Here is a 41,136-nt window from a genome sequence, read left to right on the forward strand (position 1 = left end):
CCTGGACGGGCCGCCGCCGAAGCGGTAGCCGCCTTGGCAGGCCGGTCGCCGCCGGTCGCGGCCGGCTGCCGTCGCGGCACAGCCGTCCGCCCCGCGCCCGGTCGCCCGTTCCCACCGCCCGTTCCCGCCGCCCGCTCCCGCCGCCCGCTTCGGTCGGCGGCGAGCCGTCGGGGCTCGTTCGCGAGGCCCGAACGCGTGCCCCTGGACGGGCCGCTGCCGAAGGGGTAGCCGCCTTGGCAGGTCGGTCGCCGCCGGTCGCGGCCGGCCGCTGTCGTGGCACAGCCGTCCGCCCCGCGGCCGGTCATCCGCCTCGCCTGCTTCCGCCGCCCGTTCCGGTCGGCGGCGAGCCGTCGGGGCCGTTCGCGAGGCCCGAACACGTGCTGGAAAAAGACCTCAGGGGTCACCGAAGAGTGTCATTCGTCGCGCACCGGTGAGGGCGGTGGAAAACGGGCCATCTCCCCAGCGAGGCGGGCGAATGCCTCCTAGCGGACCCCCGCGTTCGGGGCTTGCGAAGATGTGCCAGAGTTGCCACGTCCGCCCTGTCAGCACGTACCGTACGGCAACACAGGTGGGACCAGGTGGGGCAGCGGGAAGGGGCAGCCGGTTTGACCACGCACGCACCGCAGGCGGCGCAGGCCGTCACCCTGCCCACGACGCTGGACGAGGCCGTGGCGGCGCTCACCGCCATGCCGGCCGCCGTCCCCGTGGCGGGCGGCACCGACCTCATGGCCGCCGTCAACTCCGGCCAGCTCAGACCCGCCGCCCTGGTGGGCCTCGGCCGGATCAGCGAGATCCGCGGCTGGCAGTACCAGGACGGCCACGCGCTCCTCGGCGCCGGACTCACGCACGCGCGCATGGGCCGCCCGGACTTCGCGGCCCTGATCCCGGCGCTCGCCGCCGCCGCGCGCGCCGCAGGCCCGCCGCACATCCGCAACGCGGGCACCCTGGGGGGCAACATCGCCTCGGCCGCGCCCACGGGCGACGCGCTGCCGGTCCTCGCCGCCCTGGAGGCGACGCTGGTGATCGCGGGCCCCCAGGGGGCGCGCCGGGAGGTCCCGGTCTCGCATCTGCTCGCCGGCGTGGAGATGCTCGGCGGCGGCGAACTCATCGGCTACGTACGCGTACCGCTGCTGCACGCCCCGCAGGTCTTCCTGAAGGCGACCGGACGCACGGGACCCGGCCGGGCCGCCGCTTCCGTGGCGCTCGTCCTCGACCCCGCCCGGCGCGGAGTGCGGTGCGCCGTGGGTGCCATAGCGCCGATGCCGCTCCGGCCCCTGGACGCCGAGCAATGGGTGGCCCGGCTCATCGACTGGGACAACGACCGCGCGATCGTGCCCGAGGCGCTGCAGGCCTTCGGGGAGTATGTCGCCGCGGCCTGCATCCCCGACCCGGCCCCGGGGCAGGACGGCTCCGTACCGCAGCTGCCGCCCGCCGTACTGCACCTGCGGCGCACCGTCGCCGCGCTGGCCCGACGAGCACTGGGGAGGGCGCTGTCGTGACCGACGACCAGCACGGAGAGAACCCGCCCCAGGAGGGCGGCCGCTGGGACCCGCTGCCCCAGGGCGACTACGACGACGGCGCCACCGCCTTCGTGAAGCTGCCCGAGGGAGGCATCGACGCGCTGCTGTCCTCGGACAGCCCGCTCGCCGCGCCCGGCCACGGCTATGTGCCGCCGCAGATAACGGCGGCCCCCGCCCAGGACGGCACCGACCCGGCGGGCACCGGCGGCTGGTCGATGCCGGCCGACGGCGCGCAGTGGCCCGACCCGAACGCCGTGCCCCAGCAGCCGGGCGCCGGCGACCGGTTCACGTACCCACCCGCGGCCACCCAGCACTGGACCTACGAGGAGCCGGCGGCGCCCGCCGCAGGACAGGACGTGACCGGGCAGTGGTCCATCCCCGTCGCCGGAGGTGACCTTCCGGACGAATCGGGCGAGTTCAGCGCGTCTTCCCTCGTCGAGCAGTGGGGCGGCACGCCGCCCGCCACCCTGCCCGGCGGCGCCCCCGCGCCCTGGGCCACGGAGACCGTGGGACAGCCCTGGGAACAGCAGGCGGCACCGCCGGGACAGCCGACCGCGCCCCCGCGCGCGGACGGGCGGCCGAACGGGGGCGCGCCGCACGCCGCTTGGCAGCGGTTCGCGCCCGCCGAGCCCTACCAGGACGCCCCGGCCGGACCGGGCGAGGCGGTCCCGGCCGCTGACGGCCCGGCAGACCACGCCCCCGCCGGCCACGGCCCGGCGGACCGCACCGCGTCGGGACACGGCACGGCCGGACACGGCACGGTGGTCCGGCCCGACGACGGCCACGAGCCCGTGGCCGAACACGCCGCCCCCCAGGCCCCGCCCGAGACCGACACGCCGGTCGCCCACGAGACCGCGCCCGTTGCCCACGAGACGACCGCGCCCGTCGCCCACGAGGCGAACGGGACCGCTGCCGACCCGGAGGCAGCCGGGCCTGCCGCGGACCAGGAGGCCGCCGGGAGCAGCGGGGCGCCGGGGGCCGCCGACGGCGACGAGGAGGGCCCTGAAGGGGCCGCTGAGCCCCCGGCAGGGCCCGAGGCGACCGACGACGCCGCGACCGGTCCGCACGGCGCGCAGCCGCCCGCCACGCCCGAAGGCCCCGCCGCCTTGGCCGAGGAGGCCGCGGACGCCCCGCCGCCCCCGCACGACGACCACCCCCTCGCCTCGTACGTCCTGCGCGTCAACGGCGCCGACCGCCCCGTCACCGACGCCTGGATCGGCGAGTCGCTGCTGTACGTGCTGCGCGAGCGGCTCGGGCTCGCCGGCGCCAAGGACGGCTGCTCCCAGGGCGAGTGCGGCGCCTGCAACGTCCAGGTGGACGGGCGCCTCGTCGCCTCCTGCCTGGTGCCCGCGGTCACCGCGGCCGGCAGCGAGGTCCGCACCGTCGAGGGCCTTGCCGTCGACGGGCGGCCCTCCGACGTCCAGCGGGCGCTCGCCAGACGCGGCGCCGTGCAGTGCGGATTCTGCGTCCCCGGCATGGCGATGACCGTGCACGACCTGCTGGAGGGCAACCCGGCGCCCACCGAACTGGAGGCACGCCAGGCCCTGTGCGGCAACCTGTGCCGCTGCTCCGGCTACCGGGGTGTCCTGGACGCCGTCAAGGAGGTCGTCGCCGAACGCGAATCGCACAGCGCGGCGGACGCCGAGCAGGACGCGGACGGGGCACGTATTCCGCACCAGGCGGGCCCGGGCGCCGGCGGCGTCCGCTCCTCGGCGTTCGAGGCGCAGCACGCGCCGGGACCGCACGACCAGCCCTACGGCCAGGACGGAGGCCAGGCGTGAGCAACGAAGCCGGCACCGCGACCACGGCGCCGGAGGCCGCCGACGCCCCCGAACAACTGCCGCACGGCCTCGGCGCGTCCCTGCCGTCGGCCGACGCCCGCGCCAAGACCGAGGGCACCTTCCCGTACGCGGCCGACCTGTGGGCCGAGGGCCTGCTGTGGGCGGCCGTGCTGCGCTCCCCGCACGCGCACGCGCGCATCGTCTCCATCGACACCACCCACGCGCGCGAGATGCCCGGCGTACGGGCCGTCATCACCCACGACGACGTGCCCGGCACCCCGCGGCACGGCCGGGGCACCGCCGACCGTCCGGTGTTCGCCTCCGAGGTCGTGCGGCACCACGGCGAGCCCATCGCGGCCGTCGCCGCCGACCACCCGGACACCGCGCGGATGGCCGCCGCCGCCGTCATCGTCGAGTACGAGACCCTTGACCCGGTCACCGACCCCGAGCAGGCGTTCGAGGCCGAACCCCTGCACCCCGACGGCAACCTGATCCGCCACATCCCGCTGCGCCACGGCGACCCGGACGCGGCCGGCGAGGTCGTCGTCGAGGGCCAGTACCGCATCGGCCGCCAGGACCCCGCGCCCATCGGCGCCGAGGCGGGCCTCGCCGTGCCCCGCCCCGACGGCGGCGTCGAACTGTATCTGGCCTCCACCGACCCGCACACCGACCGCAACACCGCCGCCGCCTGCTACGGCCTGTCCCCGGACCGGGTGAAGATCGTCGTCACCGGTGTCCCCGGGGCCACCGCCGACCGCGAGGACCAGGGCTTCCAGCTTCCGCTCGGCCTGCTCGCCCTGAAGACGGGCTGCCCGGTGAAGCTGACCGCGACCCGCGAGGAGTCCTTCCTGGGCCACGCCCACCGGCACCCCACGCTGCTGCGCTACCGCCACCACGCGGACGCCGAGGGCAGGCTGGTGAAGGTCGAGGCGCAGGTCCTGCTCGACGCGGGCGCGTACGCCGACACCTCCGCCGAGGCGCTGGCCGCAGCCGTCTCCTTCGCCTGCGGCCCCTACGTCGTGCCGAACGCCTTCATCGAGGGCTGGGCCGTGCGCACCAACAACCCGCCCTCCGGCCATGTGCGCGGCGAGGGCGCGATGCAGGTGTGCGCCGCCTACGAGGCGCAGATGGACAAACTCGCGAAGAAACTCGGTCTCGACCCGGCGGAGCTGCGCCTGCGCAACACGCTCGCCACCGGAGACGTGCTGCCCATCGGCCAGACGGTGACCTGTCCGGCACCGGTCGCCGAACTCCTCCAGGCGGTACGGGACTTCCCGCTCCCCGCGCTCCCCAAGGACACCCCCGAGGAGGACTGGCTGCTGCCCGGCGGCCCCGAGGGCGCGGGCGAGCCGGGCGCGGTGCGCCGGGGCGTCGGCTACGGCCTCGGCATGGTCCACATGCTCGGCGCTGAGGGCGCCGACGAGGTCTCCACGGCGACCGTCAAGGTCCAGGACGGGGTGGCGACCGTGCTGTGCGCGGCGGTGGAGACCGGCCAGGGCTTCACCATGCTCGCCCGGCAGATCGTCCAGGAGACCCTGGGCATCGACGAGGTCCACGTGGCTCCCGTCGACACCGACCAGCCCCCGGCCGGCGCGGGCTCCCGCGGCCGGCACACCTGGGTCTCCGGCGGAGCCGTGGAGCGCGCGGCGAAGATGGTCCGCACCCAGCTTCTACAGCCCCTGGCGCACAAGTTCGGGATGTCGACCGAACTGCTCCAGATCACCGACGGCAAGATCACCTCGTACGACGGTGTGCTGTCGACCACCGTCACGGAGGCGATGGACGGCAAGGAACTGTGGGCCACCGCCCAGTGCCGCCCGCACCCCACCGAGCCGCTGGACGCCTCCGGGCAGGGCGACGCCTTCGTGGGCCTCGCGTTCTGCGCCGTGCGCGCGGTGGTGGACGTCGACATCGAACTCGGTTCGGTGCGGGTCGTGGAGCTGGCCGTCGCCCAGGACGTGGGCCGCGTGCTCAACCCGGCGCAGCTGACCGCCCGGATCGAGGCGGGCGTCACCCAGGGCGTCGGCATCGCGCTCACCGAGAACCTGCGCACGCCCCGCGGCCTGGTCCGGCACCCCGACCTCACCGGGTACGCGCTGCCCACGGCCATGGACACACCGGACATCAAGATCGTCAAGCTGGTCGAGGAGCGGGACGTGGTCGCTCCGTTCGGCGCGAAGTCGGTCAGCGCGGTCCCGGTCGTCACCTCCCCGGCGGCCATCGCCTCCGCCGTACGCGCCGCGACCGGCCGACCGGTCAACCGCCTGCCGATCCGCCCGCAGGCCGCGGTGGTCACGGACCGGTGAGCACGCCCGGGGCGTCCCGGGGCACAGGTTGCGCGGGGCCGCGGTCCGTGACCGGGACGGTCGCCCCGGCGCCGTCCCATGGGGGGCTCCGGGGCGGGACGCTGTGAATGCTCGGCGGGTCAGGCGTTCTGGGCCTGTTGGGCGCGGGCGGCGACCATCGAGGCCAACTGCTCGAACTCCCTGGACCAGCCCGAGTCGTCGGGCACCGGCTGGTATTCCAGCTCGACGAGGACGGTGCCGACGCGGAGCAGGGCGACGGCCGTCGTCTCGTCGAGGTCGATGTTGTAGTGGGTGATCGCGGTGCGCTGGTCGCCGAGCTCCGGGAGGGAGATCTCCCTCGCCTTGTTGTTGTCGGCGACGCCCGACCGGGTCTCCTCGAAACCCTTCGCGGTCAGCGCCGTGCTGGAGCAGGACCACACCGTGAATTCGGCCCAGACCGTCCTCGTGCTGCCGTCGTTCCAGTTGTTCGTGCCGAAGCGCGCCTGGGCCCCTGAGCACCCGTTGCCCTCGTCCTCGCCGGCCGCGAGGGACCCGGATCTCTCCCAGCCGGAGGGCATGCTCGTCAGGTCCGGAACGACCCGCTTGACCTCGCTGACGTTCAGGGCCCGCACGGCATGGCGGGCACCGTCGTCCTGCGACGACTCGGGGGAGTCGTCGATCACGATCAGGTTTATGCCCCCGTACACGGCCAGCACGACCAGGCCCAGCAGCAGAGCGGCCACCAGGGCGACGACGGCCCGCCCGCCCCGGGTGTTGTTGATGGTCAGCGGGCCGAGGGCGATGGAACTGCGCGACACCTGGCTGCCGGTGATCAGCAGGCTGCCCGTGGCGTTGGTTCCCGGTGCGGTCAGCTGCACTTGCAACTGATGCCGCAGTTCCGGGTCCGCCTCGATCTCCTCCTGGACCACGGACCGGGCCGTGTCCTGTGCGGCCGGGTCCTCCGGGGCCCGGTTCAGCGTGTCCAGGGCCGCCCGGCCCCGCTCCGTTGAGACCAGCCGTGCGCGTAAGGCATCGGCGACCGCGGTTCCGGCGCTCTGGCCGACCGCGCCCGCCGCTCCGGTCGCCGTCGCGGCCATGACCGCGACGGCCATGGCCGCCAGTTCAGAACTCTCCATGCGCTTCCCCCGGTTCCGATGCACAGTGCCCTCAAGGCTCCGCGCCCGGATTTCAGTATCGCCATGCACGCGACATTCAGCGCTGGCATTCGGACACCTCCCCCGGGCGTGGACCAGCCACGCTCGGCGGCCCAGGACGGAACGTGCGAGGGCCGCACGGCGTCCTCTCCGGCGGGGCGTTGTCAGTGGGGACGCGTAGTGTGACGGTCAGTGGGGGACGGCCGCCTCGGACGCCGGACCGGCCGACCGGACGTGCCCCGCGCCAGGGAAGACCGGACCGAGCATGACGGCGTACGACCACGCAGGACGACGTACGACGGGAATCGCGGGGGAGCGATGAGCACGACCGACGCCATGGCCGCGGCGATCACGCTGACCGAGGCCGAGCTGGACCGCTACGTCACGCACGCGCCCACGCGCGGCCTGCTGACCGGCCCCGGACTGCCCGACGACAGCGACCTGTTGACCTTCGCGCCGCTGCGCACGACCGGCCTGCGCAGGCTCGCGGACGCCGTCGACGGCCCCGCCCGGCTGGCGGGCGAGCTGCGGGACCGGCTCGTGATAGGGGAACTCCTCGGCCCCGCGGGCATGGAGACGGAGTCGATCCTGCTCGACGGCAGCACCGGCGAGATCACCACCACCCACCTGCTCGCCCCGACGGACAGCCGTCCCCTCGCGCCCTCCCTGCACACGCTGTTGCGCTTCGCCGCGGTCACGGAGGAACTGGCCGGTCTGCGCGGCCGGTTCGCGCGCTACGCCGGCCGGTACGGCACCAAGACCGCCACCGAGGCATCCCGCCGGCTCCTCGCACTCTTCGAGGAGGGCACGGACGGCGCGGTGCCGCCGTACTGGAAGGCCGCCGCGCTGATCCGCCCGCTCTCCCTGGTCGCGGGTCCCGGCACCGCCCAGGGCCTCGCCCTGGACCTGCCCGGCCGGCTCCTGGACGAGGAGTTCGGGCCGGGCCGGGTGGCCCGCTTCGAGGAGGTCGACTTCCCCGCCGCGCTCACCCACGAGCCGACGCGCCGCTTCCTGCGCGAGACGGGGCTGCCCGAGGACGCGGTGCTCTTCCGCCTCGACACGGACGTACCGCTGCCGACGCTGACGGAGTACTACAGGGACGAGCGGCCCGAGTACCCTCTCGAAGCGCTCCCCGCGCATGCCGACCGTCTGATACGCCTCGGTCATCTGGTCGAGGACAACAGCCTGGTGGTCGACGGCGGCACGGGCGCGATCCTCAACTTCAGCGAGCCCGAGGCGGCGCTGTACCCCCTCAACACGGACATCTCCACCCTCGCCTACACCCTCTGGCTGCTGCACCACGAGCGCACGATCGACGAGCACCTGGGCCACGAACTGACCACGGAGGCATACGACCAGCTGGCCGTGACGATGATCCGGACCCTCACGTCGATCGACCCGACCCCGACGACATCGGACGCGGACTGGCACTACTGGACGGAACTCTTCCAGGACGAGGCGGGCGGCGTGCTCTGAAGGCAACGCAAGCCATGGCCAGGTAGGTGCTGGGTCAAGTGACCCTCCAGCACGCGAACTTGTGTTGCTGAAGACGGCTGAAGCCGGTGCTCCAGTTGCATGGAACGGGACATCTCAGGAGACCTACGGCCACTTCGGCCCCGACAACGTGCTGACTGGCCACACATTCGACATGCAGCACCCGGAAAGTCGAGCAGACTGGTTCGTCGACGGTAGGACTTTCCCGAGGTCGTAGAGTCCTGACGGGTCCGGCCGCCCTTGACCCCCCTGCACCGCAGATCCCCCGAGTCTCTACACTTTGCGTCCATGTCTTGGGACCCCCAACACGGCAACCGTACGTATGGCGCGAGCGGTCCCGATGGCGTGTACGCCGAGAACGGTGCATACCAGGACAGTGGCGACATGCAGGGCTTGCAGGTCATGTACGACCCGTACGGCGACGGGGCCCAGGCGTACGACGGACATGTGGATCCGGCGGCGGCGCACGGGTGGCATGAGTCGGCGGCCAACGGCCAGGGGGTTGCGCTCGACGGTGCATACCGCCACCGGCAAGGCGCACACGGCGACAGTCACGACACGTACCGGGGCAGCCACGACGCCCACGAGGGGGGCCAGGGCACTCAGGAGACCGACCATAGGGCCTACGGCACCGAGCATGAGCACATGCACGGAGGCGACGGATACGCTCACGGCGCCGACGACGACCAGAACGACGCCGGGCACGACGACGGCTCGGTCTTCGTCGATGTATCGGGCCGCCGCAGCCGGCTGATCCGCCGTGTGGGCCTCGCTGTCGCCGCGGTCTGCGTTGTCTTCATGGCCGCTGTCATCGCCGGATTCTTCAGTTCGGTGCCCTCTGGCGGCCCGCTGCCCTGGGGACAGGACCAGAAGCAGAAGCAGGGCCAGAGGCAGAAGCAGGACCAGAAGCAGGAGCAGGACGATGCGACGACGGCCACGGACCAGCCTGGCCCGACCGCCGAACCCACCGCCGATCCGTCCGCCACGTCTGGGAAGTCGTCTGGGGAGTCAGCGGCCCCGAGCCCATCGGTGAGCGCCTCCAGGACCGGTGGCGAGACCAAGGAACCCACCACCAGGGAGCCCACGACCGCAGCCGCCCCCACTACGGGCGCGCCGGGCAGGGGGAACTCCGGCACTTCCCCGGGCCGCGGCCAGGGATCGACCAAGGGACCCAGGTGAGCCGCCCGCAACGCAACACCGGTGCGTCCCGATCTGCCGGCCGTAATCGTTCCTCCCGCGCCAACCGCTCGGCCCGGTCGTCTGCGGTGACCCGCTCGACGCAGACGGCACCGCCTGCCAGAACCAACCGGCATGCCCTGCGGCGCGATCCCCGCGCCCACTGGCTGCTGCTTCTGCTCATTCTCGCGGTCGCCGCCACCGCGCTGTTGTTCGGCGGTTACGGGCGGCACGAGATAGCGCCCACCGCAGCCCCCGCCCATCACTGCACCGCCGCCCCCGCGACGATACGCACGGGCGGCCCCGTGTTGAGCGAGGCCGACGGAAAGCTGCACAGCGCGCACCTCCCAGCCCAGAGGGTCGCCCTGACCTACGACGGCGGCCCTGATCCCGCCTGGACCCCGGCTCTGCTCGACGTTCTGAAGAAGCACCACGTCAAGGCGACGTTCTTCCTCACCGGCACCCAGATGGCCGCCCATCCGGACCTCGTGCGCCGGATCCACGACGAGGGCCACCAGATCGGCTCGCACACCTACACCGACGCCAACCTCGCGCAGGTCTCGGCGACCCGCGCGCGGCTCGAACTCGCCATCACCCAGAACACCCTTGCCGGCGCCGCCGGCCTCGGCACCCGTCTGGCGCGGCTGCCGCACACCGGGGACATCGCGGCTCTGTGCGCCGACCAGTGGGCGGCCGGGCGGCGTGCGATCGACGACGGCTACATCCTGGTCGCCGCCGATGCCGCCGTTCGGAGCCCGAAGGAGGGTGAGATCCGCCAGTTCACCGGCTCGCCGGAGGCTGTTGATGCCACGGAGAGAATCTTGGCGTCCCCGCCGCACGGCGTGCGGTTCACGACGGTCGGGGCGGCACTTCGGACGCCTGGTGTCAACTACCCCGTCTCGGAGACCACCGCGGCGAAGGGCACCGCCGTCGTGTGGGTGCAGACCCTGTCCCGGGGCTTCGCCGACGCCATGACCTGGCTACTGGTGGCGGCGGGTGTGATCTCCCTGGGGCGCCTCGTGCTGCTCTTCACGGTCGCCCGGCTGCATGTGCGCCGCAGCCGCAGGAAACGGCGCCGCGGCAACCGGCTGCCGCGGGTCGATGAACCGGTCACCGTGATCGTGCCCGCGTACAACGAGGAGGCAGGCATCGAGGCGACCCTGCGTTCGCTGCTTGCCTCCACGTACCCGTACATCCAGATCATCGTGGTCGACGACGGATCGAGCGACCGCACCTTCGAAATCGCCGAGTCGGTCCGGGAGGAGGATCCGCGCGTGATGGTGGTGCGCCAGCCGAACGCGGGTAAGGCGGCCGCCCTCAACACCGGTCTTTCCTGGGCGCAGTTTGACATCGTGGTGGTGATCGACGGTGACACGGTCTTCGAGCCGGAGGCAATCCACAACCTGATCCAGCCGCTCGCCGACCCGCGCGTCGGCGCGGTCAGCGGCAACACGAAGGTCGGCAACCGGCAGGGCATACTGGGCCGTTGGCAGCACCTTGAGTACGTCATCGGCTTCAACCTCGACCGCCGGATGTTCGACGTACTCGAATGCATGCCGACCGTGCCGGGAGCGATCGGCGCCTTCCGCCGTCAGGCGCTGATGGGCGTCGGCGGAGTCAGCGAGGACACCCTCGCCGAGGACACCGATCTGACGATGGCGCTGTGCCGCGCGGGCTGGCGGGTGGTGTACGAGGAATCGGCGATCGCCTGGACGGAGGCGCCGTCCACCGTCCGGCAGCTCTGGAAGCAGCGTTACCGCTGGTGCTACGGCACTTTGCAGGCGATGTGGAAGCATCGCAGATCGCTGGTCGAGACGGGGCCGGCGGGCAAGTTGGGCCGCCGCGGACTGACCTATCTCGCGGTCTTCCAGATGCTGTTGCCGTTGCTCGCACCGCTCGTCGACGTCTTCGCTGTGTACGGGCTGCTGTTCCAGAGCGCCGCCCAGGCCGGGGCGGTGTGGCTCGGCTTCACGGCCGTGCAGGTGTTCAGTGCCCTCTACGCGCTCCGCCTCGACAAGGAGAAGTTCGAGCCGCTGTGGACCCTGCCGCTGCAGATCTTTGTCTATCGGCAACTGATGTACCTGGTGGTGGTGCAGTCGGTGGTCACGGCGCTGCTGGGCAGCAGGCTGCGCTGGCATCGGATGCAGCGCACCGGTTCGGCGACGGATACGCTGCAGCGGCAGCCGGCGTGAGGCCGCACGGCCGGGCCGGCGCAGCGACGTTCAGGACTTCCCCGAGCCGTCACCGGACCGGAGCAACTCTCCCACCGGCATGCGAGTCCCAGACCCTGAGACCTGTGTCTGACCTGGAAACGTGCTGGTCAGACGTACTACTGGAGGCCGTGGCGGGAATTGAACCCGCGTAACTCGCTTTGCAGGCGAGCCCCTGAACCACTCGGGCACACGGCCGTGTCGATGGGACGACCGTAGGGCGGGGCGGGGGAGGGGATCAAGGGGGACGCGGCGGCTGCAACGGGACTGCCATACGGCGTTCATGAAAGGGGGGTGCCACCCCGGGGAGACGTACGACCAAGGTCGCAGGCGGGGGGAGACCCGCGACAGGGGTCAATGTCGGTTGCGGGCCTTACGCTGGCCGTCATGACCGTCCATGAGCCGCGCGACACCGAGGTCGCAGCCGAACCCGCAGCCGAACCCGCAGGCAGACCCGACGAAGGAGTGCTGGGCCGAACGTACCGGGCGCTGAGCGTCGGGATCGTCTCGGTGGTGCTGCTGATCGCGTTCGAGGCGACCGCGGTGGGCACGGCGATGCCGGTGGCCGCGCGGGAGTTGGACGGGGTGTCCCTGTACGCGTTCGCGTTCTCCGGATACTTCACCACCAGCCTGTTCGGCATGGTGCTCGCGGGACAGTGGTCGGACCGGCGGGGGCCGCTGGGCGCGCTGACCACGGGGATCGGCTCCTTCGCGGTGGGGCTGGTGGTGGCCGGGGCCGCCGGTTCGATGTGGGTGTTCATCCTGGGGCGGGCCGTGCAGGGCCTGGGCGGCGGGCTGGTGATCGTCGCGCTGTACGTGGTCGTGGGCCGGGCCTACCCGGAGCGGTTGCGTCCCGCGATCATGGCGGCGTTCGCGGCCGGCTGGGTCGTCCCGTCGATCGTCGGCCCGCTCGCCGCCGGCGCGGTCACCGAGCACCTGGGCTGGCGGTGGGTGTTCCTGGCGATCCCGGTGCTGGTCGTGCTCCCGCTGGCGCTCGCGCTGCCGCAGATACGACGGCGCGCGGCCGGTCCCGTGGGCACCGACGCCCGGACGGACGGCACCGCGTCCGGCGGCAAGGCGTCCGGCTCCGTCGACCGGCGGCGCATCCGGTTCGCGTTCGCCGTCTCCCTGGGCGCCGGGCTGCTCCAGTTCGCCGCGCAGGACCTGCGCTGGATCTCCCTCGTCCCGGGGGCGGCGGGCGCGGCGCTGCTGGTGCCGGCCGTGCTCGGGCTGCTGCCCCGGGGCACCTACCGGGCGGCGCGCGGGCTGCCGTCCGTCGTGCTGCTGCGCGGTGTCGCCGCCGGGTCCTTCATCGCGGCCGAGTCGTTCGTGCCGCTGATGCTGGTGACCGAGCGGGGGCTGTCGCCGACGCTGGCCGGGTTCTCGCTGGCGGCGGGCGGCGGCACCTGGGCGCTGGGGTCCTGGGTGCAGTCCCGGCCGCGCGCCGAACCGTACCGGGAGCGGCTGATGACCGTCGGCATGGTGCTGACGGCGGCCGCGATCGCCGCCGCCCCCAGCGTGCTCGTGCCCGCCGTGCCGGCGTGGACCGTCGCCGTCGCCTGGGGATTCGGCTGCTTCGGGATGGGACTGGTGATCTCCTCCAGCAGTGTGCTCCTGCTGCGGCTGTCCGCCCCTGAGGAGGCGGGCGCCAACTCCGCCGCCCTCCAGATCTCCGACGGTCTGTCCAATGTCGTCCTGCTGGCGGGTGCGGGGGCCGCGTTCGCCGCGCTGGGGGGTGGCAGCATGGCGGCTTCCGCGGCCGAGACCGCCACCGGCGGCGCCGGCCACCCCGCCGCGTTCGCCGCGGTATTCCTGCCGATGGCCGCGGTGGCGTTGATCGGCGTCTGGGTGACGACGCGGCTGCGCACCCGCTGAGCGACCGCGGACGGACGCGGATGGGCATCCGCCCCGGCCCGTCGGCACGTGGGGCGCCGTCGGTGGGGTGGTGGGGCGCGTCGAGTCTCCTGCCCGACCCGGACAAGGATCAGGGATGAGCACGCCGTCAGACCAGAGCGGCAGTGTGGTGATCCGGTCCCGGGAGGTGTGGGACGCTCTGCGTCGTGGAGGGCACGCTCAACGAGGTTGCCCACCAGGTGAAGACGACCGGCAAGGACCACGGCAAGCAGTTCGAAGACCTCACGCAGCGGGTCCGGGTCCTGGAGGAGATGCGGTGGCGCGGCCGGCGCCGGCGCCGCGCTCGGCACCGTCGCCGGCATCGGCATCCAGTTGCTCACCCGCTGAACCACGAAGCCCCCTGTACGGCCACGGCCGTACGGGGGGCGTTTTCACGTCTGCGGTCATCAGCGCGGGCGCCACCCTAGGGCGAGAAGGTGTGAGCTGGCGGCTAGAAGTTCGGGGTATGCCTCTGCCATCCTCGCTGCTGTCAAGACCGATTGGAAGAGCGGCGTGTCCCGGAAGGGCTGGCCTGTGTTCCGTTCTGCCGCTGCGAGCATCGACCAGGCAGGACCTTCGATGCCGTGCACGCGAGTGTCCATGAACCCGGAAGCTGTGACCTCGTCGCACAGTTGTTCGCCGCTGTGGAAGTAGGCCGCCGTGAACGCCTTCTTCCCGTCATGGACCTGCGACTGCAGGATGCCACTGATGCTTGCCTTGACGGGCTCCTTGTGCAGGTGGGCGAATGCGGCGTGCTCGAACAAACTGCTGTACCGGTTGATGCCGGCGACCGCGAGCAGACCGCCGGGCCGCAGTACACGGTATGCCTCGGCCAGTGCCTGGTCGCGGTCATCGCGCTCGATCAGGTGGTACAGCGGGCCAAGCAGCAGCACGACATCAGCCGACTGGTCCGGGGCTGTAAGGGCCCGTGCGTCGCCCAGTTCGGCGCTGAGGCCCTGGGTCACAGCCTGGTCGATGTGCCGGGGGATCGGGTCGACCAGATGGACGTCGTAGCCGTCGTCGGCCAGCCAGCGCGCGTGGGCGCCCGGGCCGCCGCCTACATCGAGCACGCCGGCGGGTGCCGGCGGCAGGTGTCGGCGGAGCAGTTCTTGCGTCCGGATCATTTCCAGCTGGCCGTCGGCCGCCGTCACCAGCCGTTCGGCCTCCGTGATCTTGTGGGTGTAGAAGTCGTACACCTCTGACTGGAGCTGTGGTGTTGGCTCACGAGTCGGCATGGACGGCAGTATGGACGCCAGCAGGTGGACCAGTCCAGTGATCGGAAGTTGCATGCCCCAGCTGAAGTACGAGCAGATCGCCGAAGACCTCCGGACCCGCATTGCCAACGGCGAGTTCGGGCCCGGCGACCTGCTGCCGTCCGGGCGCGACCTTGCTGAGCAATGGGCTGTCTCCCGCGCGACCGTCGTCAAGGCGTACGACACCTTGAGGTCGGACGGGTTGGTCGTTGCCCGCCAGGGCTCTGGATTCACTGTCGTGGACACCCCGGTGGCCCGCCCGGCTGGCCACCGCCGTGCGGGATCTACCCGAATCGCCGGCGGCGCCCCGTACCGGCGCCTGGGCACCCCGGACCGGACCGCGCCGCCACCGCACGTGGCCGACGCCCTCGGGCTGAAGCCGGGAGTGGAGGCCCTGCGTCGGGTGCGTGTGGTGCTGCTCGATGACGGTGACGCCGGCACGCTGGTCACGGCCTGGTTTCCGCCGTCCGTCGCGGATGCAGCGCCGAGGTTGGCCGAAAGGGGCCCGATCCGGGAGGGGACCACGCACTACGTGCGCCGCGAGACGGGGCGTCGTCCCGTGGAGGGCATAGACACTCTGACGGTCCGTCTGGCGACAGCTGAAGAAGCCGAGATCCTTGGTATTGATCTGCCTGCGGCTGTCGCTGTCCTGCTGCACACCGCCATTGACCAGGATCATCGGCCGCTGGTGTGCGAGGAGGGCATTACCCCCGCAGCCGTCTTCGAGACCGTGGAGCGCTACCCGATGGAGTAGCTGTCCCCACATACCGGTTGACTGGACTGGTCCACCGGTCCACTCTCGTGGGTGCGCGGTGTTCGCCGCGCCTATACGCCTGGGTGGAGCCCAGCCAAGTGAAGGGCGCTCGGATGACCAACGACGACAGCCTTCGGGCTTTACCGCCTGTCGATGCTGGACCCGGGGTCCTTGTCCCCACATCCGCCGACCGGCAGCTGGCGACCGAGCACTGGTTGCTGGCGACGCTCGACGGCCCGTACCGCAACCGGGCCCGGCTGGAATGGCAGGAGCACGGAGTGGCCCTGCTGCCGCTCGGAACGCTCTTCTCAGCGGTCCGGCTCCCGGGGCGCCTGGTGGAGGCCGCGGCCGGCCACCCTTTGGCGCCCGCGGACGTGGACACGTACTTTGCCGAATCCCTTGATGGCGGCCCCGTCAACCACGACCCCCACGGACAGCGCTACTACGCGCTGGTGCCTGCCACCATGCCCGCGACATGGAAGAAGGAGGTCGACGACTGGCGGGTGGTGGACGTCGACTGCCTGGGGCGCGGTACCTATCTGGGCGTCCCCCGAGTAACTGCTACGCGCGGAGCGCAGGTCCGCGCGTCCTACTGGTCCGTTCCCATCGGCTCGGCCGCGCTGCTCTGCGCGCCGCTTACCGTCGCCCGGCTGATCGCTGGCGGGCGGCACCGGATGTCCCAGGAGCCGGAGGCATGACGCCGCCGCCCCGGTCCGCGGGTGGGACCGCGAGGCCGGAAGGCGTGCCACTGATCGGGGCCGGACGTCCTGGCCGACGACGGATGGTCGTTGTGCACCTGGTCACGCTGCTTCTGCTGGGCGGCGCGCTCGTCTGGGGCATCGCCAACTCCCACGGCTGACTGCCCCCAAGTGCAGGGTCTCCGGGCCCTGTGAGGAGTGAGGTATGTCTGGTTCGACGTTCTCCACCGTGCTCAAGACCTCTCCCCGCTACATCGACATCGCGGCCAACGCGCATGGGGAGGAGAAGGCGTTTTTAGCGCTGCAGGCGCTCAAGCGGTTACGCGACGGCAGTCCGCATCTGGTCGAGGTGGGGCCGGGGGGCGGATCGGCCGTCGCCTATCTGGCTTCACAGCTTGCCTCTGACGAACATCACGGCACCGGCGTCCGGCTCACGCTGGTCGAGGTGCCAGGCGTGGCATCGGGCTCACTCGTCGACGCCATGGACGAGTTCAACCGTGCGGGCGGCAGCTGCCAGTTGGTCACCGGCTTTGCCCAGGACATCGGGACGGTGCTCGGCGAGCCCGTCGACGTCATCAGCACATCCGCGCTGCTGCACGAGGTCTACTCCTACGGCGGCGGCTACAGCGGTCTGCACGCCGTGATGCGTACCCTGCCCACGGTGCTTCGGCCTTACGGCATGTTCGCCTACCGCGACGTGTACGCCGTCAAGGCGTCTTCCCTGCACGACCGTTCACTTCAGACCTACACGTCCCGGTCCTGGATCAAGTTCCTGCGCCTGTTCGTGCCGCAGTACCTGCGCGAGGGAACACACCCGTACCACTCCGCCGCCGACATGGTCGTCTGCCGGCAGAACTCCCGGATCGTCCCGACCGACCAGCTCGACGAGCGCACGGCCGTGGTCGTCACAGCACCCGTCGGCATCTTCCGGGAGGTGCAGCGCCACTACATCACCCTGCGGGGGACTGGATCGACGCGAAGCACGGCCACAAGCGGGTCCACTACGCCCTGACAGACACCGACTGGTTACCGGCCTCCCAGAAGTCCATGCTGCTCGCCCTCAGCGAGCGCTACCTGGACCATTTCACCGTGGACGGGGACGTCTTCGACGAGTGCACAGACGGGAAGGACGCGAGACGTACGCCTAATGACCCTCGACGGCCTGCTGGCCGCCGTCGCCGTCCACTCGACCGAGGCCGCACAGGACGAGCGCACCGTCTTGATGCCCGTTCGCGTGACCGATGTCCTCCGCCGGGACCGCGCGTACTACTTCGAAGTGGAGCGCAAGCGGCGGCTCCCCGACGACGGGGCCCGCCTGGTGCAGCAGCTGGTGGACCTCGGCTGGACAGCCTCCGAGCCACAGACCGAGACCGACACCTACTACAGCCGGCCCGACGTCGACTACATGCAGACCGTCGAGTGTCTGCGGGTACGCCGCCGCGGGAGCTTCGCAGAAGTCACCTACAAGCCACCGTCCACCGCGGCCACTCACAGCACGGACAGCGTGATCTCGAAGCCGGAGACCAACGTTCACCTCGCCACGGCAAGCCAGGCCGCGCAGGCCGACCAGCTGCTGCAGGCCATCGGCATGCGGCCCCTGGTCCGCGTGGAGGAGAACCGGACGCCGTACAGCCACGCGCTGCACCCGGGCGTCACGGTTGCCATCGACAAGGTCGCCGGCGCCGGCGCCTTCGTCGAGACAGAAGCCATCAGCGTGGACGCCGAAGCCGCAGCAGAGGCCGTCGAGCAGACGGAAAAGGATCTCCAGGTCACGGACTTGCCCACAGTGGACCTCCCGTACCGGGATCTCGTACTTCAGAGCGCCCAGGGGGTCTGAGTCCTCCGGTGCAGCACCCGCGTCGAGGTAGCGGTTAGCCCTGTCTGATCCGCTGCCCCGCGCACAGGCGGGGCCAATTCATGTCTTAATTCCGCTATGGGGACGGCGATGCCAGTGGCCGCGCGGGAGCTGGGCGGGGTGTCCCTGTACGTCCCTGTCTGTCGGTGGTGAGGTGCTGTCTGTGGGGTGGTGGGGGCGCGTCGAGTCTCCGCTCGTGCGGCGGTGTGGTGCTCCGGCCGCCCGTCGGCGGGTGGGGCACCGTCCGCCGGTGTGCGCGCAGGCGCAACCGCCGTGGCGCCGGGTGTCTCCTGTGACGTCTGTCCCACCCGCGGGCGACCCGGCCCGGTTCGCGCGTGGGTGGCCGTGGGGCGCCGGTAGGGTGGCCCGGTTGTCATACCCAGCCGAGCCGCCCGACCCTCACCCATGACCGCCGTGGCCGAACCGCTGTGCGCGGCCCACTGATTCGACCCTGTGCACCGGAGACCGTGACTACCGCCGCTTCCTCCCACCATCTTTCCCCCGCCTTCCCCGGCCGCGCTCCCTGGGGCACCGCCAGCAAACTGCGCGCGTGGCAGCAGGGGGCGTTGGAGAAGTACGTCCAGGAGCAGCCGCGTGACTTCCTCGCCGTCGCCACGCCCGGCGCCGGCAAGACGACCTTCGCGCTGACCCTGGCGTCCTGGCTGCTGCACCACCATGTCATCCAGCAGGTGACCGTGGTCGCGCCGACCGAGCACCTGAAGAAGCAGTGGGCGGAGGCGGCGGCGCGGATAGGGATCAAGCTGGACCCCGAGTACAGCGCGGGCCCGCTCGGCAAGGACTACGACGGGGTCGCCGTGACGTACGCCGGTGTCGGTGTGCGTCCGATGCTGCACCGCAACCGCGTCGAGCAGCGCAAGACCCTCGTGATCCTCGACGAGATCCACCACGCCGGCGACTCCAAGTCCTGGGGCGAGGCATGCCTGGAGGCGTTCGAGCCCGCCACGCGGCGGCTCGCGCTCACCGGCACCCCCTTCCGTTCCGACACCAACCCCATCCCCTTCGTCGCGTACGAGGAGGGGCAGGACGGAATCCGGCGGTCCGCCGCCGACTACACGTACGGCTACGGGTCCGCGCTGTCGGACGGGGTGGTGCGACCCGTCATCTTCCTCTCCTACAGCGGCAACATGCGCTGGCGCACCAAGGCCGGCGACGAGGTCGCCGCCCGGCTCGGCGAGCCCATGACGAAGGACGCCGTCAGCCAGGCCTGGCGCACCGCGCTCGACCCGCGCGGCGACTGGATGCCGAGCGTGCTGCGCGCCGCCGACCAGCGGCTCACCGAGGTCAGGAAGGCCATCCCGGATGCGGGCGCGCTGGTCATCGCCACCGACCAGGACTCGGCGCGCGCCTACGCCAAACTCATCCGGGAGATCACCGGCAGCCGTGCGACGGTCGTCCTGTCCGACGACATCGGCGCCTCCAAGAAGATCGACGAGTTCAGCGAGGGCACCGACCGCTGGATGGTCGCCGTCCGCATGGTGTCCGAGGGCGTCGACGTGCCCCGGCTCGCGGTCGGCGTGTACGCCACGACCATCTCCACGCCGCTCTTCTTCGCGCAGGCCGTCGGCCGGTTCGTGCGCTCCCGGCGGCGCGGCGAGACCGCCTCCGTCTTCCTGCCGACCATTCCCGACCTGCTCACCTTCGCCAACGAGATGGAGGTCGAGCGCGACCACGCACTCGACAAGCCGAAGAAGGAGGGCGAGGAGGACCCGTACGCCGAGTCCGAGAAGGAGATGGAGGAGGCGAACAAGGAGCAGGACGAGGACACCGGCGAGCAGGACATGCTGCCCTTCGAGGCGCTGGAGTCCGACGCCGTCTTCGACCGGGTGCTCTACGACGGTGCCGAGTTCGGCATGCAGGCCCACCCGGGCAGCGAGGAGGAACAGGACTATCTGGGCATTCCGGGCCTGTTGGAGCCCGACCAGGTGCAACTGCTGCTGCAGAAGCGGCAGGCACGGCAGATCGCGCACAGCCGCAAGAAACCGGACACCGAGGCCGACCTGCTCGAACTGCCCGCCGAGCGGCGGCCGGTGGTCAGCCACAAGGAGATGATGGAGCTGCGCAAGCAGCTCAACACGCTGGTCAGCGCGTACGTTCATCAAAGCGGCAAGCCGCATGGCGTGATCCACACCGAGCTGCGGCGGGTGTGCGGCGGGCCGCCGAGCGCCGAGGCGACGGCGGGGCAGCTGCGGCAGCGGATCGCCAAGGTGCAGGAGTGGGCCACGCGGATGCGGTGACACGGGCGTTTCGTGCGGGGAGCGTATCGGGACGAACACGGTTGGTTCATACCGGGAGCCGCCCGGATTCTGGACGGAGGCTTCCGCTCAGCGAACCGGCTTCGCTACTGTCCGGATACGCACACGCCCCGTGGCAGCGCCGCCGCGGAGCGCAGCCGTGAAGCGACTGGGCCCGGAGCCGCCGGGCCGTCCTGCCGATCGGCGGCCTCTGAAACGCCTCGCCGACGGGACTCGGTGACGCAACCGCCACCAGTGGGTCGCCGACCTCACCACCTAAGGAGTGGGCGTCGTGACCGCGGAGACCTCTCAGACGCTCGACAGGGGACTGCGGGTCCTCAAGCTGCTGGCCGACACGGACCACGGGCTGACCGTCACCGAGCTTTCCCATCGACTGGGCGTGAACCGGACCGTGGTGTACCGGCTGCTCGCCACGCTCGAACAGCATGCGCTCGTCCGGCGCGACCTGGGCGGGCGAGCCCGGGTCGGACTGGGCGTGCTGCGGCTCGGCCGGCAGGTGCATCCGCTGGTACGGGAGGCAGCGCTGCCCGCGCTGCGGTCGCTGGCCGAGGACATCGGGGCGACGGCCCATCTCACGCTGGTGGACGGCTCGGAGGCGCTGGCGGTCGCCGTCGTGGAGCCTACGTGGACGGACTATCACGTGGCCTACCGGGCGGGGTTCCGGCATCCGCTGGACCGCGGGGCCGCGGGCCGGGCGATCCTCGCGGCCCGGCAGGCGCCGCCCGCCGACCCCGGCTACACCCTGACCCAGGGCGGGTTGGAGGCCGGGGCCTGCGGGGCGGCGGCGCCCCTGGTCGGGGTGACCGGGGTGGAGGGCAGCGTCGGCGTGGTCATGCTGGCGGATTCCGTTCCGGAGCGGGTCGGTCCCCGGGTCCTGGACGCGGCCCGCGAGGTCGCCGAGGCTCTTCGTTGACGGGGCCTTCGGCGTGCGGCACCCTCGACCCGTACGGCCGGTGATCGGGTGCGGGTGCGTTGTGGCTTGTGGCGCAGTTCCCCGCGCCCCTGACGGGCGCGGTCCCCACTGGCGGTGCCGTCCGGCGGGGCGTTTGCCGTGGTGGGTGGGGTCGGGCGGGCGGTGGCCCGGTGGGCGGGTCGCGTTAGATTGACCCCGTGCTCTCTCGTCTCACGCGTCTCCAGGCCGTCGCCGTCTGTGCCCTGCCCGTCGCGGCACTGATCGCCACCGCGGTCTTCGTGCCGCTGCCGTTCTCGGTGGCGCAGCCCGGGATGACGGCGAACGTGCTCGGCGCGAACAGGGGCACCGAGGTGATCACGATCTCCGGTGCGCCGAGCCGGCGGACGAGCGGCGAGCTGCGGATGACGACCATCGAGGCCACCTCCCCGGACGCGGACGTCTCACTCGGCGACGTGATCGACAACTGGTTCCGCACGGACCGGGCGGTCATGCCGCGCGACTCGGTCTATCCGAGCGGGAACACCGTCAAGGAGATCGAGCGGCACAACGTCGAGCAGATGCAGCAGTCCCAGGACGCCGCCACCCGGGCCGCGCTGGGCTACCTCGACCTGACCGACAAGAACATCAAGGTCACATTGAAGCTCGCGGACGTCGGCGGCCCCAGCGCCGGCCTGCTGTTCTCCCTCGGGATCGTCAACAAGCTGGACGGCGACGGCAGCGGCGGCGACCTCACCGGCGGGCGCACCATCGCCGGCACGGGCACGATCGACACCGACGGGACCGTCGGCGCGGTGGGCGGCGTGGCCCTGAAGACACAGGCGGCCCGCCGGGACGGGGCGACGGTGTTCCTGGTGCCGAAGGCGGAGTGCGCCGACGCCAAGGCGGAACTGCCGAAGGGGCTGCGGCTGATCCCCGTCACCACGCTCAAGGGCGCGGTGGACTCCCTGGTCGCCCTGGAGAAGAACAAGCCCTCGGTCCCGAACTGCTAGGCGCTCCGCTGGCTGGGCCGCGCTGTGTCGTCGGTCGGCTGCGGCATCGTCGTGGCTGGTCGCGCAGTTCCCCGCGCCCCTTCGGGGCGCGGTCGTACCGCAACGAACTTCGCCGTGCTCCGCGCCCCCTTCAGGGCGCTGCCCGGTCCTGTGACGCCTGCTCCACCAGCGGGATGATCCGCAGCGGAACCGGGTTCTCCATGACGATCGCCGTGGCGGCCCGGACGATGCCCTCGAAGCCGACGACCCGGTCGATCACCCGCTGGAGATCGGCGTTCGAGCGGGCCACCAGACGGCACAGCATGTCCCCGGTCCCGGTGGTGGTGTGCAGCTCAAGCACCTCCGGCACGGACGCCAGGTGCGCCCGCACGTCGGGCCCTTGGCCCTGCCGGATCTCCAGCGTGGCGAAGGCGGTGACGGGATAGCCGAGGGCCGCCGGATCCACCTGCGGGCCGAAGCCGCGGATGACACCGTTCGACTGAAGCCGGTCCAGCCGCGCCTGCACGGTGCCCCGGGCGACACCCAGCCGGCGGGACATCTCCAGCACCCCGATCCGCGGCTCCCGCGCCAGCAGGACGATGATGCGCCCGTCCAGATGATCGATCGCCATCACGCCTCCCGCGGTGGTCATCATGTGCGGTGGTCAGCATGTACAGGAAGACCGCCGATACGGCCGTTCGGCCCTACAGACTGCCCAGTGGATACGCAAACTATTGCGCACCTTGCAGGCCGGAGCCAGGCTTCGGTCATGGCCGTAATCGACGCGAACACACACCACACTCCCGACACCGCACGGCAGGCCGACCCCTTCCCGGTCAAGGGAATGGACGCGGTCGTCTTCGCCGTGGGCAACGCCAAGCAGGCCGCGCACTACTACTCCACCGCCTTCGGCATGCGGCTGGTCGCCTACTCGGGACCGGAGAACGGCAGCCGCGAGACGGCGAGCTACGTCCTGGAGAACGGCTCCGCCCGCTTCGTGTTCACTTCCGTGATCAAGCCCGCAACCGACTGGGGCCGCTTCCTCGCGCAGCACGTGGCCGAGCACGGCGACGGCGTCATCGACCTCGCCATCGAGGTGCCGGACGCGCGCGCCGCCCACGCCTACGCCGTCGAGCACGGCGCCCGCTCCGTGACGGAGCCGTACGAACTGAAGGACGAGCACGGCACGGTCGTCCTCGCCGCGATCGCCACGTACGGCGAGACCCGGCACACCCTGGTGGAACGCTCCGGGTACGACGGGCCCTACCTGCCCGGTTACACCGCCGCCGACCCGATCGTCGAGCCCCCCGCCCAGCGGACCTTCCAGGCCGTCGACCACTGCGTCGGCAACGTCGAACTCGGCCGCATGAACGAGTGGGTCGGCTTCTACAACAAAGTCATGGGCTTCACGAACATGAAGGAGTTCGTGGGCGACGACATCGCGACCGAGTACAGCGCCCTGATGTCCAAGGTCGTGGCCGACGGCACGCTCAAGGTCAAGTTCCCGATCAACGAGCCCGCGCTCGCCAAGAAGAAGTCCCAGATCGACGAGTACCTGGAGTTCTACGGCGGCGCCGGCGTCCAGCACATCGCCCTCAGCACCAACGACATCGTGCAGACCGTCCGCACCATGCGCGCGGCCGGCGTCGAGTTCCTCGACACCCCCGACGCCTACTACGACACCCTCGGCGACTGGGTTGGCGACACCCGCGTCCCGGTCGACACCCTCCGTGAGCTGAAGATCCTCGCCGACCGAGACGAGGACGGCTATCTGCTGCAGATCTTCACCAAGCCGGTCCAGGACCGCCCGACCGTCTTCTTCGAGATCATCGAACGCCATGGCTCGATGGGCTTCGGCAAGGGCAACTTCAAGGCCCTGTTCGAGGCGATCGAGCGGGAGCAGGAGCGGCGCGGCAACCTCTAGCCCAATCCTCTAGCCCCGTTCGGCACAGGCCCGGGACGCGGGATTCGGGGGACCCCTCGGCGGCACCTCGCCGGGGGGTCCCCGAGGTGGGTCACCAGGCGGGGGCCGGGTCGTCCGGGGGATCGCCCAGGGACTGCAGGGCCCTTCTCGCCTCGGCCGCCCGGATCGGGGAGAAGTACGGGTTGACCTGCAGGGCCTCCTTGAGATGGCGGCGGGCGGAGGAGTACTCGCCCAGGTCGCGTTCGATCATGCCGCGGTGGAAGACGTACAGCGCGCTGCGCACCCCGCCGCCCTTCGTCTTGTCCGTCGCCTTCTCCGCGTACTCCAGCGCCTCCTCCGGGTCCCCGGACCGGTACAGCGCCCAGCCCAGCGCGTCCGCCACCTCGATCCCCGGCTGCCGTTCCCACTCGTCGCGCAGCCGCCGCACCGCCTCCTGCGGGTCGCCGTGGTCCGCCTCGTACTGCCCGATGACCAGGTCGTCGTCGACCCCGCCCGCGAGGTCCCGGTCCGCCCGCTGCCGCAGCAGGTCGTACTGTGCCCGCGCCTCCGGCAGCATGCCCAGCGACTCGTACAGTTCGCCCAGTTCCAGCACGTACTGCGGGGACGGCTGACCCGCCAGCGCGAGGACATAGGTGTCCACGGCCTGTGCCGTGCGGCCCAGCGCGGCCAGTGCCCGCCCCTGCCCGGCGAGCGCGGCCCGCTGGTCCGGGTCCAGCCGGACGGCCGCCTCGAAGTGCCGCAGCGCGTCCTCCCGGTCCCCGCGCTCCCACGCCAGCTGCCCGGCCCGCTCCAGGTAGGCGGCCTGTTCGGCGGGGGTAGCGGCGGTCGCCGCGGCGTCCGCGACCTGTGCCGCCGCGTCCTCCCGCCAGCCCCGGTCGCGGTAGACGGCGGAGGCCCGCGCCATCACCGCCGGGCGTTCGGCGGGCGAGGTGCGCAGTTCCATCAGCTTGTCCAGCGTGCCGCGGGCCGCCGCGTAGTCACCGAGTCCGGTGTAGGCCTCGATCAGCAGCGCGTACGTCGTCCAGCGCGTGGGCTGGAGCGTCAGCGCCTGCTCGCCCTGCCGCTTGGCCTCGCCGAAGTCCCGCCGGGCGTTGGCCAGCGCCGCCAGCCCCTCCAGTGCCTGCGCGTTGGCCGTCGGCTGCTCCCGCAGCGAGGCCTGCAGCGCGTTCTCGGCCCTCGGGAAGTTCCCGGCGTCCGCGGTTCTGCGTCCGCGCTCCACATAGGCCGTGCCCAGCACCGCCCACGCCTGTGCGTCCCGCGGGTGCGTCCGCAGATACAGCTCCCGGTCCCTGATGAGTGCCGTCAGGCCGGGCAGCGCGGCGGGCACCCCGGCGGTCACCGTCGTGAGCGGCGGCGGGCCCGGCGCGGGCGCGGGCGGCCGGTCCGGCGGCGGCTGCGGGGGCGGCAGCAGCATCAGCACCCCGACATACCCGGCGGCACCCGCGGTACCGGCCGTCACCAGGGTGACCAGCACCCGCCGCAGCACGCGGGAGCGCCGCCGCGGCGCCGCGGCCACCAGGGACGTGCCCGGCCCGGACTGTTCGTTCTCCATAGTCATACTGTGCGTTCATGTGACCGCAGTAGTCCGGCAGCCGAAGGCGCGTCCCCGATGGGGTTCACACCGATGGCCCCGGGTGCAAGGCTGTGATCATGAGCCGAACCGAAGCCGCACCCGACACAGGCATGGGCGACCTGACCGACCGGCTCCGCGCGGGTCTGCCGGCCGAGGCCGTCCTCACCGATCCCGATGTCACGACCTCGTACGCCAACGACATGGCGAGCTTCTGCCCGGCCGGCAGCCCGGCCGTGGTGGTGCTGCCGCGCACGGTCGAAGAGGTCCAGCACGTCATGCGCACCGCCACCGAACTACGCGTCCCCGTCGTCCCGCAGGGCGCCCGCACCGGCCTGTCCGGCGGCGCCAACGCCGCCGACGGCTGGATCGTGCTGTCCCTCACCAAGATGGACCGCATCCTGGAGATCAGCCCGGTCGACCGCGTCGCCGTCGTCGAGCCCGGAGTCGTCAACGCCACGCTCTCCCGCGCGGTCGAGGAGCGCGGCCTGTACTACCCGCCGGACCCCTCAAGCTGGGAGATGTGCACCATCGGCGGCAACATCGGCACCGCCTCCGGCGGCCTGTGCTGTGTGAAGTACGGGGTGACGGCCGAGTACGTGCTCGGCCTGGACGTCGTGCTCGCCGACGGCCGCCTGCTGTCCACCGGCCGCCGCACCGCGAAAGGGGTGGCGGGCTACGACCTGACCCGCCTGTTCGTCGGCTCCGAGGGCTCGCTCGGCATCGTCGTACGGGCCGTCCTCGCGCTGAAGCCCAAGCCGCCGCGGCAACTGGTGCTCGCGGCCGAGTTCGCCTCCGCGGCCGCCGCCTGCGACGCGGTGTGCCGGATCATGGCGGGCGGCCATGTGCCGTCCCTGCTGGAACTCATGGACCGCACGACGGTCAAGGCCGTCAACGACCTCGCTCACATGGGCCTCCCGGAGTCCACCGAGGCGCTGCTGCTGGCCGCGTTCGACACCCCCGACCCGGCCCCCGACCTGGCCGCCGTCGGCGCACTGTGCGAGGCCGCCGGCGCCACCGAGGTGGTCCCGGCCGAGGACGCCGCCGAGTCCGACATGCTGCTCCAGGCCCGCCGGCTGTCCCTGACCGCGCTGGAGGCGGTCAAGGGCACGACGATGATCGACGACGTGTGCGTGCCCCGCTCCCGGCTGGGCGAACTGCTGGAGGGCGTCGAGCGCATCGCCGGCAAGCACCGGCTGACCATCGGGGTGTGCGCGCACGCCGGCGACGGCAACACCCATCCCACCGTCTGCTTCGACGCCCAGGACGCCGAGGAGTCCCGGCGGGCCCGCGAGTCCTTCGACGAGATCATGGCCCTCGGCCTCAAGCTGGGCGGCACCATCACCGGTGAGCACGGCGTCGGCGTCCTGAAGAAGGAGTGGCTGGCCCGGGAGATCGGTCCGGTAGGCGTGGAGCTGCAGCGCGCCGTCAAGCAGGTCTTCGACCCGCTGGGCATCCTCAACCCGGGCAAGCTGTTCTGACCCCGCGCCGCCCTTGGCGTCACCGGGCGAGCAGCTGGTCGAGCGCGTCGTCGAGGCCCAGTTGCTCCGCCTCGGACCCCGGCGGCACCATCCGCAGCGTCCGCTCCAGCCAGGCGGACACCTGGGTGGTGGGCGCCTCCAGCAGTGCGTCGCCGTCGGGCGAGCTGAGCGCCATCAGCACGACGCTGCGGCCGCTCGCCTTGGTCGGCCACACCCGCACGTCCCCGTGCCCGCACGGCCGGAACACCCCCTCCACCAGCAGTTCGCGGGCGAACGTCCAGTTGACGGGCTGCTCGGAGTTGATGTGGAAGCTGATGTGGACGGCGTACGGGTCGTCGGTGCGGTAGGAGAGCCGCGCCGGGACCGGCACGCTGCGCTCCGGCGACAGGATGAGCCTCAGCTCCAGTTCGCGCTCCACCACGGTGCAGTGCATGACGTGCGGTTCCTCTCTCGGGCAGGTGTACGGGAGGCCGCGGGCGGTCCCGTACGAGTGGAGAGCGGGCGGGGGCGCGGACATTACGCGGGTTCGGAGAACTTTTTTCCACGGCCGTGCAGCCGGGGCGCGGGGATGCCCGGAAAGGGGTGGGTCCGGCCGGACTGGCCGTGGCGGGCCACCGGGTCTGATAGATGTGGAGGCCCCCAACCGACTTCCGAGCAGATACGGGACGACGGACATGAGCGCCCCAACCCCGGCCCCCGGCGACGACAGGCCTCGCGAGGGCTATTACCCGGACCCGTCCATCCCCGGCTACGTCCGGTACTGGAACGGGGCCGCCTGGGTGCCGGGCACCAGCCGGCCGGCTCCCCGGGACGGCGAACCGCTCACCCCGCCGCCCGGGACGCGTCCGGCCGCGCCCGCGGTCGAGGAGACCGGCCCGCACTTCTTCGACGAGGACCCGCAGCCGGAGCCCGCCGGACCGCAGCCGGAGCCCGCCGGGCCCGAGCCGGCGTCCGCGTGGGGTGCCGACCGGTCCCGGCAGTCCGGCTTCGGCGGCGAACCGGACCGCCGGGTCTCCTGGGGCGCGGACCCCCGGGCACCCGGGTCCGACCCGCGGGTGCCCGCCGATCCGCCGCCGCCGGAGGGCCGGGCCACCAGCACCGACGGCACGGCGACGATCCCGCCGGCCGAGTCCGGCGACCTGCCCGCGAGCGGCACGTTCGTCTTCCGCCGCCCCATCCCCGGTCCGGCCGCCGCGCCCGCCGCCGAGGACGAGGGCACCATGACCTTCCGCGCGGTGCCGCGCACCGGGGAGAAGGGCGCGGCGGCCCCCGCCGACCGGAGCGGGCCGCCCTTCGGCCCGCCCCCGGGGCAGCCGGGTCCGGCCGCCGGCGCGCGGGGCACCGCGGGACCGGCCGGGGCCGCCGGATCCGGCGCGGCGATCCCGGCGCAGGGCTCCGGCGCGGCCGGTTCCGCCTCCGCTCCCGCCGACGCTCCGGGCACGGGCGGCGCGGGTTCCCCCGGTGCTTCCCCCGCGGAGGGTTCCGGCGGGCCCGGGTTCGGGGCCGGCAAGGCCGCCGCGGCCCGTGCCGCGGCGGCGCAGGGCGAGGTCCGGGCGGCGGGCGCCGCGCCCCGGACCGCCGCTCCGTCCGTACCGCAGCAGCCCACCCCCGTGACCTCCGGGCCCGGCGGCGGGCAGTCCTCCTGGGCCCAGCAGGTGCACCGGCTCGCGGGCGGCGGCGACGAGCAGCCCGTGGCGCCCTGGAAGCCGCCCGTGGAGGACCCCTTCCAGGCGATGGCGCGGCGGCAGGCGGCGGCCCGGCCCGCGGCACTCGGCAAGCGGCTGGCGGCCCGGCTGATCGACACCGTGGCCGTCGGCGCCGTCACCGCCGTGGCCGCCGTGCCGCTCGGCACCAGGGCGGCCGACCACATCCAGGAGAAGATCGACGCGGCCAAGCTCTCCGGCCGCACGGTCACGGTCTGGCTGCTCGACGGCACGACGGGGACGTACCTCGGCATCGTCCTCGCGGTTCTCCTCCTCGCCGGTGTCCTCTACGAGGTGCTGCCCACCGCCAAGTGGGGCCGCACCCTGGGCAAGCGGCTGTGCGGCCTGGAGGTGCGGGACATCGAGGGCCATGAGCCGCCGGCCTTCGGCGTGTCCCTGCGGCGCTGGCTCGTGCACACCGTCCCGGGTCTGCTGGGCATCGGTGTCGTCGGCTTCGCCTGGTGCCTGTTCGACCGGCCGTGGCATCAGTGCTGGCACGACAAGGCGGCCCACACCTTCGTGGCGGGCTGACGGTGAATGCGAGGGGTCCTACGCCCGTTGCGGCAGGTGTGGGTCCGCCGTACGGCTTCTTCGATTCGGTACTCCGGATGGCCGCCCGCCGGATGCGGAATCGGGCGGTTCGCGGTCCACTCGGGCCATGAGCAGCGAACCGCCCCCCGGCTCAGGACAGCAGCCACCGGAAGAAGACCCGTTCAGGAAGCGGCCCCCGTCCGGCCCGGGGTCGGGCTCGCCCTACGACACCCCGCACGGCGGCCCGGCCGGTCAGCCCCCGCCCGGGGGTGGCGAAGGTGGCCAACCCCCGCCCGGGGGTGGCGAAGGCGGGCAGCCGCCACCGCCCGGCGGCGGTCAGCAGCCGCCTCCGTACGGAGGCGAGCAGCCCCCGCCCTACGGCGGCGGGCCCTATGGAGCCGGTCCCTACGGGGGCGGCGGTGGGCCCGCCGACCCGCTCGCCGGCATGCCCCCGCTCGCCGACAGCGGCAAGCGCACCCTCGCCCGCATCATCGACCTGATCCTGGTCGGCATCGTCGTCTGGCTGCTCACCTGGGCCTTCGGGGTGCGCGAGTACGAGGTGAACAGCGACCGGGTCGAGGTCGGCAAGTCGTTCGTGCAGTCGCTGATCGCCGCCGTGCTCTACATCGCCTACGACACCGTACTGATCTCCCGGACGGGCCAGACCCTGGGCAAGAAGTGGCTCGGCATGCGCGTGGCCAACCTGGACAACGGCTCCACGCCCTCCGTACAGACCGCGCTGGTGCGCGCGCTGGTGCTGTGGATCCCGTTCGCGTTCTGCTGCGCCTGCATCTGGACCGCGATCTGCGGCGGTTGGAGCTTCTTCGACCGGCCCTACAAGCAGGGCCTGCACGACAAGGCCGCCAAGACGGTGGTGGTCAGCGCCGGATGAGTCCGGCGGGCCGCACAAGCCGCCGGGGACGAACAGCAGTCGGCGGGTCCGTACCCTTCACGGACCCGCCGACTTCGTGTGTCACTCAGCGAGCGGTGGGCTCGCGCACGGGCTCGGCCACGGCGGCCACCGGCTTGCGCGGCGCCGGCACCACCCGCTCGGCGGTGGCCGGCGTCCCGGCCGCGGGGGCGGCCGTACGAGGCTTGGGCAGGGGAACCGTCAGGGCGACCAGCAGCCCCAGGGCGAGCGCCGCGAGGGCGATCACGGCGATCCCCGCTCCCGAACTCGTCTGCGACAGCAGCAGCATGGCGAGCGTCGAGAGGATCACGGTGCAGGAACCGTAGGCGAGCTGTGCGGCAGTCGGACGAGGCATGGCAATCGTGTCCTCGGAGGATATTGGGGTGAGGCGGGCAACCGGCCTGGCTTCTCCGCCGACTTCCGGGTGTTCCACATTCGACTCTATTCGCGTGCATGCCCGAGTGGAACGGCCGGTAAGCATGGCCTAACCCACGGTACCGGTGCACGGGGGGCGCACGGAGTCATGCATCCAGCAAGTGGACGGTCTCATGCGCCGGTTGGGTATGCCACAGGCATCCGGACGAACCAGCCCTGCCGCATAGTGCAGTTGACCTGCTCAAGTCAAGGTCTGTCTTTTCTCGTAAACCTCTAGTCAAATGTCGTCACTTGACTACACGCGTTGATCAGGCGCGCACGGACCTCCAAGCCAGGAACCCTCCATTCCGTGTGCGCGGCGCGGGGGAGGAACTCAAGTGACCAGCAGACCCTGGACGTTCAGAGTCGCCGCGGTCGGCGTTGCGCTCGCGGCGGCTTCGGCCTCGTTCGCGACCTTCGCCGTCGCGGAGGCGAGCACCACGGCCGCGTCGGCCGCCGCGAACCGGCACGACCCGGCCCCGGTGAAGCAGGAGACGCACGACCTCGACGGCCCGCTGAGCAAGACCCAGGAGGCCCAGCGCCAGGAGGCCCTCAACCAGGTCATCGCCGGCAAGGCCCGGGTGAAGGACCGCGACGGTTCGAAGGTGGTGCGGCTCGACAGCAAGAAGGGCGACAGCAAGTACGTCGAACTCGGCCGGGAGAAGACCGACAAGATCTTCACGATCCTGGTCGAGTTCGGCGACCAGGCCGACCCCCGGTACGGCGGCTCCGCCGGCCCGCTGCACAACGAGATAGCGGCGCCCGACCGCACCAAGGACAACAGCACCGACTGGAAGTCCGACTACAACCAGAAGCACTACGAGGACCTCTACTTCGGCACCGGCAAGAACACCGAGTCGCTGAAGAAGTACTACGAGAAGCAGTCCTCGGGCCGCTACTCGGTGGACGGCGAGGTCTCCGACTGGGTCAAGGTCCCCTACAACGAGGCCCGTTACGGCAACAACGCGTGCGGCGGCAGTACCTGCTCCAGCGTCTGGAACGTCGTCAGCGACGGCCTGAACGCCTGGGTCGCCGACCAGAAGGCGGCCGGCCGTTCCGACGCCGACATCCAGGCGGACGTGGTCCAGTACGACCAGTGGGACCGCTACGACTACGACGGCGACGGCGACTTCAACGAGCCCGACGGCTACATCGACCACTTCCAGGTCGTGCACGCCGGCGAGGACGAGTCCGCGGGCGGCGGCGTTCAGGGCACGGACGCCATCTGGGCCCACCGCTGGTACGCCTTCGGCACCGACGCCGGCGCCACCGGCCCCGAGCACAACAAGCTCGGCGGCGCGCAGATCGGCAGCACCGGCATCTGGGTCGGCGACTACACCATCCAGCCGGAGAACGGCGGCCTCGGCGTCTTCGCCCACGAGTACGGCCACGACCTCGGCCTGCCGGACGAGTACGACACCGCGGGCGGCGAGAACTCCACCGGTTTCTGGACCCTGATGTCGTCCGGCTCCTGGCTCGGCCGGGGCCAGCAGGCCATCGGTGACCTGCCCGGCGACATGAACGCCTGGGACAAGCTCCAACTGGGCTGGCTGAACTACGACGTGGCGAAGGCCGGCATCACGTCCTGGCACAAGCTGGGCCTCGCCGAGTACAACACCAAGCACCGGCAGGCTCTCGTCGTCACGCTGCCCGAAAAGGCCGTCACGACCGAGATCGCCACCCCGGCGCAGGGCGCGACGCAGTGGTGGAGCGGCAGCGGTGACGACCTCAAGAACACGCTGACCCGTTCCGTCGACCTGACCGGCACGTCCTCCGCCGTGCTGACCCTGGACGGCTGGTACGACATCGAGGCCGAGTACGACTACCTCTACACCGAGGTGTCGACCGACGGCGGCGCCAACTGGACCGCGCTCGACGGCACGGTGGACGGCCGGCCCATCCCGCGCGACGGCAGCGACAAGCCGGCCCTGACCGGCACGATCGACGGCTACACGAAGCTGTCGTACCCGCTGGACGCCTACGCGGGCCAGGAGTTCCAGCTGCGCTTCCGCTACCAGACCGACGGCGGAGTGGCGCAGAAGGGCTTCACGGCCGACCGGATCACCGTGACCGCGGACGGCGCGACGGTCTTCTCGGACGACGCGGAGAGCGCGGACGCGGCCTGGACGGCGAACGGCTTCTCCCGGGTCGGCGCTTCCTTCACGAAGGACTACAAGCAGTACTACATCGCCGAGAACCGCCAGTACGAGTCGTACGACACGACGTTGAAGACCGGCCCGTACAACTTCGGCTTCTCGACGACCCGTCCGGACTGGGTGGAGCACTACCCGTACCAGAACGGCCTGTTGATCTGGAAGTGGGACACCTCCCAGCAGGACAACAACACCGGCAGCCACCCCGGTACCGGTCTGATCCTCCCGGTCGACTCGCACCCGACCGCGCTGCGGTGGACCGACGGCACGCTGATGCGCAACCGCATCCAGGCCTACGACTCGACGTTCAGCCTGGAGCGCACGGACGGCATCACGCTGCACAAGGCGGACGTGCGGACCGTGATCAGGTCGTCGAAGGGGGTGTCGGTCTTCAACGATCACACCCACACCTACTACGACCCGGCCAACCCGGCCGGCGGTGTCAAGATCACTGACACCAACACCAAGATCAAGATCGACAAGCAGGCCAGGGATGGCTCGACGATCGAGATCGAGGTCGGTCCCGCGGTGAAGTAGTTTGCATCTGCGCAGGTCAGAGACGTATCGGCGGCGGCCCCTTGGCGGGTCGCCGCCGATCGTGTTTAGGTGCGTCCTGTGGCGCTCTTATTGACACTGACCGAAACGGGGATGTGACCGAATGGCCGCAGGAGGCTTCTGCAAGCTGCCGAACGGCACGGTGGTGGTGGCACTGAACCTGCCCAGCCCCGCCGCCGACGGCTCGTCCGCGGGTGCGCCCGCGTGCGGAGTGCGGGTGCTTGTGCATGCTCACAACCGGGCGCGGGCCCTGACCCGGCTGCGCAACCTGGGCATGCGGGCGGTGTATCTGCGGGGCAATGCGGCTCCGCCGACACCGGACGAGATCACGGCGGTCCTGCACCATCCGGACGGGCTGATATGGCGCACCGCGCCCGCCGCCGATGTCACGGCGGCGGATCTGGTGACCGAGCTGTGGCATCCGATCAGGGCCCTCCTACGCCCCAGCGCTCCGCTGGGTTAGGCGTGGGGGGTGTTGATCTTGCGGTGAGCTTGTGCGGCGGGGTCGAGCCTCTGTGCGCGGTTCCTCGCGGCCCTTTCGTGGGCGTCGGGGTTTCGGTTGGGTGCGGGTGCATTGTGGCTGGTCGCGCGGTTCCTCGCGGCCCTTTGGGGCGCCGGGCGCCGGGTCAGATTACTGGTTTGCCTGTGAGGGTTGCGCCTGCTTTGCGTAGGTCCTCGATCGCGCGCTCCGTTGTGTCCTCGGCCACCCCGGCGGTCAGGTCCAGCAGGACGTTCGTGCGGAACCCCTCCCGCACGGCGTCCAGGGCGGTGGCGCGCACGCAGTGGTCCGTGGCGATGCCCACCACGTCCACCTCGTCGACCGCACGCGCCCTGAGCCAGTCGGCCAGCGTGACGCCGTTCTCGTCGGTGCCCTCGAAGCCGCTGTAGGCCGCCGCGTACGCCCCCTTGTCGAAGACGGCGTCGACCGCACCGGAGGCGACCGCGGGCGCGAAGTTCGGGTGGAAGCCCACGCCCTCCGTGCCGGCGACGCAGTGCGCGGGCCAGGAGTGCACGTAGTCGGGGTTGTCGGCGAAGTGGCCACCGGGCGCGATGTGGTGGTCACGGGTCGCCACCACATGCCGGTAGCCGGCCGGTGCCTGGCCGATCAGCTCGGTGATGGCGGCGGCCACATCGGCACCCCCGGCCACCGCGAGACTGCCCCCCTCGCAGAAGTCGTTCTGCACGTCTACGACGATCAAGGCGCGGCGCATGGTCGGTGTCCTTCGACTGGCGGTCCCCGGCTCCCAGAGCCTGGGGAGGGAAGATACGAGCCTAGAGACTTCGGCGGCGGTCCGGGAGGGGGGCGTCGGGGGATGGCGTTAGCGGTCCCGCTCTAGCTACCCGACCGTCCCGGGACATACTCCGTCGGAATGACGGGTTCCCCTCGCGAGAGCTGGGTAGCGGACAGCGGCAGATTGGCGCGGGCGGCGGCGTGCCGGTCGCGGACGACGTCCAGCGGCTCGCGGGCCACCACCTCGCCGCCCTTGACCAGCTCGACCAGGAGCTGCCGGTCCACCAGGTCCGCGGGCACCGGCCCGGTGCCGATGACCTCGGTCTCCGCCACCCCGTCCGCGTCCAGCCGCCGCGCGGCCCACTTGCGCCCGCCGATGGAGGTCTTGCCGCCGGTGGACCGCTTGGCCACCGGCATCAGCGGCGCCTGCGGGTCGCCCGACTCGGCGCGTGCCACCAGCTTGTAGACCATCGAGCAGGTCGGATGCCCGGAACCGGTCACCAGCTGGGTGCCGACGCCGTACGCGTCGACGGGCGCGGCGGCGAGCGAGGCGATGGCGTACTCGTCCAGGTCCGAGGTCACGACGATCTTCGTGTCGACGGCGCCCAGCTCGTCCAGCTGCTGCCGCACCCGGTGCGCGACCAGCAGCAGGTCCCCGGAGTCGATGCGCACCGCGCCCAGCTCGGGACCGGCGACCTCGACGGCGGTCCGGACGGCCTCGGCGACGTCGTAGGTGTCCACCAGCAGCGTGGTGCCCCGCCCGAGCGAGTCCACCTGGGCCCGGAAGGCGTCCCGCTCGCAGTCGTGCAGCAGGGTGAAGGCGTGGGCGGAGGTGCCCACCGTCGGGATGCCGTAGCGGAAGCCGGCGGCCAGGTCCGAGGTGGTGGCGAAGCCGCCGATGTAGGCGGCGCGCGCGGCGGCCACGGCGGACAGCTCGTGGGTGCGCCGGGCGCCCATCTCGATCAGCGGCCGCCGCCCGGCGGCCGAGGCCATCCGGGAGGCCGCGGCGGCGATGGCCGAGTCGTGGTTGAGGATGGACAGGATCACCGTCTCCAGGAGCACGCACTCGGCGAACGTCCCCTCCACCCGCATCAGCGGCGAGCCCGGGAAGTACACCTCGCCCTCGGGGTAGCCCCAGATGTCACCGCCGAAGCGGTAGCCGGACAGCCACTGAAGGGTCTCCTCGTCGACGATCTGCCGCTCCCGCAGGAAGCCGAGCACGCCCGCGTCGAAGCGGAAGTTCTCGACCGCGTCCAGCACGCGTCCGGTGCCCGCCACGACGCCGTAGCGGCGCCCGTGCGGCAGCCGCCGGGTGAAGACCTCGAACACGCTGCGCCGCCCGGCGGTACCCGCCCTGAGGGCCGCCTGGAGCATCGTCAGCTCGTACTGGTCCGTGAAGAGCGCCGTCGACGGAACGTCCACCGGCAGCCCAAGGTCTGCTGTGTCCATGGATCCGCATGCTACCCCCATTTCGTCAGTGTGACGATTTTCGCCGGGCGTGGCAGCATGGGCATGTGACGTCACCCGCGCCCGTAGAGATCGAACGCACCGAGTCGGCGGAGGAGGTCTTCGCCGTACCCGAGCCCGACGTCCCCTGGGTCACCATCGTGCACAACGACCCGGTCAACCTCATGAGCTATGTGACGTACGTCTTCCAGACGTACTTCGGCTATCCCAAGGACAAGGCCACCAAGCTCATGCTCGACGTTCACCACAAGGGCCGTGCGGTGGTCTCCAGCGGCAGCCGCGAGGAGATGGAGCGCGACGTGCAGGCGATGCACGGCTACGGTCTGTGGGCCACCCTCCAGCAGGACCGGAAGTAACGACCTCACTGATGCCAGGACACTTCGAACCGCTCCCCGGCGGCGGCGCCGCCGTCGCGCTCGACGACGTCGAGATCTCCATCATCCGGTCGCTGGCGGTCCAGCTGCTGGAACTGATCGGCCCCGGCCCCGCCCCGGACGCCCCCGCCGACCCGCTCGCCGAGCTGTTCGCCGAGGGCCCCAGCGAGCCGCCCGCCGACCCGGTGCTGCGCCGCCTCTTCCCGGACGCCTACAGCGACCCAGGGCGGGCGCCGGACACGGCCGAGGAGGCCGAGGAGCGGCAGGCGCACTCCGCCGAGTTCCGCCGCTACACCGAGAACGACCTGCGGGCCGGCAAGCGGGAGAACGCCCTCGCGGTGATCCGCGCCCTGGACGCGCTGGCCGCGGCGGGGGAGGGCGGCGCGGTCCTCAAGCTGTCGCCCGCGGAGTCCCGGCAGTGGCTGGGCGCGCTCAACGACCTGCGGCTTGCGATCGGCTCCCGGCTGGAGATCACCGACGAGGACGACACCGATCTGCTCTACCGGCTGCCGGACGAGGACCCGCGCAAGCCGATGGTGATGGCGTACCTGTGGCTGGGCGGGCTCCAGGAAACCCTTGTGTCCACGCTCCTGTCCTGATTCATCCCTTGTCGTGTCCGCTCAGAGGACGCTCAAATCCGGATAACGATCGCGTCACCCATGCGTCCCCTTTTGCGCTGATTGCGTGTCGCTCGTCCCCTTTTTGCTGTGGGATGCGTCACAGTCCACCGGTGTGATCAGCAGGGCGGTCGTGGTACATCTTCACGACCGCCCGGCGAACACCACCCATGTTCGGCCGGGTGCGCCGGCGAGCCGGTCACCACCGGCCAGGCACCACTCCATCCATCCGGGGGGACAGAGACCCGGTCCGTGGCCCGACGAAGGGCCTGGATCGGCATGGAGAAAGGCGCACCGCACATGACCTCAGCGCAGGTCACCGAGGCACCCGAAGAGGGCTACGAGCGCGGACTCGGCAGCCGTCAGGTCCAGATGATCGCGATCGGCGGCGCCATCGGCGTCGGTCTGTTCCTGGGCGCCGGGGCGAACATCGCCAAGGCCGGACCCAGCCTCATCCTGATGTACGCCCTGGCCGGCGGCGTCATCTTCTTCATCATGCGCGCGCTCGGCGAGCTGCTGCTCTACCGGCCCGTCTCGGGCTCCTTCGCCGAGTACTCACGGGAATTCCTCGGCCCGTTCTTCGGCTACTTCACCGGCTGGACGTACTGGCTGATGTGGGTGGTGACCGGCATGGCCGAGCTGACGGCCGCCGCGATCTACATCCACTACTGGTTCCCGTCCGTCCCGCAGTGGGCGACGGCCCTGGTCTTCCTGGTGGTCCTGTTCGTGGCCAACCTGATCTCGGTGAAGCTGTTCGGCGAGATCGAGTTCTGGTTCTCGATGGTCAAGGTCACCGCGCTCATCGGCATGATCGTGATCGGCCTGGGCGTGCTCACCTTCGGCTTCAGCGCGGCCGGTGACACCGCCACGGTCTCCAACCTGTGGCAGTTCGACGGCTTCTTCCCCAAGGGCGTCGGCTCGTCCCTGATGACCCTCCAGGGCGTGATGTTCGCCTACCTCGCCGTGGAACTCGTCGGCGTCACCGCCGGCGAGTCGGCGAACCCCGAGAAGACCCTCCCGAAGGCCATCAACACCCTGCCCTGGCGGATCGCGCTCTTCTACGTGGGCGCCCTCACCGTCATCCTGTGCGTGGTGAAGTGGACCGAGTTCGCCGAGGGCGTCAGCCCCTTCGTGAAGGCGTTCGCGGTCATCGGCATCCCGGCCGGCGCCGGCATCGTCAACTTCGTGGTGCTCACCGCGGCCCTGTCGTCCTGCAACTCCGGCATGTACTCCACCGGCCGCATGCTGCGCACCCTCGCCGACAACGGCGAGGCCCCGAAGGCGTTCAGCCGGCTCTCGGCGACCAGGACCCCCGCGCTCGGCATCACGGTCTCCGTCGCCTTCATGGGCATCGGCGTGGTCCTCAACTACATCGTCCCGGAGAAGGCGTTCGGCTACGTCACCTCGGTCGCCACCGCCGCCGGCATCTGGACCTGGCTGATGATCCTGATCAGCCACGTCCGCTACCGCCGCGAGGTCGTCTCGGGCCGGCTGCCCGCGTCCTCGTTCCCGGCGCCGGGCGGCTCGGTGTGCAGCTGGATCGCCATCGCCTTCCTGGTCTTCGTCACCGGCCTGATCGCCTACGACGCCGACTCCCGGGTCTGCCTGTATGTGATGGCGGGCTGGGCGACCGCGCTCGGCATCGGCTGGCTGGTGCTCAGGAACCGCACACCGGGAATCACCGAGCCCCGCGAACCGGCGCTGGAGAAGGTGCTCTGACCGTCGGGGACCTCCTCACCGAGGCCCCGCCGCCGAGGACGCCCGGCCGCAGCGCGCCCCACAGGGCGCCCGCGGCGGCCGCCGCTCAGGGCGTCCGTCATATGGGCCGCTCCGTACCAGCCCTCGGTACGGAGCGGCCCCTCTGCTTATCCTTGCCCGCATGCTGACCATCACCCAGGACCTGTACGACCGGATCGTCGCCCACGCCCGCGAGGACCACCCGGACGAGGCGTGCGGCGTGGTCGCGGGCCCCGCGGGCACCGACCGGCCCGAGCGCTTCGTCCCGATGCTCAACGCCGCCCGCTCGCCCACGTTCTACGAGTTCGACTCGCAGGACCTCCTGAAGCTCTACCGCGACCTGGACGACCGCGACGAGGAGCCGGTGATCATCTATCATTCCCACACCGCGACCGAGGCCTACCCCTCCCGCACCGACATCGGCTACGCCAACGAGCCCGGCGCCCACTACGTACTGGTCTCCACGGCGGACACCGACGGCCTCGGCGAGTTCCAGTTCCGCTCCTTCCGGATCCTCGACGGCCAGGTCACCGAGGAGGACGTCAAGGTCGTCGACGCGTACTGACCGAGCCCCCTGACCACAGTTCGGTCAGAGTTCATCCACGATGCGAGATCGCCTTCCAGGAAGCGGACCGGGAATCGATACGATGACCCCATGGTTCTCCACGACGTGAGCGAGAAGGCGCCGGGCGTGTTGCTCGTGGCGCGGCTGCACGTCGATCTGTGCAGGCTGAACAGCGCCATCTGTTGACGTTTCCCTGCCGCCGTGCGGCCCTGAGCCGCGGCGCTCCCCGGTGCGAAAGCCCGGGTACCCCTCTGTGCGCCCCGATCCGACACTTCCGACAGGAGTCCGCAACCATGGCCATCGAGGTCCGCATCCCCACCATCCTCCGCCAGTACACCGACGGTCAGAAGGCGGTGGAGGGCAGCGGCGACACCCTCGCCGCGCTGTTCGCCGACCTCGACACCCGGCACGCGGGCATCCAGGCCCGCATCGTGGAAGACGGCAAGCTGCGCCGCTTCGTCAACGTCTACCTGAACGACGAGGACGTCCGGTTCGTCGACGGCATCGACACCAAGCTGTCCGACGGCGACACCGTGACGATCCTGCCGGCCGTGGCCGGCGGTATGGCCTGAACGGCCGCTGGTCCCCGATGCGCTACGACTCCCCGCTCGCCGCGGTGGGCGGCACACCCCTCGTCCGCCTGCCGCGCCTGTCGCCCTCCGCCGACGTGCGGATCTGGGCCAAGCTGGAGGACCGCAACCCGACCGGCTCCGTCAAGGACCGGCCGGCCCTGCACATGATCGAGCAGGCGGAGAAGGACGGCCGGCTCACCCCCGGCTGCACCATCCTGGAACCCACCTCCGGCAACACCGGCATCTCCCTGGCCATGGCGGCCAAGCTCAAGGGCTACCGCATGGTGTGCGTGATGCCCGAGAACACCTCGCAGGAGCGCCGGGACCTGCTCGGCATGTGGGGCGCCGAGATCATCCCCTCGCCGGCCGCGGGCGGCTCCAACACCGCCGTACGCGTCGCCAAGGAACTGGCCGCCGAGCACCCGGACTGGGTGATGCTCTACCAGTACGGCAACCCGGACAACGCCGGCGCCCACTACGCCACCACCGGCCCGGAGATCCTGGCCGACCTCCCCTCGATCACCCACTTCGTCGCCGGCCTCGGCACCACCGGCACCCTCATGGGCGTCGGCCGCTTCCTGCGCGAGCACAAGCCGGACGTGAAGATCGTCGCCGCCGAACCGCGCTACGACGACCTGGTGTACGGCCTGCGCAACCTCGACGAGGGCTTCGTACCGGAGCTGTACGACCCCTCCGTGCTCACCACCCGCTTCTCGGTCGGCTCCGCCGACGCGGTCACCCGCACCCGTGAACTCCTCCAGCAGGAGGGCATCTTCGCGGGCGTCTCCACGGGCGCCGCGCTGCACGCCGCGCTCGGCGTCGGCCGCAAGGCGGTGCAGGCCGGCGAGAGCGCCGACATCGTCTTCATCGTGGCCGACGGCGGCTGGAAGTACCTTTCCACGGGCGTCTACACGGCGGCCACGACGGAAGAGGCCATCAAGACGCTCCACGGACAGCTCTGGGCGTAGCGCCGCCGGACCGGCGGCGCCGCGAGCGCCGTGGGGGGGGCGGCCGGGGGGGGGGGGGGGCCCCCCCCGCCCCCGGCCCGGCCCCCCCCCCCCGGGGGGGGGCCGCCCCCCCGCCGCCCCGCGCCCCCCCCCCCCGG

At 71.6% G+C, this 41,136-nt stretch carries 35 protein-coding genes and 1 tRNA gene; 27 read left to right on the forward strand and 9 right to left on the reverse strand.

Going from position 1 to position 41,136, the window contains the following annotated elements:
• Positions 1-605 precede the first annotated feature (605 nt).
• From ACFYTE_RS29270 to ACFYTE_RS29280, 3 genes are read left to right on the forward strand one after another with little or no spacing between them, the layout of a single operon-like run.
• Positions 606-1,499, forward strand: a complete 894-nt coding sequence (locus ACFYTE_RS29270; protein ID WP_388716670.1) for an FAD binding domain-containing protein — start codon at positions 606-608, stop codon at positions 1,497-1,499.
• Positions 1,496-3,301 (forward strand): 2Fe-2S iron-sulfur cluster-binding protein, encoded by a 1,806-nt coding sequence (locus ACFYTE_RS29275; protein ID WP_388716673.1) that lies wholly within the window; start codon positions 1,496-1,498, stop codon positions 3,299-3,301. Before ACFYTE_RS29270 ends, ACFYTE_RS29275 begins: the two co-directional genes overlap by 4 nt.
• Positions 3,298-5,607: a xanthine dehydrogenase family protein molybdopterin-binding subunit gene (locus ACFYTE_RS29280; RefSeq protein WP_388716676.1), complete on the forward strand. Its 2,310-nt coding sequence runs from the start codon at positions 3,298-3,300 to the stop codon at positions 5,605-5,607. Before ACFYTE_RS29275 ends, ACFYTE_RS29280 begins: the two co-directional genes overlap by 4 nt.
• Before the next feature lie 119 nt (positions 5,608-5,726).
• Here the strand turns inward: ACFYTE_RS29280 and ACFYTE_RS29285 are convergent, their stop codons facing one another.
• Positions 5,727-6,722, reverse strand: coding sequence for a hypothetical protein (locus ACFYTE_RS29285; RefSeq protein WP_388716679.1), 996 nt, complete (start codon positions 6,720-6,722; stop codon positions 5,727-5,729).
• Positions 6,723-7,058: 336 nt separating this feature from the next.
• Between ACFYTE_RS29285 and ACFYTE_RS29290 the strand changes: the two genes are divergently transcribed.
• The 3 genes from ACFYTE_RS29290 (at position 7,059) to ACFYTE_RS29300 (ending at position 11,602) form a co-directional block, all read left to right on the forward strand.
• Positions 7,059-8,216: an SUKH-4 family immunity protein gene (locus tag ACFYTE_RS29290; protein ID WP_388716682.1), complete on the forward strand. Its 1,158-nt coding sequence runs from the start codon at positions 7,059-7,061 to the stop codon at positions 8,214-8,216.
• A 402-nt stretch (positions 8,217-8,618) separates the two neighbouring features.
• A complete protein-coding gene (locus ACFYTE_RS29295; protein ID WP_388716685.1) occupies positions 8,619-9,413 on the forward strand; it encodes a hypothetical protein in 795 nt (264 codons plus the stop codon).
• Positions 9,414-9,499: 86 nt separating this feature from the next.
• On the forward strand, positions 9,500-11,602 hold the full coding sequence (locus ACFYTE_RS29300) for a bifunctional polysaccharide deacetylase/glycosyltransferase family 2 protein (protein ID WP_388716687.1): 2,103 nt from the start codon (positions 9,500-9,502) through the stop codon (positions 11,600-11,602).
• A gap of 141 nt (positions 11,603-11,743) precedes the next feature.
• Here the strand turns inward: ACFYTE_RS29300 and ACFYTE_RS29305 are convergent.
• A tRNA-Cys gene (locus ACFYTE_RS29305) sits at positions 11,744-11,818 on the reverse strand.
• A gap of 189 nt (positions 11,819-12,007) precedes the next feature.
• Between ACFYTE_RS29305 and ACFYTE_RS29310 the strand changes: the two genes are divergently transcribed.
• Positions 12,008-13,495, forward strand: a complete 1,488-nt coding sequence (locus tag ACFYTE_RS29310) for an MFS transporter (protein ID WP_388716690.1) — start codon at positions 12,008-12,010, stop codon at positions 13,493-13,495.
• Positions 13,496-13,920: 425 nt separating this feature from the next.
• Here the strand turns inward: ACFYTE_RS29310 and ACFYTE_RS29315 are convergent, their stop codons facing one another.
• Positions 13,921-14,748: a class I SAM-dependent methyltransferase gene (locus tag ACFYTE_RS29315; RefSeq protein WP_388716880.1), complete on the reverse strand. Its 828-nt coding sequence runs from the start codon at positions 14,746-14,748 to the stop codon at positions 13,921-13,923.
• A gap of 52 nt (positions 14,749-14,800) precedes the next feature.
• Between ACFYTE_RS29315 and ACFYTE_RS29320 the strand changes: the two genes are divergently transcribed.
• The 7 genes from ACFYTE_RS29320 to ACFYTE_RS29350 all read left to right on the forward strand — a co-directional run bounded on the left by ACFYTE_RS29320 (position 14,801) and on the right by ACFYTE_RS29350 (position 22,248).
• Positions 14,801-15,520: a GntR family transcriptional regulator gene (locus ACFYTE_RS29320; RefSeq protein WP_388716693.1), complete on the forward strand. Its 720-nt coding sequence runs from the start codon at positions 14,801-14,803 to the stop codon at positions 15,518-15,520.
• A gap of 113 nt (positions 15,521-15,633) precedes the next feature.
• Positions 15,634-16,218 carry a hypothetical protein gene (locus ACFYTE_RS29325; RefSeq protein ID WP_388716695.1) on the forward strand — a complete coding sequence of 195 codons (585 nt, stop codon included), beginning with the start codon at positions 15,634-15,636 and terminating at the stop codon, positions 16,216-16,218.
• Positions 16,219-16,423: 205 nt separating this feature from the next.
• The gene (locus ACFYTE_RS29330; protein ID WP_388716698.1) at positions 16,424-17,230 is read left to right on the forward strand and encodes a hypothetical protein; all 807 of its coding nucleotides are present in this window, start codon (positions 16,424-16,426) and stop codon (positions 17,228-17,230) included.
• Positions 17,231-17,365: 135 nt separating this feature from the next.
• Positions 17,366-18,055 (forward strand): class IV adenylate cyclase, encoded by a 690-nt coding sequence (cyaB, locus tag ACFYTE_RS29335; RefSeq protein ID WP_388716701.1) that lies wholly within the window; start codon positions 17,366-17,368, stop codon positions 18,053-18,055.
• A 485-nt stretch (positions 18,056-18,540) separates the two neighbouring features.
• Complete coding sequence (locus ACFYTE_RS29340; RefSeq protein WP_388716704.1) at positions 18,541-20,328, forward strand: DEAD/DEAH box helicase; 1,788 nt, start codon at positions 18,541-18,543, stop codon at positions 20,326-20,328.
• A 289-nt stretch (positions 20,329-20,617) separates the two neighbouring features.
• Positions 20,618-21,259, forward strand: coding sequence for an IclR family transcriptional regulator (locus ACFYTE_RS29345; RefSeq protein WP_388716707.1), 642 nt, complete (start codon positions 20,618-20,620; stop codon positions 21,257-21,259).
• 197 nt (positions 21,260-21,456) lie between these two features.
• A complete protein-coding gene (locus ACFYTE_RS29350; protein WP_388716710.1) occupies positions 21,457-22,248 on the forward strand; it encodes a S16 family serine protease in 792 nt (263 codons plus the stop codon).
• A 130-nt stretch (positions 22,249-22,378) separates the two neighbouring features.
• Here ACFYTE_RS29350 and ACFYTE_RS29355 read toward each other — a convergent pair whose 3' ends face one another.
• Positions 22,379-22,858 carry an Lrp/AsnC family transcriptional regulator gene (locus tag ACFYTE_RS29355; protein ID WP_388716713.1) on the reverse strand — a complete coding sequence of 160 codons (480 nt, stop codon included), beginning with the start codon at positions 22,856-22,858 and terminating at the stop codon, positions 22,379-22,381.
• 138 nt (positions 22,859-22,996) lie between these two features.
• On the opposite strand from ACFYTE_RS29355, the gene hppD reads away from it, so the two are divergent.
• Entirely contained in the window at positions 22,997-24,151 is a 1,155-nt protein-coding gene (hppD, locus tag ACFYTE_RS29360; RefSeq protein WP_388716716.1) for a 4-hydroxyphenylpyruvate dioxygenase, read from the forward strand.
• A 91-nt stretch (positions 24,152-24,242) separates the two neighbouring features.
• Here the strand turns inward: hppD and ACFYTE_RS29365 are convergent, their stop codons facing one another.
• Positions 24,243-25,703, reverse strand: coding sequence for a tetratricopeptide repeat protein (locus ACFYTE_RS29365; RefSeq protein ID WP_388716718.1), 1,461 nt, complete (start codon positions 25,701-25,703; stop codon positions 24,243-24,245).
• A gap of 92 nt (positions 25,704-25,795) precedes the next feature.
• On the opposite strand from ACFYTE_RS29365, the gene ACFYTE_RS29370 reads away from it, so the two are divergent.
• The gene (locus tag ACFYTE_RS29370) at positions 25,796-27,202 is read left to right on the forward strand and encodes an FAD-binding oxidoreductase (protein WP_388716720.1); all 1,407 of its coding nucleotides are present in this window, start codon (positions 25,796-25,798) and stop codon (positions 27,200-27,202) included.
• Positions 27,203-27,221: 19 nt separating this feature from the next.
• Here ACFYTE_RS29370 and ACFYTE_RS29375 read toward each other — a convergent pair whose 3' ends face one another.
• Positions 27,222-27,635, reverse strand: a complete 414-nt coding sequence (locus tag ACFYTE_RS29375) for an SsgA family sporulation/cell division regulator (RefSeq protein WP_388716722.1) — start codon at positions 27,633-27,635, stop codon at positions 27,222-27,224.
• Between the two features lie 241 nt (positions 27,636-27,876).
• On the opposite strand from ACFYTE_RS29375, the gene ACFYTE_RS29380 reads away from it, so the two are divergent.
• Together ACFYTE_RS29380 and ACFYTE_RS29385 are read left to right on the forward strand one after the other, a co-directional pair.
• Entirely contained in the window at positions 27,877-29,436 is a 1,560-nt protein-coding gene (locus ACFYTE_RS29380; RefSeq protein ID WP_388716725.1) for an RDD family protein, read from the forward strand.
• Positions 29,437-29,563: 127 nt separating this feature from the next.
• Positions 29,564-30,328, forward strand: coding sequence for an RDD family protein (locus tag ACFYTE_RS29385; protein ID WP_388716728.1), 765 nt, complete (start codon positions 29,564-29,566; stop codon positions 30,326-30,328).
• An 85-nt stretch (positions 30,329-30,413) separates the two neighbouring features.
• On the opposite strand, the gene ACFYTE_RS29390 is transcribed toward ACFYTE_RS29385, so the two are convergent.
• Complete coding sequence (locus ACFYTE_RS29390) at positions 30,414-30,701, reverse strand: hypothetical protein (RefSeq protein WP_388716731.1); 288 nt, start codon at positions 30,699-30,701, stop codon at positions 30,414-30,416.
• A 397-nt stretch (positions 30,702-31,098) separates the two neighbouring features.
• Between ACFYTE_RS29390 and ACFYTE_RS29395 the strand changes: the two genes are divergently transcribed.
• Together ACFYTE_RS29395 and ACFYTE_RS29400 are read left to right on the forward strand one after the other, a co-directional pair.
• Complete coding sequence (locus ACFYTE_RS29395; protein ID WP_388716734.1) at positions 31,099-33,450, forward strand: immune inhibitor A domain-containing protein; 2,352 nt, start codon at positions 31,099-31,101, stop codon at positions 33,448-33,450.
• Positions 33,451-33,571: 121 nt separating this feature from the next.
• Positions 33,572-33,931, forward strand: a complete 360-nt coding sequence (locus ACFYTE_RS29400) for a hypothetical protein (protein WP_388716738.1) — start codon at positions 33,572-33,574, stop codon at positions 33,929-33,931.
• Positions 33,932-34,094: 163 nt separating this feature from the next.
• Here the strand turns inward: ACFYTE_RS29400 and ACFYTE_RS29405 are convergent, their stop codons facing one another.
• Positions 34,095-34,679 (reverse strand): isochorismatase family protein, encoded by a 585-nt coding sequence (locus tag ACFYTE_RS29405; RefSeq protein ID WP_388716741.1) that lies wholly within the window; start codon positions 34,677-34,679, stop codon positions 34,095-34,097.
• A 122-nt stretch (positions 34,680-34,801) separates the two neighbouring features.
• Positions 34,802-36,148, reverse strand: coding sequence for a nicotinate phosphoribosyltransferase (locus ACFYTE_RS29410; RefSeq protein WP_388716744.1), 1,347 nt, complete (start codon positions 36,146-36,148; stop codon positions 34,802-34,804).
• A gap of 8 nt (positions 36,149-36,156) precedes the next feature.
• Here ACFYTE_RS29410 and clpS point away from each other — a divergent pair, with 8 nt between their 5' ends.
• From clpS to ACFYTE_RS29445, 7 genes are all read left to right on the forward strand, one after another.
• Positions 36,157-36,522 carry an ATP-dependent Clp protease adapter ClpS gene (gene clpS, locus ACFYTE_RS29415; protein WP_388716747.1) on the forward strand — a complete coding sequence of 122 codons (366 nt, stop codon included), beginning with the start codon at positions 36,157-36,159 and terminating at the stop codon, positions 36,520-36,522.
• 11 nt (positions 36,523-36,533) lie between these two features.
• The gene (locus ACFYTE_RS29420; protein WP_388716750.1) at positions 36,534-37,139 is read left to right on the forward strand and encodes a DUF2017 domain-containing protein; all 606 of its coding nucleotides are present in this window, start codon (positions 36,534-36,536) and stop codon (positions 37,137-37,139) included.
• 318 nt (positions 37,140-37,457) lie between these two features.
• Positions 37,458-38,876, forward strand: coding sequence for an amino acid permease (locus ACFYTE_RS29425; protein ID WP_388716753.1), 1,419 nt, complete (start codon positions 37,458-37,460; stop codon positions 38,874-38,876).
• Between the two features lie 160 nt (positions 38,877-39,036).
• On the forward strand, positions 39,037-39,459 hold the full coding sequence (locus ACFYTE_RS29430; protein ID WP_388716756.1) for a Mov34/MPN/PAD-1 family protein: 423 nt from the start codon (positions 39,037-39,039) through the stop codon (positions 39,457-39,459).
• A 90-nt stretch (positions 39,460-39,549) separates the two neighbouring features.
• A complete protein-coding gene (locus ACFYTE_RS29435; protein ID WP_310887643.1) occupies positions 39,550-39,645 on the forward strand; it encodes a putative leader peptide in 96 nt (31 codons plus the stop codon).
• A gap of 107 nt (positions 39,646-39,752) precedes the next feature.
• Complete coding sequence (locus tag ACFYTE_RS29440) at positions 39,753-40,031, forward strand: MoaD/ThiS family protein (RefSeq protein WP_351736362.1); 279 nt, start codon at positions 39,753-39,755, stop codon at positions 40,029-40,031.
• Positions 40,032-40,048: 17 nt separating this feature from the next.
• Positions 40,049-40,999, forward strand: a complete 951-nt coding sequence (locus ACFYTE_RS29445; RefSeq protein WP_388716760.1) for a PLP-dependent cysteine synthase family protein — start codon at positions 40,049-40,051, stop codon at positions 40,997-40,999.
• The last annotated feature ends 137 nt before the right edge of the window (positions 41,000-41,136 follow it).

It is taken from the genome of Streptomyces sp. NPDC004629, from assembly GCF_042873595.1.
Classification (GTDB): domain Bacteria; phylum Actinomycetota; class Actinomycetes; order Streptomycetales; family Streptomycetaceae; genus Streptomyces.

Coding starts and splice junctions, on each gene's coding strand:
- ACFYTE_RS29285 (WP_388716679.1), bottom strand. CDS start 6,722: ATGGAGAGTTCTGAACTGGCGGCCATGGCCGTCGCGGTCATGGCCGCG.
- ACFYTE_RS29290 (WP_388716682.1), top strand. CDS start 7,059: ATGAGCACGACCGACGCCATGGCCGCGGCGATCACGCTGACCGAGGCC.
- ACFYTE_RS29295 (WP_388716685.1), top strand. CDS start 8,619: ATGCAGGGCTTGCAGGTCATGTACGACCCGTACGGCGACGGGGCCCAG.
- ACFYTE_RS29310 (WP_388716690.1), top strand. CDS start 12,008: ATGACCGTCCATGAGCCGCGCGACACCGAGGTCGCAGCCGAACCCGCA.
- ACFYTE_RS29315 (WP_388716880.1), bottom strand. CDS start 14,748: ATGCCGACTCGTGAGCCAACACCACAGCTCCAGTCAGAGGTGTACGAC.
- ACFYTE_RS29320 (WP_388716693.1), top strand. CDS start 14,801: ATGCCCCAGCTGAAGTACGAGCAGATCGCCGAAGACCTCCGGACCCGC.
- ACFYTE_RS29325 (WP_388716695.1), top strand. CDS start 15,634: ATGACCAACGACGACAGCCTTCGGGCTTTACCGCCTGTCGATGCTGGA.
- ACFYTE_RS29330 (WP_388716698.1), top strand. CDS start 16,424: ATGTCTGGTTCGACGTTCTCCACCGTGCTCAAGACCTCTCCCCGCTAC.
- cyaB (WP_388716701.1), top strand. CDS start 17,366: ATGACCCTCGACGGCCTGCTGGCCGCCGTCGCCGTCCACTCGACCGAG.
- ACFYTE_RS29355 (WP_388716713.1), bottom strand. CDS start 22,858: ATGGCGATCGATCATCTGGACGGGCGCATCATCGTCCTGCTGGCGCGG.
- hppD (WP_388716716.1), top strand. CDS start 22,997: ATGGCCGTAATCGACGCGAACACACACCACACTCCCGACACCGCACGG.
- ACFYTE_RS29365 (WP_388716718.1), bottom strand. CDS start 25,703: ATGGAGAACGAACAGTCCGGGCCGGGCACGTCCCTGGTGGCCGCGGCG.
- ACFYTE_RS29375 (WP_388716722.1), bottom strand. CDS start 27,635: ATGCACTGCACCGTGGTGGAGCGCGAACTGGAGCTGAGGCTCATCCTG.
- ACFYTE_RS29380 (WP_388716725.1), top strand. CDS start 27,877: ATGAGCGCCCCAACCCCGGCCCCCGGCGACGACAGGCCTCGCGAGGGC.
- ACFYTE_RS29385 (WP_388716728.1), top strand. CDS start 29,564: ATGAGCAGCGAACCGCCCCCCGGCTCAGGACAGCAGCCACCGGAAGAA.
- ACFYTE_RS29390 (WP_388716731.1), bottom strand. CDS start 30,701: ATGCCTCGTCCGACTGCCGCACAGCTCGCCTACGGTTCCTGCACCGTG.
- ACFYTE_RS29400 (WP_388716738.1), top strand. CDS start 33,572: ATGGCCGCAGGAGGCTTCTGCAAGCTGCCGAACGGCACGGTGGTGGTG.
- ACFYTE_RS29405 (WP_388716741.1), bottom strand. CDS start 34,679: ATGCGCCGCGCCTTGATCGTCGTAGACGTGCAGAACGACTTCTGCGAG.
- ACFYTE_RS29410 (WP_388716744.1), bottom strand. CDS start 36,148: ATGGACACAGCAGACCTTGGGCTGCCGGTGGACGTTCCGTCGACGGCG.
- clpS (WP_388716747.1), top strand. CDS start 36,157: ATGCTACCCCCATTTCGTCAGTGTGACGATTTTCGCCGGGCGTGGCAG.
- ACFYTE_RS29420 (WP_388716750.1), top strand. CDS start 36,534: ATGCCAGGACACTTCGAACCGCTCCCCGGCGGCGGCGCCGCCGTCGCG.
- ACFYTE_RS29425 (WP_388716753.1), top strand. CDS start 37,458: ATGACCTCAGCGCAGGTCACCGAGGCACCCGAAGAGGGCTACGAGCGC.
- ACFYTE_RS29430 (WP_388716756.1), top strand. CDS start 39,037: ATGCTGACCATCACCCAGGACCTGTACGACCGGATCGTCGCCCACGCC.
- ACFYTE_RS29435 (WP_310887643.1), top strand. CDS start 39,550: ATGGTTCTCCACGACGTGAGCGAGAAGGCGCCGGGCGTGTTGCTCGTG.
- ACFYTE_RS29440 (WP_351736362.1), top strand. CDS start 39,753: ATGGCCATCGAGGTCCGCATCCCCACCATCCTCCGCCAGTACACCGAC.
- ACFYTE_RS29445 (WP_388716760.1), top strand. CDS start 40,049: ATGCGCTACGACTCCCCGCTCGCCGCGGTGGGCGGCACACCCCTCGTC.